Below are 57671 nucleotides of genomic sequence, written 5' to 3'. Positions count from 1 at the left end.
ACAAGGCCGTCGAGGAGGTCGCGCGGAGAGAGGGCGTCGAGGTCTCGTTCCTGCAATCGAACCACGAGGGCGAGCTCGTGACGGCTATCGGGCGCGCCGCGGACGGAGGCTTTCACGGCATCGTCATGAACGGCGCCGGACTCACCCACACCTCGGTCGTCCTGCACGACGCCATCCGCGCGAGTGGCCTGCCCGTGGTCGAGGTGCACATCACGAACACCGCGGCGCGCGAGCCTTTCCGTCACCACTCGATCACGGCCGGCGCGTGTCTCGGCACCGTCGCCGGCTTCGGTCCCGCGTCGTACGTGCTCGGCTTGCTGGGGCTCGTCTACCACCTGCAGCAGCGTGAAAGTTGACGGCCAGCGTCACGCCCGTGTCGCCCCCGAATCCCCTTCCTTTTTGCCGTCCTTCCGCTAGAAAGCACCCCGACGCTGGCGGGTCGCTTCCAAGGTAGAGCGGCCGCCACCACGCGGGAACGGATCGGCATGAACATCGACCTCAAGCAGCTCCGGACGCTGCTTCGCGTCCTCGAGAAGCGCAACGTCACCGAGTTCGAGTTCGAGGACGAGCACGTGCGTATCAGGCTCGCGCGTGGCGCGGGGGGCGCGCGCGTCGTCGCTTACGAAGAGCGCGCCGAGGTCGCCCCCGCCGCCCCGCCGCCCCGCGCGGTCGCGAGCGAGGCCGAAGGGGGCACGTACGTCACCTCGCCTTTCGTCGGCACCTTCTACCGCTCCCCCTCCCCCGAGGCGCCGCCCTTCGTCGAGGTCGGGAGCCACATTCGAGAAGGCCAGGCGCTCTGCATCATCGAGGCGATGAAGCTGATGAACGAGATCGAGTCCGACTGCGGTGGCATCATCGACGAGATCCTTGTCGAGAACGGCAAGCCGGTCGAGTTCGGTCAGAGGCTCTTCAGGGTCAAGCGCGGGTGAGCGCCGCTGCGGCAGAGAGGTAGGAGCCTTGTTCGGCAAGATCCTCATCGCCAACCGCGGCGAGATCGCGATGCGCGTCGTCCGGGCGTGCCGCACGCTCGGCATCCGCACGGTCGCCATTCATTCGGACGTCGATGCGGCCGCGCCCCACGTGCGGTTCGCTGACGAGGCCGTGTGCGTGGGCCCCGCGGATCCGCGACGTAGTTACCTCAACATCCCGCAGATCATCGCAGCGGCCGAGATCACCGGCGCCGACGCGGTGCACCCGGGCTACGGATTCCTCTCGGAGAACGCCGAGTTCGCCGAGCTTTGCCGTCGTTGTGGCCTGACGTTCATCGGCCCCACGCCCGAGGCGATGCGCCTCTGGGGCGACAAGGTCCGCGCGCGGGAAGCCGCGAAGAGGTTCGGGCTGCCGCTCCTCCCCGGCACGACCGTCCTGCGGGACGGCGAGGACGCCGCGGAGCAGGCCGCGCGCATCGGTTACCCCGTCATCCTCAAGGCCGCGGGCGGCGGCGGCGGTCGTGGCATGCGTGTCGTGCGCGACGACAGCGAGATCCGCCGCGCCTTCGAGACGGCGACGAGCGAGGCGCAGGCGGGCTTCAAGAACCCGGACGTCTACCTGGAGAAGTTCGTCGAGGAGCCGCGGCACATCGAGCTGCAGGTGCTTGGCGACGGCCATGGTCACATCTTCACGTTCGGCGAGCGCGAGTGCTCCTTGCAGCGCCGACACCAGAAGATCATCGAGGAGGCGCCGAGCCCGGTCATGACGCCGGAGAAACGCGCCGAGCTCTCCGAAGTGTGCACCCACGCGCTCGTGGAGACTGGCTACACCTCGCTCGGGACGCTCGAATTCTTGATGGATGAGCGTGGGAATCTCTACTTCATGGAGATGAACACCCGCGTGCAGGTCGAGCATCCGGTCACCGAGCTGGTGACGGGCATCGACCTCGTGGAGAACCAGATCCGCGCTGCCGCGGGGCAAGCCCTCTCCCTGCCGAGCGGCCGCGCCCTCGGTCTCCGCGGGCATGCGCTGGAGTGCCGGATCAACGCGGAAGATCCGCGCACGTTCGTCCCCTGGCCGGGCCTCATCACCGAGTACTTGCCGCCGGGCGGCGGCGGTGTGCGGGTCGACTCGGGCGTCTACGGCGGCTTCCGCGTGCCGAACAACTACGATCCCATGCTCGCCAAGGTGATCACGCACGGCGCCACCCGCGCGGAAGCGATCGCCCGCATGCGCTGCGCGCTCGACGAGTTCGTGATCGGCGGTATCCGCACGAACATCCCGCTCCACCAGGCTCTCCTGCGGGATCCGGACGTGGTCGCCGGCAAGATGTCTACACGCACGATCGAGCGACTACGATTCTAGGGAAAGCACGAACGAGCCGGACAGGCGTGAGCGAATCTCGACGAGTCCCCTTCTATCGTCGGGGTGGCTTCCCCATATTTCATCGCTAAAGACAGCAGTCACGACAGGGACGCGGGTGATGCAAGACGGTCTGCAAGTCGACTTCTCCTCCTGGGTGAACGCCACCTCCGAGCCTTCCGAGCTCGTCCTCGGCGAGCCAGGGTTCGTGTACGCCGATCTCTTCGACGCTGCTCGTCTGGCCGAGCTCACGGGGAGGTTTTACGCGTACTTCGAGGCCGCGGATCCCACGGGGTACGAGCGGTTCTCGAAGTACCGCGCGTGCCAGGGGAGCGGCATGAGCGCCGAGGAGATCTCGGAGTCCTTGCTCGTCGGCGCGCCGCACCTGTCCCGCTTCGTCGCGCGCCTCTTCGGCGTGGAGCGTGAAGTGGAAGCGCTCGCCGCGGGCGCCGAGGAGCGCTCGCCGCTCTGGGCGTTCAAGAAGGATTTCGCGAAGAAGCGCCTCTTCAAGCCGAGCGCAGGCAAGGCCTGGAAAGGCACGGCCGTCGAGGCCGCGCACACGGCGCGACGCGCGCTCACGGCGGTCGGCGCCGAGTCGAGCCGGCTCGAGTGCGGCTCCGAGGTGGAGGAGCTCGCGGTCGCGTCGGCGACGCTCGTGCTCGTCGCGATCGACGAGGTCGCGCGCAAGGCCGCGAAGGCGGGCGGCGCCTCGTGGACGCCCGAGCTGCACGAGCAGGCGGCGAAGGTGCGGGCCGCGATCGCGGCGGATCCGATGCTGGCGCAGGTCGCCGCGGGCGCCGTGGCCGTCGCAGGGGATGCGCCCACGGACGCGGAGGACGGCGCGGTCGTCGCGTTCGCGCTCGACGCGGTGGAGGCGTGGCTCGCGGCGCGGCGCGCCGATCATCACGATCCGGCGCGCCGGTGGGGCTCGCTCAAGGCCCCGGCGACGCTCGATCACAACCAGCTCGTCCAGCTCCGCCGCGCCGACGACAAACTGCCCGAGCTCTTCGTCGGCCCCGAGCACGAGCGGCGGCACCGCGACGGCTTCGTGCTCACCGATCGGCGCGGCAGCGCCCGTGAGGTCGAGAGCGAGGTCGACTACTGCCTCTACTGCCACGACCGCGACAAGGACTCGTGCTCGAAGGGGCTGCGCGACAACAAGACCGGCGCGATCAAGCCGAACCCGCTCGGCGTGACGCTGAACGGCTGCCCGCTGCACGAGAAGATCAGCGAGATGCACGTGATGCGCCGGAGCGGCGACTCCATCGCGTCGCTCGCGCTCGTCTGCATCGACAACCCGATGCTCCCCGGCACCGGTCACCGCATCTGCAACGACTGCATGAAGGCGTGCGTCTTCCAGAAGCAGGAGCCGGTCAACATCCCGCAGATCGAGACGAGCGTGCTCACGGACGTGCTCGGATTGCCCTGGGGCTTCGAGATCTACGGCCTGCTCTCGCGCTGGAACCCGCTCAACGTGAAGCGGCCGCACCCGCGCCCGTACATCGGCAAGAACGTGCTCGTCGTGGGCCTCGGGCCCGCGGGCTACACGCTCTCGCACCACCTCGCGCTCGAAGGGTTTGCCGTCGCCGCCGTCGATGGTCTCAAGATCGAGCCGCTCCCCGTCGAGCTGACGGGCGATGCGACGCGCGCGCCGCGGCCGGTGCGTGACTACAAGAAGCTTTATACCGAGCTCGACGAGCGCATCCTGCTCGGGTTCGGCGGCGTGAGCGAGTACGGCATCACGGTTCGTTGGGACAAGAACTTCCTGACGGTCCTCTACATCACGCTCGCGCGTCACCAGAACTTCCGCGCCTACGGCGGCGTGCGCTTCGGCGGAACGCTCGATCTCGACGACGCGTGGAAGCTCGGCTTCGACCACGTCGCGATCGCCGCGGGCGCTGGCCGCCCGACGATCATCCCGCTCAAGAACAACGTCGCGCGCGGCATCCGCAAGGCGAGCGACTTCCTCATGGCCCTGCAGCTCACGGGCGCCTACAAGCGCTCGTCGCTCGCGAACCTGCAGGTGCGGCTGCCCGCGATCGTGATCGGCGGTGGCCTCACGGCGATCGACACCGCGACCGAGCTCATCGCCTACTACATGATCCAGGCGGAGAAGACGGACACGCGCGTGGCGAAGATCATCGCCGAGCGCGGCGAGGCCGCCGCGATGGCGTCCTTCGACGAGGAGGAGCGCGAGTTCATCCTGGAGCAACGCGCGCACGCCGCGCAGATCCGCGAGGAGCGCGAGAAGGCGCAACGCGAGGGCCGCACGCCGAACCTGCAGAAGCTGCTCGACGCGTGGGGCGGCGTCTCGCTCGTCTACCGCAAGCGCGTGATCGACTCGCCGGCGTATCGCCTGAACCACGAAGAGGTCGCGAAGTCGCTTGAAGAGGGCGTTCGTTACATCGAGAACATGGCGCCGGTCGAGGCGGTGCTCGACGAGCGCGGGCACGTGCGCGCCATGACCTTCGAGCGCCAGAAGGTCGACGAGGCCGGCAAGTGGACCGCGAGCGGCGAGATCGTGGAGCTCGCGGCGCGCAGCGTGTGCGTCGCGGCGGGCACGAGCCCGAACGTGATGTACGAGAAGGAAAAACCCGGCACGTTCGCCTTCGACAAGAGGAAGCAGTACTTCCAGCCGCACAAGGCGTTCGTCGACGAGGCGGGCAAGCTCCAGGTCGAGGCCGTCGCGGATGCGCGCGAAGGGTTCTTCACGAGCTACAGCGACGGCGCGCATGCGGTGAGCTTCTACGGCGACAACCACCCGTACTACGCCGGCAGCGTGGTTAAGGCGATGGCGAGCGCGAAGGACGCATACCCGCACGTGGTCTCGCTCTTCGCGAAGGACATCGAGCGCCTCGGCGAGGAGCCGCAGGCCGCGCGGGACGAGCGGCGGCGCGCGCTCTACACGAGGCTCGACGACGACTTCAAGGCCGTCGTGGTGAAGGTCGAGCGCCTGACGCCGACGATCATCGACGTGGTCGTGCGCGCGCCCGCCGCGGCGCGGAAGTTCGAGCCCGGCCAGTTCTACCGGCTGCAGAACTACGAGGTGTTCTCCAAGGTCGTCGACGACACGCGCCTCGCGATGGAGGGCATCGCGCTCACGGGCGCGTGGGTCGACAAGGAGAAGGGCCTGCTCTCGCTCATCGCGCTGGAGATGGGCACGTCGACGCGCCTGCTCGCCGCGCTCCGCGTGGGCGAGGAGGTCGTGGTCATGGGCCCGACCGGCACGCCGACCGAGATCCCCACGGGCGAGACTGTGCTGCTCGCGGGCGGCGGCCTCGGCAATGCGGTGCTCTTCTCGATCGCGAAGGCGCTCAAGGCGAGCGGCGCGAACGTCGTGTACTTCGCGGGCTACAAGATGGGCCAGGATCTCTTCAAGCAGGAGGAGATCGAGGCCGCGACGGATCAGGTCGTGTGGTGCACGGACGCCGGCGCGGAGATCGCCCCGCGCAGGGCCGAGGATCGTCACTTCCGCGGCAACATCGTGCAGGCGATGAAGGCCTACGCGGAGGGCGCGCTCGGCGGCGAGATGTTCAAGCTCTCGCAGGTGAACCGCATCATCGCGATCGGATCCGATCGCATGATGAACGCGGTGCGCGAGGCGCGGCACGGCGTGCTCGCGCCGCACCTGAACCCGAAGCACGTGGGCATCGTGAGCATCAACTCGCCGATGCAGTGCATGATGAAAGAGGTCTGCGCGCAGTGCCTGCAGCGCTGGGTGGATCCGGAGACGGGCAAGGAGCAGTTCGTCTTCACCTGCTACAACCAGGACCAACCCATCGATCGCGTGGACTTCAAGAACCTGACGGCGCGCCTCCGCGCGAACAGCGCGCAGGAGAAGCTCACGAACATGTGGCTGGATCGGATCCTCGCGAAAAAGCCAGATCACAGGCGTATCTAGGGGCGCGCGCGCCGTGCACCCGCTCGCCGAGAAGGTGCTCGCCCGGGACATGCGTGGCACGGCCCGGGCCTGCCTTCTGGCGGACGATCGCACCGTGGACTACCTAGCGATCCCGAGGTGTTCATCCGATCGCTCGCGACGCGCGGCGCGCTCGGTGGTTTGTCACGCCCGGCGGCGGACGTGATCCGCGTGCTCGACGCGTGGGGCGCGGATGTGATCCTCGTGGAGACGGTCGGGGTCGGTCAGGACGAGCTCGAGATCACGCGCACGGCGGACACGACGCTCGTGGTGATGGCGCCGGGGCTCGGCGACGACGTGCAGGCGATCAAGGCGGGCCTGCTCGAATGCGCAGACGTGTTCGCCGTGAACAAGGCGGATCGCGAGGGCGCGGACGCGGCGGTGCGGGACCTCGAGCTCATGACCGCGCTCGTCGGCGAGGTCGTGAAGGCGGGCGTGCACAGCCGAGGCACGCGGCGGGCACGCTCGACATCCAGAAGCAGGTTAAGCCCGCCCGCTCCCCTTCCCTTTCGCGGCCGCTTTTTTCGGCGCGATCCGCGTCGCGCTGCCCTTCTTCACGGCGACCTTCGCGGCCGCTTTCGTCGCCGCGGCCTTCTTCGTGGCGCCCTTCGTCGTCGCGGCCTTCTTCTTCGGCGCTGCCTCGATGACCACGGTCGGCCGCTTCCTCGGCGGCTTGCGCCCCACGTTCTCCGCAGCGAATGCGCTCGGGCACGCGTCGTTCACCCCGCACGCGGCGCACGCGGGCTTTCTCGCGAAGCAGACCCGCCGCCCGTGGAAGATCAAAACGAGCGACACCATGTTCCAGTCTTCGGGCGGGAACAGCGCGCAGAGCGCCTTCTCGATCGTCTCGGGCTTCTGCTCCGTGGTCCAGCCGAGCCGCTGGGACAACCGCTGCACGTGCGTATCCACCACGACGCCCTCGGGCCGGCCAAACGCGACGCCGAGCACCACGTTCGCCGTCTTTCGCCCGACGCCGGGCAGCTCCACGAGCGCGGCGAGCGTCCGTGGCACTTCGCCGCCGTGCTTCTCCACGAGCTTTTTCGCGAGCCCGACGATGTTCTTCCCTTTCTGGTTGAACATCCCGAGCCGCTCGCGCAGGAGCGCCGCGACCTCGGGGATCGGGGCTTTCGCGAGCGAGGGCGCGTCGGGCCAGCGGGCGAACAGCTTCGGCGTGATCTGATTGACGAGCACGTCCGTCGTCTGGGCGCTCAGCACCGTGGCGACGAGGAGCTGGAACGGGTTCACATGGTCGAGCTCGCAGTGCGCGTCCGGGTGGATCACGCGGAGGCGCCTGAAGGTCTCCTGGGCGAGCGCGCGCGGCTGGTTCGTCACGGTCATGCTGAGTTCCGGGTAGAAATGGCCATCGCCCCGCGATCTCGCTCGGTATGAGCGTCATCGACGGGGCGATGGTTTTACCTTCTGGAACCCCTCGTGCAAACAGGGGTTGCAACTTCGGGCTCCGTCAGGCGATCCGGAGCCCCAAGCGTGGGGCCCGGGTTTGTCTCGGGATCAGCTCACGAACGCACGCTTTCGCGTCTCGTACTCGTCGAGGAGCTTCTCCACGCTGGAGAGCGCGTTCTCGACCGCCTCCTGCACCATCTGGAGCACGGTCGTGGCCGAGCCCTTGAGCGCCTCGTAGTAACGCTGGCGCTCGGTCGAGTGGATGATCGACGGCGGCAGGCCCGAGCGGATGAGCAGGAGGTTCATGAACAGCCGCGCGACCTTGCCGCTATCCGACTGGAAGGGATAGACGCGCAGGAGGTCGTAGTGGGCGCGGGCGGCGATGCGCAGGCCATTGCGGGTCTTGCGCGTCTCGGGATCGTTCAGCCAATCCACGATTTGCCGCACCTTGTAGGCGATCTTGTCCGGCGGCGCATACTCGTGGAAATACAGCCGGTGCTGCGGGATGTCCTTGCGATACTTGACGGTCTTGATGTCTCCCTCTTCCGGATGGAGGATGAGGTAGATCTTCTTGATCACGTCGATCGTAATGGGCAGCTTCTTCTTGCCGTAATCGCGGACGAACTCGATCGCCTCTTTGTGGCGGCGAATGTCGTCGTAGGTCGGCTGAAGGTTCGTGTCCGAGACCGGCGGGGCATACCCGGAGAGCGCCGTCCGTAGCTCCTCGAACGTGTACACGACGCCCTCGAGCGCGCTGTCGTGGAAGATCCACGACATGTCGAAGCGGTCCGTGTAGTTCTTCTGGAATTCCTCGCTCTGCGAGGTCAGGCGCTTCTCGATGACCTCCGAGCGCTCCTCGATGGTCGCGCGGCGCTGCGGGGGAAGGAGCGGCAGCGGGAGTGCCACGACCCGGGGCGCAGGCTCGCGCACCGCGATGAGGCGACCCTCGCGCGGCTTGTCGGCCTTGAGGAGCTTGCCCTCCTTGCCCTTCTTCTTTTCCTTGGCGCCCTTCTCCTTGGCGCCCTTCTCCTTGGCGCCCTTTTCCTTGGCGCCCTTTTCCTTGGCGCCCTTCTCCTTGGCGGCCGGCTCGCGCTCCTCGGCCGGCCTCTCCTTGGCGGCCTTGCCCTTCTCCTTGAGCGGGAGGGCCTTGGCCTTCTCCTTCGGCGCCGGGGCCTGCTCGGCCTCCTTCTCCTTGCGGGCCGCCTTGTCCTTCTTCGCCGCTTTCCCCTTTCGGAGAGCTTCCTTGGCGGCGAGCCGCTCGGCCTTGGCGGCGAGCCGCTCGGCCTCCTCCGCCTCACGCGCGGCGCGGGCCTTGGCGGCGGCCTCGGACTTCTTGGCCTCCTTGGCCTCCCTCGCCTCGCGCGCCTCCCGGAGCTCGGCCTTCTTGCGGGCCTTCTCGACGGCGCGGGCCTTCGGGGCGGGCCGCGCCGGGCGCTTCGGGCGGGCCGGCTTGGCGACGCGCTTCGCCGGGCGAGCCTTCGCGGCCGGGCGCGCCGCGCGTTTGACCTTCGGGAGCGCCGCCTTCTTCTTGCGCGGGATCGCGCGGGCTTGGCGACGCTCGGCGGCGCGGGCGGGTTTGCGCGCGACCTTCTTCGACTTCTTCTTCGCGATCGCGCGCTTGACCCTCTTCTTCGCAGGGCTTTGCGCCTTCCGGACCGGCGCGCGTTTGGCGCGGACGACCGTTTTTTTCTTCGGCTTTGCCGTCGCCTTGGCCTTCTTGGCAGCCACGCGCTTTTTCACCACCGTTGCGCGTTTCGTCGCGCGCGCGGCGGCGGCCTTGCGGACGGCCTTCTTCGCGGCTGGCTTCGCTCGCTTCGTGGCCTGCGCGCGCGGCTTCTTTTTGAGCTTCGCCGCCGCCGTTTTTCGGGGCGGGGCCGCGCGCCGACTCGCCTTGGCTCGGGGAGCTGCCTTCTTCTTGGTGTTTTTGGCCAATTTACGGGTCTTTTTAGCCGCCATGGAGCGTGATTCCAGCGGTCGCTCGGAGAACCCCCCGCGGCGACACGGCACGATGAGTCTGTCGGGCCCCTCGGGCCCCTGCGACGGGGCGTGAGGGTAGCAACCAAGGATTTTGCCCGTCAACCGCTGTTCTTGCACGAACGCCGCGGCCGCGTCGCCTCAATTCGTACCCCCCGGCCCGACAACACGCGAAAAAGCCGCTCGGATCCTCCACGCGACGCTTGGGGCGCCGGGTCGCCTGGCGGCGCCCGTCACCCCAAACCCCGAGATCCGGCCCCCGTTCGCGCGGGGTCGAACGACGCGCTCAGGCGTCGATGTTGATGCCAAGCTTACGACGAATGGCGAAATAGTCCTCGCTGACCGCGAACAGGACGAGCTCCTTGAGGCGCTCTTTTTGCGGCACGGCGCTCGCGGCGTCGTCGGCGGCCTTGATGATTTCCTGGGAAATCTCGAGGTCGTTCGCCACGATGAAGCCCGCGCGGTCGGCCGTGAGGTCGACGCCGGCGACCCACTTCTTCAGGTCGATCGCGCCGGCCTGGAGGAGCTTCGTGACGGCGCTCGCGAGCTCGTCGCGGCGGGCGCCCGTGATCACCGCCTCGATGACCGCGAGGTTCTCCTTCACCGGACCCTCGATGTCCTTGGAGATCGGGAAGTTCGGGGAAATGAGCTTGATCGCGGCGAAGAGCCACGCCCGGAGCCCCGTGCCCGTGGGGACGAGGTACCGGAGGTACATGCCGGGCCGGTAGTACGTGAGGTGGCGGCTCGCGATGAACGCGCCCATCTGCGGGGGGACCTCCGTGGCGAGCGCGGCAGCGCCGAGCACGATCGCGGGATTGTGGGCGTGGAGGAACGAGAGCCCTCCAGGATCCATGGGATTCTGGAAGCAGAGGGGCAAGTCGAGGCCCAGCACGCCGGCCGAGAAGACGATCGTCTGCGAGAGCGGGTACGGGTGCCGCATGAGGTCGATGGCGTAGGCCATCTGGTAGCCGAGCGCCTCGAGCGGCTGGCCGTTCTTCATGATCACCGCCGGCTGGATGACGGCGAAGACGTTCGTGAGGAGCGGGTCGGCGTCGGGGTGCGTGAGGTTCGCGAACCAGTCCTCCTCGCCGAGCGGGACCTGCGCCGCGGCCGCCGTATCCGAGCGCATGCGCTTGAAGAAGCGCTCCTCGTCGGGCTCGGCGAAGCTCATCAGCGTGAGCGCCTGGCAGAGGCAGTACGCGGAGTCGGCGCGCTTCGACTCGGTGTAGAGCTTGCGCAGGAGCTTGTAGGGCTCGGGGCGGTAGGGGTTCCTGCGGAGCAGGATCGACTGCGAGGTCACGGCCTTGTCGAGGTACTGCGCGGGGTCGCTCGCGTAGAGCTTGGCGAGCAGCTCTTCGCGCTCGTGGTTCTCGGGATCGAGCGACTGCGCGGCCTCGTAGGCGTCGATCGCGTCCGCGATGGCGCCGAGCTTGTCCTTGTAGAGCGCGCCGAGCTTCTCCATCGTGGAGAGCACCTTCGCCGTCTCGTTGCGCTCGGTCGCTCGCTCGAGATCGACGCGGACGAGGCGCTCGACGCCCTCCCAGTCGCTCTTCTGCTCGCGGACCTCGATCGCCTCGGCGAGTGCTTTGTCGAGCGAGGGATCGAGCTCGAGGACCTGGTCGTAGTACTCGATCGCCTTGTCCGCGTCGCCGAGCTGACGCCAGCTCACGATCGCGGCGGTGTGCATGTACTTCGCCTTTTGCCGCTTGTCGTCGATCTTGCCGGCGAGCTTGAGAACGACCTCGATGAGCTTCGACCAGTCCTTTTCCTCGCTGTAGAGCTGCATCAGCTTGGTCAGGATCTTCCGATCGTCCGGGCGCTCGTCGAGCGCGGCGACGTAGCTCTTCGCGGCGCGGGTGCGATCGCCGAGCTGCGCGGCCATGATGTCGCCGACGTCGAGGAGCAGCGCGACGCGCTCGTCGCCGCTGACGACGTCGATGCGGCGCATCTTGAGGCGGATGACCTCCTCCCAGTCCTTCTTCGCCTCGTAGAGGCGCACGAGCGCCGCGATCGGCTCGGGTGCCTCGGGCATGAGGTCGGCCGCGTCGAGCAGCGGCAGGACCGCCTCCTCGACCTCGCCGAGCGAGAGCCGCGCCTGGCCGAGGTAGAGCATCGCCTCGGCGCGATCGATCGGGTCGAGCTTCTCGCCGAAGCGGTTCGTGAGATCGACGTAGAGCGCGGCGCTCTCCTTGTACTGCTTGGCGTCGTAGCGGACCTTCGCCGCGCGGCGGATCGCCTGCGGGACGTCGGGCGCGAGCGCGAGGAGCGTGGGCAGGACGGAGACGGCTTTCTCGGTCGATCCGATCTTGCTGAGCGCGTCGATGTAGTGGCTGAGCACGTCGAGCGCGAGGTCCTTCGGCATCGCGTCGGAGCGGTTCGCCAGCGACTCGAAGTGCTTGGACGCCTCGACGAAGCGAGACGCGGTGAATGCGATCTCGCCCGAGACGTAGAGCGCCTTCATGCTCGTCGGATCGAGATCGATCGCCTTCGTCGCGGCGGCCTGCGCGCGATCGGCGTCCTTGAGCTTCTCGTGCAGGAGGAAGGCCATCTCGCCGTAGAGGCGCGCCTTCGCGAGGTTGCCCTCGGCGGCGTCGATCTCGCGGCCGAGGAGCTCGACGGCGCTGGTCGCGTCGCCGCGCGCGAGGTAGGCGGTGCGGAGCGCGGTGGAGGCCGCGACGTTGCCAGGCTGGGCGTCGAGGGCCTTCTTGTAACGCTCGATCGCGCCGTCGCGATCGCCCTTGTCGTCGAGCAGCTTGGCGGCGCGGATCCAGAGATCGGCGCGCGTCTCGGGGGTCGTGGCCTTGACGGCGAGCGACTCGATCGCGGAGAGCGCGGCGAGCGCGTCGCCGCTCGCGGCGCGGACGTTCGCGAGCGATTCAAGCGCGCCGCCGTGCTGCGGGTCGATCTCGATGACCTTCTCGTACGTCTTGGAGGCGCGCTCGGGCGAGCCGACTTGCTCGACGAGGACACGGCCCATCGCGAGGAGCAGGTCGATGCGGCGCTTGTCCTCGGTGACGATGCGCAGGAGGCGCTCGTAGAGCGAGACGACGTCCTCCCAGCGCTCGAGCGCGCGGTAGTGCCGCATGAGCGCAGTGAGCGTGCCTTCGTGCGCCGGATCGATCTGGAGGATCGCTTCGTACGCCTCGGCGGCCTTGCCGTGATCGAGGAACTGCTCGTCGTGGATGCCGGCGAGCCGCTCGTAGAGGTTGATCTTCTGGCGCGGCGTCGCGCTGATCGCGATCTGCTTCTCCAGGTTGCCGACGAGCTCCTTGTAGCGGCCCGTGCGGTTGTAGATGCGATCCAGGCCGCGCAGCGCGGTGAGGCCGTGCGGATCGACGTCGAGCGCGGCCTCGTAGCGGCGCGTGGCCTCGTTGAGGTCGTTCAGTTGATCCTCGTAGAGCTCGGCGACCTTGCAGATCGCCTCGACGCGGGCCTCGCCGCGGAGCGCGTCGGCGCGGCGCTCGAGGATCTTCGCGTAGCCGGCCCAGTCCTCCTGGCGGTGGTAGATGCGGCCGAGCGCCTCGGCGGCTTTGTCGTTGCTCGGATCTTCCTGGAAGATGTGCTCGAAGAGGTCACGGGCGCGCGAGGCGTCGTTGAGACGCGTCTCCAGGACGTCGGCAGCCTCGGCGCGGATCTCGCGGGATCGCTCCGGCGTCGCGGCGCGATCGGCGCGGGTCTGGAGGATCTGGCAGAGCTCCTGCCACTGCTGCGCGCGGCGGTAGAGCTGCGCCATGCCGTCGAGCGCGCCGTCGTGCCCAGGCTCGGCCGAGAGCACGGCCTGGAAGCAAGGCAAGCCCATGTCGGGCCGCGCGATCTTCTCGGAGTACCAGCGTCCGAGCAGGTTGAAGAGCGCGATCTTGGACTCGGTCGACATCTCCGCGCTGGTCGTCGCAGTGCTGAGGATCTGGAGCGCCTCGGCCCAGACCTTCATGTCGCTGCCGGCCGAGCGCTCGAGATCCTTCGCGTAGTCCTGGTTCTCGGGGAGGATGGAGAGCGCCTGCGCGAAGGCGAAGACGCCCTGCTCGATGTCCTCGAGCTCGCGCACGTAGAGGCGGCCGATCTCGTTCAGCGCGCGCGCTCGCGCCGGCGGATCCTGCGCCTTCTCGCTGCGCTCGAGGAGCATCTCGACGACCTCCTCGTGCTTGCCGAGCTGCCGGCGCACGTCTTCGAGCGCGCCGAACGCGACGTCGTCATCCGCGTCGAGCTCGACGATCTGCTCGAGCACGCCCTCGGCCTTCTCCAGATCCTTCGCGACGTTCTCGAAGGTACGGGCGGCGCGGAAGAGGAGCTGCTTCTTCGTCTCCGCGGCCTTGATCTTCTCGCCCGCGCTCTCGCCCTCGTCGACCTCGGAGGCCGCGATGACGAAGGCCTCGGCGACCTTGTGCGGATCGGCGCCGTCACGCGAGGCGCTCTCCAGCGCGAGAGCGGAGTCGTGGTCCGTGGGATCGGCGAGGAGCAGATCGGCGAGGTCGTTGATCTCCTCGTCCGTGTAGGTCTTGCCCTTGGGCGCCTCCTCGGCGGTCTTGGCCTTGGGATCGACGAGGTCGAGCGCGCCGCTCACGCCCTTGGGGCGCGTGCCCGGGTTCTTGTCGAGCAGGCGCGCGATGATCTCGTCGAGCTCCTTGTTGACCCAGCCCTTCGGCGCGACCGTGGACGCAGCCGGCGCCTCGCGGACGAGGTGCGCGGCCGCGACGTCGGCGCCGGTCTCGCCGCCGAACGGAGGCTTGGCCGCGAGCAGCTCGAAGAGGAGGGCGCCGAACGCGTAGATGTCGCTCTGCGTGTCGATCGCGCCGCCGCGGATCTGCTCGGGCGAGAGGGCGCGCGCGAGCGCAGGGACGCCGAACGGCCCGCCCACGATGGCGTCGAGGCGATCGCAGCCAGCGTCGACGAGGTACGCGCGGACCTTGCCGCCTTCGCCGCGGCCGACGAGCACGTTCTCCAGCTTGATGTTGCCGTGCACGACGCGCGCCTCGTGCAGCGCGGCGAGGGCCGAGAGGACGGAGCGGACGATCTCACGCGCCTCGTTGATGTGAAGCGCGCCCGTGCGCGTCACGCGCGCGGCGAGCGGCTGGGCATCGACGGGCGCGTACGCGATGTACGCGTGTCCCGAGGCGACGCCGGCTTCGAGCGACACGGGCAGGCCTTCGTGCTGCACCTTCGCGGCGAGCCGGACGGCCGTGAGGAAACGCTGGAGAGCACGCGGACCGGACGCGGCGTCCTTGCGAAAGACCTTGAGGATCCGCTCCTGGGGCTTCTCCTCGCCTTCGACCTTTCGTGTCGCGGCGTAGACGACGGCGCGCGGGCCTTCGCCGATCTTGCGCGTCACCGTGAACGCGCCGAACGCCTCGCCGGCCTTGATCTCGGCGTCAGCTCCGGTGCCCTTCTTCACGAGCTCGCGCAGCTTCGCGTCAGCCTCGGGCCTCGCAGCGAAGATCGCGTCGAGCAGCGCGCCTTCGGCGTCGTTCTCGAAGCAACGATCCGTGAGCGCGCGAGCGAAGGATGCCTTCGAGACGGCGCCTCCCACCTGGGCCGGATCGAGCCCGAGCAGCTCGCTCGACAGCGCGGTCATTTCATCGAGCGAGAAGAGGCGCTCGAGCTCACCTCGGACGATATCGATCGACATGAAATCTCCTCGGGATCCTTCGCGGGGGCGGCCTCGTCTGGTCAGCGTTCGGTCCAGAAGAACCGACCAGGGCGCCCGCGGCCGGGCGTATGCTAGCCAAAGGTCAGGGCGTTCGCGAAGAACAACCGACCAAAAGCGCGCGACCTTTACGAAGTGCGCGAGCCCGGAAAGTTGACCAGGTGCCCCCGGCCATGGCAGGGAGGGAGACGTGCGTCGACTCACCTTGGCGATCGAGCGGGTTCTGCCGGTCGGGATCCTCGTCGTGGCGGTCATCGGGGTCCCGGTGATGATCCTATCGCCGGAGGGGCTGCCGCGGCTGCGGGGGCTCGAACGGGAGCTCGAGCAGGTGGAAGAGGAGAGCGCGGAGATGCACCGCGAGATCGACGCGCTGCGGGGCCGGGTCGAGCGGCTGCGGGACGATCCGACGGCGGTCGAGCGCATTGCGCGGGACAACCTCGGGCTCGTGCGACAGACCGAGGTCGTCTTCCAGTTTCCCGCGTCGCGCTGAGGGTCCAAGGGGCCCCTCGCCAACATAAAGAGTGATATCGTTCGCGCCGTGTCGGTCGAGTTGGGGCGACGCCTGATCGCGGCGAACCTGGTGACGCGGGAGAAGGTGCAGGCGGCGCTGCTCCTGTCGGTCGTGCGGGGAATCCCATTCACGCGCGCGCTCGTGGATCGCGGGGCGATCACGGAGGCCGAGCTCGACGAGGAGATCGCGCGCTACGCAGGGCCGGGGCTGCGTCACGTGCAAGGCGCGCCGGAGCTCGTGGCGAAGCTGCCGCGCGCGATGTGCCGGAAGCTCTGTGCGCTGCCGACGCGGCTCGATCCGTTCACGGGGACCGTGGACGTGGCCGCGGCCGATCCGCTGGACACGCACATCGAGTCGGAGATGTCGTTCCACCTCGGCGCGCCGGTGCGCGTGCTGCGCGCGCCGATCGGCGCGGTGGAAGAGGCGATCCGGCGGATCGAGCTCACGGCGGCGCAGCCCGAGGCCCCGAAGAAGCCACGAGGCCGCCGCATCACGCCGGCCTCGCCCTACGGCGCGCCGCAGTCGTCGATCCCGCCGCCGCCCACGATCAGCACGCCGATCCCGCTGGTGAAACGCGTGCCCGAAGGAAGCGACACCGACGGGTCGCAAACACCCGCAGCGCCGGCGACACGACGCGGAGCGCCGGGGACGCTGCGCGGCGCGGTGCCGGTGGAGCGTGTCGTTCGTTCGGCGCTGCCGGCGACGAAGGCCGCGGCGGCATCACCGGCGAGCTCGGACGATCCGCCGCGCGTGTCGTTTCCCTCGACGCCGCCGCCGGGCCCCGCCTCGGTGCCGTCGCCCCTCGCCGTGGCGCCGCCCGAGCTCACGGCGTGGCGCGGCGCGACACGTCCGACCCTGGATCCATCGGTCTTCTCGCGTGTGCCTTCGAGCAACGGGGGCACGGCGCCGCGCGTCGTGGGCGACGCGGCGAACGCGGAGAAGGCCGAGCGAGCCGCGGCGATGTGGACGACGCACGACGCGCCCGTCTCGCAACCGCTCGCGCCGGCGCTCGGGGGCCCGATCCCGGAGCCGTCTGCGGGGCCGAACTCGTTCGCGCCTGCGCCGTCGGCGCGTCGTGGGGGGGTATCGGTGCCGCCGCCTGCGATGTCGCTCCCGGTGCCTGCGAAGGCCCAGGTAACGGCACCTGCGCCGGTGACCGTCTCGGATCACGACGAGGAGCCGCAACGCCAGACCTTCGTGGGTCCGCCTCCCCTGCCCTTCCCGGATCCGAGCGCGATCCTCGGGGCGCTCGCGCGCGCGGCGACGCGGGACGAGATCGTCTCGCTCGCGCTCGGCGGCGCGGCGCTCTTCGCGCGTCGCGTGGCGCTCTTCGCGGTCAAGCGCGACGGGTTCCACGGTTGGACCTGCAACGACGAGTTCGGGGACGAAGAGGCGCTGCGGGCGCTCTCGATCCCGCTCGACGTGCCGAGCGTGTTCGCGACGGCGACGGCGACGTCGATCTACCTCGGGCCCGTGCCCGAGACGGCGGCGCACGAGGGGCTGCTCGCGGTGATGGAGCGCGCGAGTCCGGACGTGGCCGTTGTGGCGGTGCGCGTCGCGGGGCGGCCGGCGGCGGTGCTCATGGTCGATGATCTCGGCGACACGCTGACCGGCACGCGCAGGATGGACGAGCTCGCTCGCGCCGTGGGCGAGGCGCTCGCGCGGCTCCTGTCGGCGCGCGGGTAGACGAACGTCGAGGACGACGAACGACGAAGAGCGACGGCCGAGCGGAAGGTCACGCGAAGGCGATCTCGACGTCGATGACGATCAACACGACGGCGGCCATCCTGCTCTCGCTCTACATCGCGGTCGCGGACGAGGCCGGGGTCCCGAGGGACAAACTGCGCGGCACGATCCAGAACGACATCTTGAAGGAGTACGTGGCGCGCGGGACGTACGTCTACCCGCCGCGTCCTTCGATCCGGCTCATCAGCGACATCTTCGCGTTCTGCTCGAAGGACGTGCCGTACTGGAACACGATCTCGATCAGCGGCTACCACATGCGCGAGGCCGGCTGCGACGTGGCCCAGGAGATCGCGTTCACGCTGGCCGACGGGATGGCGTACGTGAAGGCCGCCGTCGAGGCCGGGCTCGACGTCGACGACTTCGGCGGGCAGCTCTCGTTTTTCTTCAACGGGCACAACAACCTGCTCGAGGAGATCGCGAAGCTCCGAGCTGCGCGGAGGATCTGGTCATCGATCATGGAGGAGCGGTTCGGCGCGAAGACGGACCGGGCGCGTGCGCTCAAGTTCCATTGCCAGACCGCGGGGATGACGCTGCTCGCGCAGCAGCCGATGGTGAACGTGGTGCGCGTGGCGATGCAGGCGCTCGCCGCGGTGCTCGGCGGTTGCCAAAGCGTGACGGACTTCGTGGATCCGCTCGGTGGAAGTTACGTGGTCGAGGCGCTGACGACGCGGCTCGAACAGGCGGCGCGCGAGTACATCCGCAGGGTCGACGATCTCGGTCACCTCGGAGAGCCCGCCCGTGACGGTGATGAAGATCGATCCGCGCATCGAGCGCGAACAGGCCGAGCGGACGCGCGCGTGGCGCGCCGAGCACACCGAGATCCTCACCATCTGACGGGCTGTCGTTGCGCTGGGGCTTTGCCCCAGACCCCACCGGGGCTGTCCGCCCCTGGACCCGGACCAGCGAGGCGCTGGACCCAGGACGATGAACTGCGCGGTGCGCAGTTCATCGCACAGGCCGATTCAAGACCCGCAGCGACCCTGCCCGAGGGCATCCTCCGGGCTGTTGGAAGAACTGCGCATCGCGCAGTTCTTCCACCCAAGGTCCAGCGCTGGCGCTGGTCCGGGTCCAGGGGCGGACAGCCCCTGGTCGGGCCCGGGGTGAAACCCCGGCGCCACGCTTCGCTGGACGATCACGTATCTCCGGGATCGTAGAGCCCGCGCTTCTTGAGCAGCGCGCGGAGATGGTTGCGCGCGACGTCGGCCTGGCGCGAGGCCTTCGAGAGGTTGCCGCCGCAGCGACGGACGAGGGCGTCGAGATAGGCGCGCTCGAAACGATCGATCGCGCGGGCCTTGGCTTCGGCGAACGTTCCTTGGAGGTCGAGCGGCTCGCGCTCGGCCTCGCTCCCGCGGAAACCAAATCCCTCGCCGGCGAGATCGTTCTCCGTGATCGTCCCGTCCTGGCAGAGCGCTGCCGCGCGCGCGATCACGTTGCGCAGCTCGCGCACGTTGCCCGGCCACTTGCGCAGCGTGAGGCTCCGCAGCGCCTCCTCCGTGATGGAGAGCGGGCGCTCGGACGTGGAGAGCTCTTCGAGGAAGTGACGCGCGAGCAGCGGGATGTCTGCGGGACGCGCGCGGAGCGGCGGCAAGAAGACGCGCGCCTCGGCGAGGCGGAAGTAGAGATCCTCGCGGAAGCGGTGCGCCTCGATCTCGGCGCGAAGATCTCGGTGCGTCGCGGCGATCAGACGGAAGTCGACCGGGATGATCTCGTGGCCGCCCACGCGTGAGAACGTGCGGCTCTCGAGGACACGGAGCAGCTTCGGCTGCAGGTCCATCGGCAGCTCGCCGATCTCGTCGATGAAGAGCGTGCCGCCGTGGGCTCGCTCGAACGTGCCGATGTGCCGCGCGTCGGCGCCTGTGAACGCGCCGCGCTCGTGACCGAAGAGCACGCTCTCGGCGAGCGTCGGCGGGATCGTCGCTGCGTCGAGCACCACGAACGGGCCCTCGCGCCGCGGCGAGTGCTTGTGGATCGCGCGGGCGAGCTCTTCCTTGCCCGTGCCCGTCTCGCCTTGCGCGAGCACGGTGAGCTGGCTCGGTGCCACGCGCTCGAGCGTCGCGAAGAGCTCGCGCATCTCGGCCGACACGCCGATGAGCCCGCCGAACCGGCCGCCTTCGCTGCCGCGCTCGGGCTCGGCGCGATCGTCGACTTCGACGCGGACGAGCGAGTCGCCGATCTTCAGCAGCGCGCCGGGGCCGAGCTCAGCCTCGTTGAGGCGGTGCGGGCCGAGCCACGTGCCGTTCGTCGTGCCGAGATCCCGCACGAGCACGCGGCCCTCGGGCCTGCGCTCGAGCTCGAGGTGCGTCGCGGAGATGCGCGGATCGGGGATGACGAGGTCGTTGGTCTGGTGCCGGCCCACGGTGGCGCGGGCCCGCGTGACGAGAAGCGTCTTGCCGGCACCCGGTCCCTGGGTGACGACGAGGCGCGCGACGCCGCCGCCCTGTTTGGCTTGGCGGGGCGCGATTTCGGTCGCGGGAAGCTTAGGGGAAGCGGTGTCGCTCACGGTCCGCTCGGAGGGGTATCATGAACGGGGCGCCGCGTACTCTAGAAACCCGCTTCGTTCACCTGCGTGAGGGGCTTGGTCCCGCCTCGCGTCGTGACCGCTGGACGTGTCGGGGGAACCGAAGCCGAAGAGGCGGCTGTGCTGGTTGCTTGCACCACGGGGCGTACTTCGCTCGTGGTGGACGTGGTCGCCGGTGTTTGCGTGGGGCTCGGCGGGGCCTTCGTTCCAGGAGCGGGCTCTTGCGGGGTCCGTGCGGCGCCGCTGGTCGTGGGCTTCGGGGGGGCGATCTGCGTGGTCGGGGCAGGAGCCCGCGTCCAGAACGTAGCGGCCGTCGCGCCGAGGACGGCCGCGCCTGCGATGAGGAAGGCGCCTGCGACGGCGCGGGATCGCTGCGGCTGCGGCGCGGGGTTCTCGGCCGGGATCGTCGTGGGCATCGGCGCGGGCGAAGGCTTTGGCGCCGTCGCGCTCGCGGGTTTCTTTGCCTCGGGGGGCGGCGGTTCGGCGGGCGTCGGATCCGCGGCGGCCGAGCAGAGCGCCGTCGGGAGCGCTTCGGCCATCTCGCCGGCGTCCTTGAAGCGCTCGGCGCGATCGGTGCGTAGGCAGCGATCGACGAGCTTCGCGAGCGCGGCGGGCACGTCGCTCGCCACCTCGGCGAGCCCGGGCGCGTCCTTGCGGCGGATGGCGGCGAGCACCGCGTTCGCGTTCGGCGCTTCGAACGGTCGCCTTCGCGCGAGCATCTCGTAGAGGATCACGCCGAGCGCCCACACGTCGCTGCGCGCGTCCACGTCCGGATCGCCGAGCGCTTGCTCGTAGCTCATGTACTGCGGCGTGCCGAGCACCTGCCCCGTCGCCGTGAGCGTCGCGCAGAGCTCGGGATCCGCGGCCGCGGCGCGCACCTTGCTGATGCCGAGATCGATGATCTTCGGCACCGTGCCGCCACCGTCACGATGCAGGACGATGTTCGCGGGCTTGAGGTCACGATGGACGATCCCTGCGCGATGCAGGGCCGCGACACCGCGCGTGATCGCGAGCGAGATCGCGCCGGCTTCTTTCCAGCCGAGGGGCGGATCGCGGGCGATGCGATCGGCGAGCGTCTCGCCGTCGAGCAGATCGAGGACGAGGTAGAGGAAGCCGTCTTCGGTCTCGCCCACGTCACGCACGCCGACGAGGTGCTCGTGCTGGGCGATCGCGAGCAGGCGCGCCTCTTTCATGAAGCGATCCCGCACCTCGGTGCGCCATCCGGCCGCGTCGAGCGAGATCGCCTTGATCGCGACCTCGCCGCCGGAGACGCGATCCTCCGCGACCCACACGGTCGCCATCGCTCCCTCCGCGAGGGGGCGGACCAGCGCGTAACGCTCGGCGAGGACGCGGCCGATCTCCACTCCCCGAAGGAGTATCACACGCGCCTCGTTTCCGGGGAGATACGCACTCTCCCGGATCGCGCTTCGGGATCAGTCCGAGGTCATCGGGGTGATCACGATGCGATCGTCCTCGGTGCTGTCGAGGGCGGCCTCCACGACGACACGGACGCCGCCGCAGGCGAGCTCGAGGACCTTCGGCGCGCGCGTGCGCTTCCGGCACGCGGGATCGTCCGAGATCCGCGCCGAAAACTCGCGCCGTACGAGCTCCGTCGCGCGGGACACGCCGGCCGCTCGACCGCTCGGATCTCCGAGATCGATCGCCCGACCGGTGAACGTCTCTTCGAGGCGCACGAAGAGATCCGGCCCGCCGATCGTGACACGCCGCGGCCTGCCCCGCGCATCCTCGACGATCACGACTTCGACGGTGGCTTGACGCTCCTCCGTGCCCTCCCCCTTCGTCACCTCGTACGGCAACTCGAAGAGCTTTTCACAGCGCATCTCTCCGCCGCGGGCTTCGTCGTTCCACGTGCACCTGGGCCACGGGAGCGAGAGGCTCCATGGAACGAGGAGCTCCGCTTTCGCTTCTACCATCGGGCGCGCGAAGGCGTCCGGGTCGAGCCACACGCGGAGCGACGTCATCATCTGCTCGCGCGCGGCGCTCCGCATGCCGGCGAGCCTCGCGAGGCGAGCGTTCGTGCCCATGACGGCACGATCGAAGCCGCCTTCCGCGCTCGGCCCCTTCTCGGCGAGTCGTTCGAGCCGTTGCCGCGCCTCGGCGGCGTGCGGGCCGCGTGGGAGCGCCGCGAGGTAGACGTGCAGGCCTGCAGCAGTGCCCCGGTGCTCCTCGAAGTAGAGCGGCTCAGCCATCGTGTAGAACGCGCGCACCTCCGTCGCGAACGTGCCGTCGGGGTACTGCGCGAGGTAACGCGCCGCCGCGACGATGCGCCCTTCGAGCGTCGGCGAGATGCGCGCCTTGCGGAACGCGCCGTACTCGGCCGTGGACGTCGTGACGGGGCGGAGCGCGGCGCAGCCCGAGGCGAGCGCGACGAGCGCCGCCGCGAGGACGATCCATCGAACGAAGGCGCGCCCCGCAGGCGTCACGGCTTCGCCTCCGGCGGACAGAAGTTGCACTCGGTCGAGATCGTCGATCCCTGATCCGCGACGAAGCTCGCATACGTGTCACACGAGGCCGCTTCGAGCGCGCGCAGACAAACGTCGCCGTCGTGCACGATGGGATAACAGCCCTCGGGGAACGATTGCGCAGGCTGCATCGGATCACAGGCGCGCGCGCACGCCGCCGTGGAAAAACCACACTCCTCGCAACGCGCGCAGTCGACCGCGGCCTTCTCGCGGAAGAACGCGGCGGCGTCGAGATCGGCGGGCGCTTCGCCGCAGCTCCCGATGTCACCCACGGTCGGCGCGGCGACGACGAGGACGAGCATCGCGGCGAGGCGGAGGATCTCGGCGCGGCCGATCCCGCGAGCCTGCGTCATGGCAAGAACTCCACGTCGAGGATCAGGCCGAGCGACGCCGAGAGCACGGGATACGCCGGATATTTCTTCTCCCACGTGCTCGCCCCGTAGAACAGGCTGCCCGCCACGTCGAGGACGAGCCCGAGCCCGCCCGTCACGAAGAACGCGCCGCCCCCCGCGACCGTGAGGCCCACGTTCAGATCCGGCGAGAGCAGGATCTCCGGGCCCGCTCGTCCATACGCGAGCAGCCGGCCTGACCCGCGGTACATCAGGACGTACCCGGGGGTGAGCACGGTTTGCCCGACTCCGCGGAGCGCAAACGAGAGCCCCAGCATCCCTCCATGCTGCAAGCCGTCGGGCGGACCGAACGCAAGCGCGCCCATGAGCGTCGTGTACGGCGCCGTCGCGCTCGGCGACTCCGCCGATGCGCCGAGCTGCGTGGCCAGCCGATACGGGTTGTTGAAGCGAAGCCCGCCGCCGAACGAGAGCCCGGCGAGCGTACGCAGGTACCCCTTGGGGGGCGCCGACAGGGCCTCGTAGAGCGCGCGCCTCGCTTCGGCCCCGTCTTCTTCCCGCGCGGCGGGCGCGTCTTCGGCGGCGATCGCGGTCCCGGCCCAGGCGAGGGCACACCCGGTCGCGAACGTCGTCACGAGGGTCGTCGAACGTCGGGGGCGCGGGCGTTTTTCGCGCATGTAGGGGCCCTTGGGTCTTACCGCGTAACGTGCGTTCTTCGCACGTCAAATCACGCGCGCGACTCTTGCATTCGGCCGGAGCGTGAGCAGCAATAAACCCCTCAAGCCGGCCCGATCCGGGGCGAAACACGCGCGGGCGGCCGCCCCGTCCACCCAGGCTCCGCCCCCCGCATCGAGCGTACGCAGCAGCGAACACCGCCACGGCGACACCCCCTCGCGGCGCGCGGGGATGTCGTTCGACGAGAGGGCTCCGCGTCCCGTGCTCGAAGACCTCGACGAGTTCGCCGCGCCGCCTCTGCCGGGCAAGGTGCACCCGGCCAACGCGATGGACGAGCCCGTGCACACGCTCGACGACAGCGATCGCGTTTTTCGACATCACCCGAACGATCAGGTGAGCGAGGGCTTCTCGTTCGATCCCGACAATGCCGACGCGGCAGCCGATCTCGCCGGCGATCTCGGGGCCGAGTTCCTCGAAGGCGCGACGCGCGGCCGCGACATGAGCGACGTGATCTTGTCGGACGAGGGCCAGGATCTCGAGACGCCGTTCCTCGTCGAGGAGATCGGCGCCGAGGCCGAGGACGTGTACTTCTCGGAGGACGATCGTACGAGGATGGAAGATCCGCGCGAACGGGACAAACCCGCCTCGCGCAAGCGCGCAGGCCCCACGGAGTGAGCCAAGGGCGTTACGCGCGGGCCTTCTTCTTGCGCGTCGCGCCCTTCTTCTCCGGCTTTGCCGCCGCGAGGATCTTGCGCGCCAGCGTCGAGACGCCCACGCCCTCGGCGCCTCGCTCCATCCATGCGAGCCGCTCGTACGGCGCCGTCGTCGGCGCTTCGAGGGGCCAGAGTCGGTCCGCGCGCGCGCGAAGCACGAGCACGTCGAGCTCGCGGTGCGTGAGCACGTGCTCGACACGTCCCACCTCCGTGAGCTTCGCCTCCACCGCGACGCCCGCGCCGCGGAGGGAAGGCTTCGCGTCTTCGGCCGTCTGCGCCTCGACCATCGGCGGCTCCCACAACCCGCCGAACAGCCCTCCCTCCTTGCGCCGCGCGAACAAGAAGCGCCCCTCGTGTTCCACCACGGCCGCGACCATCGCCACGCGCGGTGACGCTCGTTTCTCCCCCACGATCGGCAGCTCGCGCTCCCTACCCTGCGCACGCGCCGCGCACGCGTCGCGCACCGGGCAGATCAGGCATGCCGGGTTTTGCGGCGTGCAGATCGTCGCACCGAGCTCCATCAGCGCCTGGTTCCACGCGCCGGGCTCCTCCCGCGGGACGAGCCGCTCCGCCACGCTCCAGATCCGCTTCAGGCCCGCCGTGCTCTTCACGTCGTCCTCGATCGCTTCGAGGCGCGCGAGCACCCGCGCGACGTTGCCGTCCACGAGCGCCGCGGGCCTATCGAACGCGATGCTCGACACGGCGCCCGCGGTGTACGGACCGATCCCGCGCAGCTTCCGCAGCTCCGCGGCCTCCGCGGGGAACACGCCGCCGTGCATCGAAGCGACCTCCTGCGCGCAGCGATGCAGCTCCCGCGCGCGCCGGTAGTAGCCGAGGCCGCTCCAGAGCGAGAGCACCTCGTCGATCTCGGCGGACGCGAGCGCTCGCACGTCCGGAAACCGCTGCAAGAACCGCTCGTAGTACGGGATCACCGTCTCCACGCGCGTCTGCTGCAGCATCACCTCGGACAGCCAGATCGCGTACGGATCCCGCGTCCTGCGCCACGGCAGATCCCGCGCGCTCTTGCGGAACCAGCCCTTGAGCTCGACGGCGAGCGTCGCCTCGCGCGCCGCCACGTCCGCCGCGCGGCCCTTCGTTGTTTGCTTCAAGCGTTTCGACAGGCGCGCTCGACCTCGTCCGGCGCCTTCGGGATGTCGGCCGTCAGGTTCTCGTAGCCCGTGGCCGTGACCAGGATGTCGTCCTCGATGCGGATGCCGATCCCGCGGTACTCCGCGGGCGTCTTCTCGTCGTCCGGCGCCACGTAGATCCCCGGCTCGATCGTCAGCACCATCCCGGGCTCGAGCGGGCGCGCCTCGCCGTCGCGGTAGTAGGGCCCCACGTCGTGCACGTCCATGCCGAGCCAGTGGCTCGTGCGGTGCGGATAGAGCCGCTTGTACGTCTCTTTCTCGATGATCTCGTTCACGTCGCCCGAGAGCAGCCCCTCGCGGACGAACCCCTCGACGAGCGTCCGCACCGTGATGTCGTGCAGCGCGTCCACCGTCACGCCCGGCTTCACGGCCTCGATCGCGGCCATCTGCGCGGCGAGCACGATCTCGTAGAGCCGTCGCTGCACGGGCGAAAACGTCCCGTTCACGGGGAACGTCCGCGTCACGTCGGACGCGTAGTACTCGTACTCGCAGCCTGCATCGATGAGCAGCAGCTCTCCGTCGACGAGCTGCTTCCGGTTCGCGTGGTAGTGCAGGATCGTCGCGTTCGGCCCAGCGCCCACGATGGGCGTGTACGCCGTGCGTTCCGCGCCGTTCCTCCGGAACACCTCGCGGATCTGCGCTTCGACCTCGTACTCGTAGCGACCCGGCGCCGCGAGCCGCATCGACCCGAGGTGCGCCTCGCGCGTGATCGCCGCGGCGCGTCGCATGAAGCCGAGCTCTGCTTCCGACTTCAGCGCGCGCATCTCGTGCAGCACGTTGCCCGGCTCCACGATCTCCGTCGGCCACGTCTTCTTCGTCCGCGTCCCCTTCATCCGGAGGAGCTCCCGCGCGCGGAGCATGCGATCGTCGAGGGATCGGTTCTGGCCGAGCTTGTAGAAGAGCCGGTGGTAGCCCTCGAGGTAGTCGAGGAGCTTGTCGTCGAGCTGGTCGATGGTGAACGCGGCGTCCGCGCCGAACTCGGCCTTCGCGCCCTCCACGCCCGCGCGGGCCCCGTCGTACTTCTCGCGCTCCGGATCCCGCTTGCGCACGAACAGAACCACCTTGTGTTCCGGGTGCTTCGGGGCCAGAAGGAGCACGGCCTCGGGCTCGCCGAAGCCCGTGAGGTAGTGGAAGTCGGAGTCCTGGCGGTACTCGTGGTGGACGCTGTTGTTGCGGATGAGCTCCGGCGCCGCCGGAAGAACGAGCACGCCTTGCAGTCGCTCGAGCAGTTGTTTGCGGCGTTCGGCGAAGATGTTCATCGGGCCGAGACTCTAGCGCAGAACCTTGGCCGGCCAAACCCGCGACGTGCCCGCGCGCGCCGCCTCCTCCTCACCCTCGCCGCGCTCGCGTGCCTCCCCCTCCTCGCCGGCTGTCGTGAGCGCCCGCGCCCCTGGGAGCAGGCCGGCGGCGCCGCCTCCGCGCCCGACGCCCCACCTCCGACCCCGCCCTTGCCCAAGCTCCCGCCCTCGATGCTCGGCGAGGCCCCGGCCGATCCCGACGGCGGCGCCGCCGAAGCAGGCCTGGCCGCGCGGAACGAGGATCCCATCGCCTCGCCTGTGCGTGTGGGAGGACCCTGGATTCGCTGTTACGGCAACTTTCGGCTCGAAGGGGATCCAAGGAAGGATCTCACGCGCCTGACGATGCTTTGTGGCCCGGAAAACGGGATGCGACGGCTCACGAAGGAGCCGGTCGAGGGGGAGGTCGCCGAGGGGGGCGCGCCCGTGCCGTTTCCGCTCGAAGCGAAAAAAGGCGAGTGTTATCGGATCTTTGCCGTCGCCGAGCCGAGCGTGGCCGACCTCGACGTCGTGGTGCGATCGAGCCGAGGCACGTCGATCGCCGCGGATCACGGCGAGGATCGGTGGCCCATCGTCCAGCCGGATCGTCCGTTTTGTCCTCTGGAAGACGATACCCTGACGGTGGAGCTTGCCGCCCGGCGCGGAAAAGGAAAGGTCGTCGCGGAGGTTTGGGCGCTCCGCGTGTCGATGTCCGATTGACGAAGGCTCCCTTCCTGACTAGTGAGCCGGCGGATGGGCGACATCGACGATCTTCCGAGCCGTGAAGAGCCGCCCGAGGGGGAGAAGCCGGAGACGGAGCGGCGGCGCACGTTCGACCGTGCCATTCCGGAGCTGCTCAAGCGCGCTGTCGAGCGCGCCGTCGAGACCGGCGTCGGCAAGCTGAGTGAAGGCCCCGACACCCTTCGGCAATTCGTGGGGGACATGAAGCTGCCGAAGGAGGTCTTAAACTACCTCTACCATCAGATCGACGACACGAAGACCGGTCTGTACCGCGTCGTCGCGAAGGAAATCCGCGACGTCCTCGAGCACACGCAGTTCGCCGACGAGCTGACGAAGGTGCTCACGAAGCTCTCGTTCGAGATCAAGACGGAGATCCGCTTCGTCCCGAACGACGCGCGTCCCGCCGAAAAACCTCCGGCCGAGGAGGGGGATGAAGGCGAGGCAGAGGAGGACGAGGCAGGAGCAGCGGAGGGGCAGAAGGGCTTGCCGAAGCCGAGCGTCTCCGCGCAGGTGACGGTCAAGGATCGAGGAAAAGAGACGCGGCGCGAGCGCAGAAGACGCGAGGGTACGTGATCACGAAGAAGCCGAAGACCGGTGGCGAGATCGATTCTTATTGCACGAAATGCAAGCTCGACCTGACTCACCGCATCATCGCCATGGTCGGCGACGAGGTGAAGAAGGTCGAGTGCAAGACGTGCGGCTCCCATCACCTCTACCGCCGCCCGAAGAGCGAGAAGCTCGCGCCGCTGGCGCCAAAGACGAAGGCCGCCGGCGCAACGAAGCGCGAAGGCGGCGAGGAGCGCAAGACCTCGGGTGGTCGCGCGAGCGCCGCCGCGCAACGCGAGCGTGACCAGACGGTCCAGTGGGAGCACGCGATCGCCGGCCAGCCGATGGGCGCCTTCAAGCCCTACCGCGTCACGCTCACGCTCGGCCCAGGCGAGCTCGTCCGTCACCCGAAGTTCGGCGACGGCGTCGTCGCCCGCGTGATCGATCGCGGCAAGGTCGAGATCCTGTTCAAGGACGGCCCCAAAACGATGGCCCACGGTCAGGTCGTCTGAAGCGCGACACACACGCCTCCGCTTGGGTCCTCGGCTCGTCCTGGGCTACCCTCCCGGCCCCGTGACCGCCCCCGAGACAGAAAAAAAGAAGAAGCCGCGGCGCTGGCGACGGCGTGTGGGGATAGGCCTCGGCGTGACGCTCGTCGCGGGGGGCGCGACGTGGTGGGCGATCCACAACGTGCCAGGCTTCGGCCCCGCGCTCGCAGACGGCGTGCGCGCGGTGCTCGGCCCCTCCGTGGTCGCATGGATCGAGGACACGGCCTACGGCATCGCCGACCGCGTCAACGTCTGGCGCCACGGCGACGAGGCCCCCACGACGTTCTGGGAGACGCCAGCCTCGGCCTCAGCCGCCCTGCCAGCCGCACCCGCACCCGAGGTCGTGCCCGCGAAGGCCGACGTCGCCGACGCCTCCGCGCCCGAGATCCCGAGCTTCCCCCCGCCACGCTTCGAGCCGCCCTTCACGAGCGTCGCAGCGACGGGCGACGGGACATGGCTCGTGATGCAGGAGGGCAGCCGCGCAGGCGAGCCGCCCGTGATGGTCAAGGGCGTGGTCCACCCCGATCCGAAACGTGGCTTCGCCGCGGTGGCCGTCGTCGCCATGGACCTGACGCGCGTCGCCATCCGCCTCGTCGCAGGCACGACCGAGCCCGTCTCGCAGAACGTGCCGCTCTCCGAGCGCCCCGGCCTCGTCCCGGCCACGGAGCACCCGGACCTCATCGCAGCCTTCAACGGCGGCTTCAAGGCGCTGCACGGGCAGTACGGGATGATGATCGGGGGCAAGACGTTCCTGCCCCCCCGCGACATCGCTTGCACCGTGGGGCTCTACCGCGACGGCGCAATCCGCATCGGCACCTGGCCCAAGCTCGCGCCGACCGAGGCACAGATGGCGGCCTACCGGCAAGCGCCCGCATGTCTCGTCGAAGGCGGCGAGCTCAACACGAAGCTCACCGAGTACAACAAGAACTGGGGCGCGACGGTCAGCGGCGAGACGGTGATCCGCAGGTCCGCGATCGGCATCGACGCCGCAGGGCGCACGCTCTTCTACGCGCTCGGCGAGGCCGTGACGGCGCAATCCCTGGCGCGCGCGATGAAAGCCGCAGGCGCGCGCGACGCCGCGCAACTCGACGTGAACTACGCCTATCCGCGCTTCCTGCTCTTCGAACACCCGCCCGCCGCAGAACGCCGCGTCGCCTCATCGCTCGTGCCGCACGTCGACTACCGCGCCCACGACTACGTGAAGGACCCATCCCCGCGCGACTTCTTCTACGTCACGCGCCGCAGCCAGTAAGGTTTGTCCGTTGCGCCGGGGCGCTGCCCCGGACCCCGCGGGGGGCTGTCCGCCCCCTCGACCCCGGACCAGGCACGGCCTGGACCGCGGGTGGAAGAACTGCGCGGAGCGCAGTTCTTCCAACGGGCCGGTGGCAAGACCATCGAGGTTGGTTTCAAGCTGGCGACGGGTACGTCGCCAGTCGAACCGTCAGCGCTGCTGTCTTGGTGGGCAGAGTCGTCGCCAGTCTTGACCCTGCCTGTTCGATGAACTGCGCATCGCGCAGTTCATCGACCCCGGGTCCAGCCCCTGGCTGGTCCGGGTGCAGGGGCGGATAGCCCCTGCTGGGGCCTGGGGCAAAGCCCCAGCTCCGCGCCTGAAGCCTACGCCTTCGGCCGCGCGAGGTTTTCCTTCAGATCGATCCACCACACTGGCGCGCCTGCCGCGGGTTCGCCGCCGGGCGGCCCGACGCTCACCTCGACGCGGATCGGACCTACCGCGCGCATGTAGATGCGCTGCCCGACGGCTGTCGCGCCGAGCTTGCAGATCGCGATCTCCACGCGCGGATCGTCGGCGGCGACCTCGCCGTCGTCCTCGGCGCGCATGTACAGCACCTCGACGTTTGGCTTCGTGCATGCGCCGACCTCGCGCCACACGTCGTACTCGACCGACGGATCGAGCACGTCGGCGAGCTGGCCGTGTCGGTTGCGGCCTACGCGGTACTTGAAGGCGTCGCGCTTCTCGGCGCGCACGCTCGCGCCGATGCGTTCGAAGCGCATCGCGAGGGCGCCGAGCGCGCATGCCGTCTTCACGGTCGGCGCGCCGAGGTTCAGGCGATCGGGCTCGATGAACCGGTGGATCTTCACGTTCTTCGGCAGCGTCGCCGTGAGTTTGTCGAGCAGCGCCGGGTGCATGCTCATGCGACCGCCGAGCATCACGCGCAGGCCGTCGTAGGGATCCGGATCACGCCCGATCTTCTCGAGCGCCTTCTCCAGGCCCACGCGCACCTCCTCCACCGCCTCCGAGAACCAGCCGTCGATCTCCGCCGCGATGGCTTGCCGATCCACCTCGAGCGGGAGATCGAAGAACGGACCGTCGAGCGTGGCGAGCTTGATCGACTTCGGCAGACGCGCGTCGCCGCCTTCGAGCAGCGGCCGGATCGCGTCCTTCAGCACCTCGGCGTTCGCGCGTCCTTCCGGGCTCGCGACGAGCAGGTGCTCGAGCGCGCCCACGGGCGTCTCCTCGCTCGGCCGATCGAAGGGCACGCGTGCCGCGCCCACGCTCGCCTCGGCGGCGACGTAGATCCGGTAGGCGAGCCTGTGCAGGAGCCGCTCGCCGCCGAACCACGGGATGCTCGTCGGCTCCAGGTACTCGATCATCCGCTCGTGGCCGCCCTCCATCTGCTCGTCGGGTTTGGCGTTGCGGAACAGACCGAAGACCACGCCCGTCTCGCTCGCGCCCGCGTCGATCGCCACGAAGGGCACCGGATCGGGCTTCGGCTGCACGGCGAATGCGCGGAACGCGAAGGCTGCGAACGGGATCGCCGCGGGGCCCGCGTCCACCACGTTCAGCATGTCCATGTCGTGGAACTCCATCATCCCGGCGGGCAGGCTGCGGAAGAGGCCGCGACGCACGGCGACGAGCGCGCTCTTGCGCCGATCCTCGTTCCAGCCCGACGGCATCGCCACGAGGTAACGCGTGTGGATCCCGCGCGTCCTGTGGTTGACGTGCAGGCCGATGTAGTAGGCGTAGAGCTCGATCGGATCGAAGGGATCGTGTGCGCCGATCCCGTCCTCGTCGATGATGGGCGGCGCCGGCTTCTTGAGCGTCTCTTGCGTCTCCGGATCCCCGCGCCCGCGCAGCGAGATCTTCTCCTTGCGGTCCACGCGCTCGCGCAGCATCGGCAGGTGCGTCAGCGTCGAGGCGCCGAGCGAGATCGACTCCTCGCCGCCTCGCTTGCGCGCGGTGCGTGCTGCGTGCCCGATCGTCACCTCGCCCCAGCGTGTCATTGGCAGGATCACGCGATCGCGCCACGCCTTCAGCGTCCGCCCGAGCTGCTCGAACGAGATCTCGCTCGGGTTCTCGTAGTCGGCCGACACCACGGGCGCGCTCGTCGCGCCGATGCGCACGAGCTCTGGCGCGCTCCGATCGCCGCGCAGTGCGACGACTGTCGTGCTCGATCCGAGATCGATCGACACCCACTCCTTGAGTACGTCGTGCTTCGGATCGCGCCGCTTCACCTCGGGCGGCACCGCGTCCTTGTCCGTGCGCCCGATCCGCTTGTGGATGCCGACGACCTTGCCCTGGCGCAGGATCGCGATCGCCGTCTGCCCCACGTACCGCGCGCCGTTCCAGAGCCCGGCCGAGGGATCCGTGAGCAGGTGCCCTTTCACGCAGGGCAGGTTCGCCACCACCGTCGGGAACAGATCGGCGAGGTGATCACTCGACGCGGCGCCGTCGTACCGCTCCACCTTGATCGCGGGGCTGTAGTAGTCCTGCGCGCCTGCGCCGTAGATGCGCGGCGTCGTCTGGATCAGCTTGAGGTACGGGACGGGCGAGGTGTGTTCGTCGAGCCTGTACTCCTGGTACTGCTTCGTCCATCCGATCTGGTTTTCCATCTCGGGGCCGATGCGGGGCACGCTCGCGTTCATCTCGGTGCCGAAGTAGAGGAACTTCGTCGGCGCGCCGCCCACATACGCCGCGATCCGCACCTCGATGAACGACTGCGAGGCTGGAAGTGGAGGCAGCGGGATCGTGTAATCGAGCACCAGCGTGGTGGACCAAGGCTGATCGAACAGGCGCGACTCCCACCTTGTCACCAGCGTCGGAAAGCCTCTCCCCTCGAGCGAAGTGAGCCTCTCGGCCTCGCGAAGGTGGGCGTCGTCGATCGACAGCTCGTAGAGCGACATACGGGGGCGACCTTAACACGAACACGCTGGCGGTCGGCAAAGGCCCTTTCGGGCATCCGCGACCCCTGCGGCGACGCCCGCGGCCTGCCGGCGCCCTCGCCTTTTCTCCCACCCGCCTCCTGGGCTCGCGCCCGGCACCCGTGGTAAGCTCGAGACGTGTTGGATTCCTTCCGCTTCTCGCGAGCGATGATCCGATGACGCTCACCCCCGGCCAAGTCATCGACGACAAGTACCGCATCGTCCGTCTCCTCGGCACGGGAGGGATGGGCGCGGTCTTCGAGGGCGAGAACACGCGGATCAAGCGCCGCGTCGCCATCAAGGTCCTGCACGCGAGCGTCTCCGGCTCGGGCGAGACCGTCGCGCGGTTCGAGCGCGAAGCGCAGGCCGCGGGGCGCATCGGCTCGGAGCACATCTGCGAGGTGCTCGACCTCGGCGTTCTCCCCGACCAGTCGCGCTACATGGTCATGGAGTACCTCGACGGCGAGACCTTGAGCGCGCGGATCAAGCGCTCCGGCCGCCTCGCGCCGGCGCAGAGCATCCCGCTCATGTCGCAGGTCCTCGACGCGCTCGGCGCTGCGCACGCCGCGGGGATCATCCATCGGGATCTCAAGCCCGACAACATCTTCATCCTGCCGAACAAGGCGGGCCGCGCCGACTTCATCAAGATCCTCGACTTCGGCGTCTCGAAGTTCTCGCAGATCGGCGGCGAAGAGATGAACGTGACGCGGGCCGGCTCCGTCGTCGGCACGCCGTACTACATGTCGCCCGAGCAAGCGCGCGGTATGGCCGTCGTCGATGCGCGCAGCGACATCTATGCGCTCGGCGTCGTGCTCTACCAGGCGACGACGGGACAGGTCCCCTTCCGCGCCGAGACCTTCAACGAGCTGCTTTTCAAGATCGCGCTCGAACTCCCGCCTCCGCCGCAGCAGTTCGTCCCGGACCTCGATCCCGAGTTCTCCCTGATCATCCAGCGCGCCATGGCCCGCGAGCAGGTGCACCGCTTCCAGTCGTGCGCCGAGTTCAAGGAGACGCTCCTCGCCTGGCAAGCCGCGCGTGGTGGACAAAGCATCCCCCCCGGCGCGCGTTTGGCGACGCAACCGCCTGGCGCGCTCGTCGCCCCGGGCCCGCTGACGGCGACGCCGCTGCCCGGCGTGATCCCGGGCGTCGGGATGACAACGCAGCCGCCCGGCGTGCCCGGCATGGGCACGACTGGACAAACCGGCGCCTCGCTCGACGGCTCGCAAGGCACGGCGAACGCGTGGGGCCACACCTCGGGCGCGGCCACGCCGAAGCCTTCCCGCGCGGGCGCGGTCGTGGGCGGGCTCGTCGGGCTGGTCTTGCTCTCGGGCCTCGGCGTCGCCGGGTACCTGATGCTCGGCAAGAAAGACTCGACGCAAGCCGGAGGCTCGATCCCGTCGGCGAGCGTCGCCCCGCCTGTCCCGACGACCGCGGCCACACCGGCCCCGCCGCCGACGACGAGCGCCGCGGACGTCGACCCCACGCCGCCGGACGCAAAGACAGCGGAGCCCGCCGCGAGCGCGGCGCCGACCACGACCACCTCGACTGCGCCGCTCGGGACCCCATCCACGAAGCTCGGCGGCCCTCTCCCCAAGCCCTCCGCGACGTCGACGAACAAGCCGAACAAGGGCGGAACGACGGGCGGCGACTTCGGGTACTGAACGACTCGGAAAACCAGCGCCCCTCACCCCTCTCCGCTGGGAGAGGGGCCGGGGGTGAGGTCGATCAGAACCGACCGACGAGCCCAGCGCCGTTCGGCGCGACGTACGGCACGACGCTCGCGCCTGCGGGTTTGTCCTGCTTGCCCCCGATCAGGAACAACGCGACGCCGGCGCCGGCCAGCGCCGCGCCTGCCGCGAAGCCCACGATCGCGCCCGTCCCGCGCGAGGCTGCCGCCTCGTCCAGCGCCGTGATGTTCGCCTGTTGGTCCGTGGGACACGGCTTCGGACAGGCTTTGAACGCCGCGTCCGCATCGCCCGACTTGCTCACGAACATCACCGTGAAGATCGTCCCGGCGATGATCCCCGCGCCGCCGAGGCCCATGCCCGCGATGCCCACGTACTTCAGCGGGCTCGTGCCTTGCGGCTTCTCCGGGCCCGTCGGCCCGCTGCCCACGTCGGTTTGTCCGCTGCCGTCCGGCGACGCTGCGCCCGCCGTCGGCGCCTCCACTTCGAGCGACACTTCTTTCTTCTCGCCGTCGCCGAGCGAGACCTCTTGCGTGACGGGGCTTCGTCCGGCCGCGGTCGCGGTCACCACGTGTTTGCCCGGATCGATCGGCCGGTGCACACCGATGAGCGCGGACGTGACGCCCTGCTCGTCGAGCTTGACCGTTACCTTCGACGGATCGGCCGCGCCTGGACCGGTGAGCACGATGCGCAGCGAGCCGATGCGGGGCTCGATCGCAGCGAGCTCGGTCCTCGCGTCCTCCTGGGCTCGCTTGAACGCGGCGGGCGCGCTCGCGGGCAGCTCCTCGCGGATGATCTTGAGGAACGACTCGCGCGCGGCGACCAGCTTGCCGAGACCCACCTGCCCGCGCCCGATGAGGAGCAGGTGCGGCGGCGCGTGGATGATCGCCTCGGCGCGACCGAGGAGATCGATCGCCTCGGCGTAGTCCTTCTTTTGCAGGGCCTCGGCGCCTTGTTGCGCCAGGGAGCGCGCGGCCGCCTTCTCCTCGGCCGTCTGCGAGGAAGCAGTCCTCGGCGAAAGGAGCGCGAGCGCGACGGTGGCGGCGGCGGCGAGCGGAGCGAGACGATGGAGGCGCACGGGACGTAATCTCCTCGAACTCCGACCCTACCACACGAGCAGGCGCATCGAGCAAATCCCGCGCCGCGCGGCGCTTCGACCGCGAGACCGCCCACGACGGCATTGCTTTCGCATGGGCAGATCTCATGAAAACCCGCTCCCCCCGCCTGGTCATCGTGAGCGCGCGGGCGCCGTTCGTGCGTACGCCGAACGGCATCGTCCGCGCGCCAGGCGGCTTGATCTCCGCGCTCCTGCCGCTCATGCGCAGGTCACGCGGCACCTGGATCGCGGCGGGCGCCGACCGGGACGCTTGCGAAGCGAGCGAGCTACCCTTCCGCGTTCGTGCCCTCTCCCTCTCTTCGGAGACTCGCGCGGCCTGGTATGCAGGCGCCTCGAACGGCGCGCTCTGGCCGCTCTCGCACGGCTTCGTCGAGGTGTGTCGTTTCCGCGCCGAGCAGGCACGCGCTTACTTCGAGGTGTGCCGCGCGGCCGCGGAGGTCGCGGCCGAGCACGCGCCTCCGGGCGCTGTCGTGTGGATCCACGACTACCAGCTCGCGCTCGTCCCTGCCCTGCTCCGGGCGCGCAGGCCTGACCTCACGATCGGCTTCTTCTGGCACATCCCCTGGCCCGTCGCCGAGAACCTGCGTGTGCTGCCCTGGGCCTCCGAGCTCGTCGAGGGGCTGCTCGGCGCGGATCTCGTGGGCCTGCACGTGCCGCGGTACGTGCGCGCCTTCCGCGACACGCTCGACGAGCTCGGCGTCGCGCACGTGAACGAAGAGGAAGGCATCGTCGTCCCGCGAGGCGCGCGTCACGCGCGGATCGAAGCGTGGCCGATCGGCATCGACGTCGAGGGTTGGGCCTCGCTCGGGCGCGACGAGAGCGTGGCCGCGGAGGCCGTGCACATCACCTCGGAGCTCGGCGGCGGCCGCGTGCTGCTCTCGGTCGATCGCATGGACTACGCGAAGGGCATCGTCGAGCGGCTCGAAGCCTTCGAGCGGCTGCTCGAGCAGAGCTCCGAGGTCCGTGAGCGCGTCACGCTCGTGCAGATCGGCGTGCCGAGCCGCGAGACGGTGGCGGCGTATCGTGACCTCCGGCAGCGGATCGAGGCCACGGTCGGCCGCATCCAGGGCCGCTTCGGCGGGCCTCGGAGAAAGCCCGTGCACCTCTTCGCGCGGACCTTGGACGCGCACGAGCTCGCCGCGTATTACCTCGCGGCCGACGCCGCGATCGTCACGCCGAAGCGCGACGGCATGAACCTCGTTGCCTTCGAGTACATCGCCACGCGGCCGAGGCCGAACGGCCGGCTCTTGCTGAGCATGACCGCGGGCGCGGCCGACGTGCTCCCCGAGGCGCACCTCGTCAACCCCTACGACGAAGAGGGACTCGGCTCGGCGATCGGGCACGTGGCCCTCGCGCCGGAGACGGCGAACGACAGCACGCGGATGGCCGCGTTGAAGGCCAGGGTCTCCCGACTCTCCGTCGAAACGTGGGCCTCGGGCTTCCTCGCGCGGCTCGAACAGGTCACGCAGGAGCACGCACCTGCGCAGGCACGGGAGACTCGCCTTGCTGCGTCCGTGCGTGTCACACGCGCGCGCTGACGAGGTCCCTCGTGCGCATCGTGCGCAGACGGAGCCGCCGTGATCGGGACGCACGAGGCGGATGGCACCGGACGTGCTGAACCCTCGGATCTCATGTCCAGCACAACACACACATCATCGAATTCCGGCTCGGAGGGCAAGGACCCCGGGCGAACCGGCGCGACACGATCCCCCGTGGAGGGCCAGGTGATCCCCTCGGTGGGGCACGTGTTCCGTTGCCCCCAGTGCAGCCGCGTCTTCCTCGTCGTGGCCGCGGACGGCGCGACGGCCGCGCCGCGATGCGCGTGCGGCGCCGAGCTCGTCACCAGTACGTTGCCGGCGGGCGCGCACGAGATCCAGATGCGCGCGCATGCCAAGCGACGAAGCACGTCGCGCCGCGCGCGCACGCGTGGCGATGCGATCGATCAAGGCTACGGCTCCTCGCACGGCTACGGCCCTGGGCATGGTGGGCCCACGAGCCCGGGGGACGCACCTGCGTGCGGGACAGAGAACACGCCCCCTTGTGATGCGGCGCCTGTGGAAAGCAGGGTGGATCCGGAAAAACCCTGAGATTCGTATTGCCGCGACGGCGTGCACGCTCTGCCCGGCACGCAGGCTGCATAGGGGGAATGCGGGCGGACGTCCTCGCGGCGTTACCCCGCCTGCGCGGCACGACGTGTGCGCCGCGCGTGCCGCGCGAGAGGAAGGTTAGGAGAGCATGTCGATTCTGCTCTGGATTCTGTTTGGCCTCGTCGTAGGCGTCATCGCGAAGCTCCTGACGCCGGGTCGCGAGCCCGGGGGGTTCATCATCACGGTGTTGCTCGGCATCGGCGGCGCGCTCCTGGGCGGCTTCCTCGGACGCGCGCTCGGGATCTACGCGTCGTACCAGTCGACCGGTGGCTTCATCATGTCGATCATCGGCGCGATCCTGCTTCTCGCGATCTACAACATCGCCACGAGCCGTCGTACCGCCTAGATCCGCGTCGCCAGCGTACGTGGATCGGAGGCGCGCCCCGCCGCGGGAGGAGTCCTGCGCGGGGCGCGTTTCATTCGTTTGTGCACGAAGCGTTCCCGTCGAGATCGATCTGCGACGTCCGATGCATCGTCCTCGATCCCGGGGCCGCGTCGCGCGCCCGATCCACGCCCTCGGGCAGCGTGCTGCCGCGCGCGGCCGCCGCGACGAGCAGGCCCATCACGAACGCGACCACGAGCGGCACGATGCGCGACGAGAACGCGCGGTGCCGGAGCAGCGGCGGGGCCGCGATGATCGTCGCGGCCTCGTCGACCTGCAAAGGCACCTCGGGCCGTGTCGCGTCGCACCGCGCGCTCGTCGCGGCGACGATCTCGCCCGGCTCGCATGTCACGATCCGTGCGCGCCGCACCCCTTCGGGCCGCGTGTCCTCCGCGGGAGGATCCTCGATCGGCGCCGACCTCGCGGGCGACGTCACCAACGGAGGCGACATCGGCTCCCGCCATGTATCCGGCGCGCTCACTTGTTCGCCCTCGTACACCTCGCGCGCGAGCTCGGCGAGCTCCGCCAGCGCTGCCGGACCGCCTTCGACCGAGAGCGCGGACCCCGCTGCGCGGAGCGCCTGCTCCATCGCCGCCGCGCTCTCGAACCGGTCGCGCGGATCCTGCGCGAGCGCGCGCTGCACCACTGCTTCGAGCGCGGGTGGGCAGTCCCATCGCAGCGCCGCGAGCGGCGGGATCTCGGCGTCGAGCGCTTGCCGGATCATCTCCACGTCCGCGCCGCGCCGGAAGAGCGGGCGCCCCGTCAGCATCTCGAAGAGCACCACGCCGAGCGCGTACACGTCGCCGCGCGCGTCGAGCGGCTGCCCGCGCAGATGTTCCGGCGCGATGTACCCCATTTTCCCCTTCACCAGACCGGGCGCCGTGTCGCGTGGCACGTGCGCGCTCGTCGTCTTCGCCACGCCGAAATCGATCAGCTTGATCTCGCCGTCGACGGACACGAGGATGTTCTGCGGGCTCACGTCGCGATGGACGAGCCCGATCGGCACGCCGTCGTCGTCCTCCAGCGCGTGGGCGTGCGCGAGCGCGCGTGCGGCCGCGGCGCCCACCTCGATCACAACGCCGAACGGGAACGATCGACCGGTCGCTTGCAGCGTGCGCCCGAGCGTCGCGAGATCGGGGCCACGCACGTGCTCGAGCACGAGGTGATCCCGTCCGCGGTGCGACACGAAATCGTAGAACCGCACGATGTTCGGATGGCGGAGACGCGCCGAGATCCACGCCTCCCACGCGAACATCTTCACCACCGCCGGCGCCGCGCGAAACTCGTCGCGCAGCCGCTTCACGACCACCGTGTGCTCGGTGGCGTAGAGCCCTCGCCGCCGCGCGAGGAAGACCTCCGCCATCCCGCCGCTGCCGAGCTGCGCGACGAGCTCGTAGCCCCCGGCGCCCATCGGCAGCCGCTCCGGCAAGCTCCCGCGTGAACCCGCCCTCGACGCGGGGAAGGGCCACCTCGCCGAGAGCGGCGCCGCCGTGCGCGATCGCCTGTCCATCGTGCGTGCTCGGCTCGGACCGCGATCGCGCCTCCGCCTTGGTCGCACCTTGAACTCCCCCCCCTCCGCCACGAGAGCATCATGGCGCAAGCTCCCTCGCTCGCCAGCGTCATTCGTAGGCTCGCTTGCTCGATCCAAACGTGAGAACGAGGCGGGACGGCGCGCGATGTTCGGGGTGCTGCGCGCGCCGTCCGCGGGGCGCATCTCGCGCGAAGAGCACGCGCGTTTCACGCGAACGAAGTCCGTCCGCGCCTCCGCGCCTCACGTCGCTGCGGCTTCTCGGTTCTTCTCCGGTTTGCGCCGCGCGAGCGCGCGGACCTCTGCGATCGTCACCACGCGGAGCGCGAGGAGCAGCCCCGCGTGCGTGATCGCGCCTGCGATCACCGCGGCCCAGAGCCCCAGCGTCTTCAGCGCGACGAGCGCGACGAAACTCATGACCACCGTCGCGAGCGTGGCGCCGCCGAGCCGCCCGATCGGCGCTTCGCGCACGTACCGCAGCACGAGGATCCCCGTCGCGAAGAGCGTGCCCACGGACGTCACGAGCGCCGCGAATGCCGCTCCGAGCGCGCCGTGCCGCGGCACGAGCCACATGTCGAGCACGACGTTCGCCACGAGCGCCGGACCGAGCACCGCGCCGAGATGTCGTTCGCGCTTCGACGCGAGCAGCGGCAGCGCCGCGACCTGGAACGCGAACGTCGCCGGCACGTGCCATGCGAGCACCCGGAGCACGTCCGACGTCCCTGCGAAGTCGCGCCCCTCGTACACGAGCGCGACCACGTCCGGCGCCACGAGGCTCACGCCCGTGGCGAGCGGGAGCCCGAGCGCCGTCGCCACCACGAGCGCCGTTCGAAAGAGCTTCACGAAGCCTGCCTGATCGTGCGCGTAGAGCCGCATCCCGGCCGCGAACGCGGCGCCGAGCACGAGATCGGAGATCAGCTCGAGCTGCTCGATGAGCACCCACGCCGCGCTGAACACGCCGACCGCCGCCTCGCCGTCGAGCCAGCGCAGGATCACGCGATCGGCCTGCCGGATCACGCCGAGCAGCGCGCCGATGAGCCCGAGCGGGATGCTCTTCTTCGCGATGGCCACGAGCTCGCCGAGGCCCACTTCGAGCCTCGGCTGATAGAGCCGCTTGCGCAGGAAGTGGTACGTCAGCACGAGCTCGATCGCGTTGCCGAGCGCGAGCGCGCCTGCCGCCGCGAGCACGCCGAAGCCCGACGCGACGAGCGCCACCGAGAGCCCGATCACGAAGAGCCGCGCGCCGAGCTCGACGTACAGGATGTACTGGAAGCGCTCGTGCGCTTCGAAGCTCAGCCACATCGTCGTGTAGAGGATCGTGGCGAGCTGCGACGCGGCCGCGATCACCACGAGCGTCGCGCCCTCCCCCGCTCGTGTCGCCAGCGTGAACCACGTCGCGCAGAGCAGCGTCGTCGTGCCCATCGCGCCGCGCACGACGAGCGCCGCGCCGAGGTGCCTCGGCCCGAGCTCCGGCGTCACCGCGATCTCGCGCGCGAGATACCCGCGCACCCCCAGGCCGGCGACCACGGCGGCCATCGACGTGATCGCCAGCGACGCCTGCAGCTCCCCCCACGCGGCCACGCCCAGCCTTCGCGCCAGGTAGCCCACGTAGACGATGCTCAGGACGGCCATGATGGCCTGCTTTGCGATCATCAAGGCGGCGTTCCACGCCACCCTTTGTCCCTGGTGCATCCTGCGCGCCCCCGCTCCGCGACAGCGGACTGACGCTTCGATGCTCGAGGTCCTCGCGCGTCGTGCGAGCGCTCGGGCTTGTCCGAGCGGGCTCCGCGGGCTGCTGCGCGGCTCCGCTCGCGACGCGTGGGCAACGCCCTCTCAGGACCACAAAAGCAGCGTGGCGGCCGGAGCCGCCACGTTTGCTGCTTGCGTGTTGTCTTCCCAGGACACCACGACTTTTGCTTCGGAGCGGGACACGAGGCTCGAACTCGCGACCCTCAGCTTGGGAAGCTGATGCTCTACCAACTGAGCTAGTCCCGCGAACTGCGAACGCATGTCTAGCCAATCCCGCGGCGCTTGGCAAGACCCTGCGCGCTCGCAACGTTTCCGCCCCGGCCGATGACCGGATGCCCGGTCACCTCCTCGATCCCACGCGCCCGAGCCCCCCGCGCCGTTCCGACCTGTATTACCTTCGCTCCGTGCCTCCCGCTCGTCTCCGTTTTCTCGCGGCAGCGCTGTTCGTCCCCTCCCTCGCCCTCGCGACCGCGAGCTGCGGCGGTCCCCAGGTTCCGCCTGGCGGCACGCCTGCGCTGAGCGCCGACGTCGAGTGCCCGGATCCGATCGGAACGATCCCGCGGGAGAGCTGCGCCGAGATCGCCGACGACTTCGGCTCCTTCGACGTCTCGAGCTCCCTCAAGCTCGCCGGCGCGAGCCGCGGCGCCGAGGTCCGTATCGAGGCGATCCGCGCCGCCGCCGATCTGGCGGCCAAGCTCAAGGAGCGCCGCGTCGCCCTCTGCGAGTCGTACAACACGTGCAAGACGAAACCCGCCGAGCACGCGGCCGAGGATCAACGCCTCGCGGGCCTCATGAAGGAGCTCATCGATCTCTGGGACGCGCGCAAGTTCCTGAACGCGGATGACGTCGTCCGCTTCCGCGCGGGCGTCACGAAGATCGCGGGCAAGCTCGACGGGACGACCGCGGTCCCGAGCGCGGACGGCGGCGCGCCGATCGTGGTCAAACCTGCGAAGAAGACCGTGCGCGGCGAGGCGCTCGCGCGGATCGAGGGCGCGGGGCTCAAGTTCGCCGCGTCCGATGGCAACGTCACGATCACCTCCACGGCCGCGGGCACGCACGACGCGCTGCGCGCCGCCGCCGAGGAGTTGCGCGGCGGCGGCGGTCGGATGCGCGTGCGTATCTTCGGCTCGTACACGCCCTCGGCGGCGCCGCTCATCGCGGCCGGCGACGAGCTCGCGATCCGCTTCAAGTACCGCGCGACGCAGGCGGGCGAGCTCCACGTCGCGCTCCGCTCCCTCGAAGACCCCGACGCCGTCGAGAGCACGATCGTCTTCCGCGTCGCCGCCGGCACGGGCACCGAGAGCACGACGCTCACCGCCGCGCCCGGATCGAGCGGGTTTTACGTGGGCATCGGCGCGCGCGGCGCGGGCAACGTCGAGTTCGACGACGTCGAGCTCGTGCGCCAGAGCGCCGTCATCGCCGCGGCCCGCGCCGAGTCGGCGAGCGAGCCGCACCTCGTGTCGAGCTGCAGCACGAACAAGAAGAAGCCGCTCACCGGCAAGGCCTCGTTCCTCTGCGAGTCGGGCGACGGGGACAAACTCGTCCTCGGCCAGCCCAAGGGCCACCTCTACCTCGCGCTCAAGACGCCCGCGGGCGAACGCGCCAGGATCCGCACCCTCTCGCTCGAAGGTGGCCGCAGCCTCGACCTGAATGGGAAGGAAGACACCGAGCTCGTCATCGGGCTCGATGGACCGGGCTCGACCACGATCCAGTCCATCGAGCTCCTGCCGGTCGGCGGGGATTAGGTCTCGTTCGCCGCGGGCCGCTCGCGCTCCGTCATCGGCGGGAGCGTCTTGGCGCGCGTGCGGCTCGGGGAGGCCACGGGCGCCGCTTCCTTTTTGAGGAACACGAGCACGCTCGTCGGATCTGCCTCGGGCACGATCCAGGGCAAACTGCGCAGCTCCAGGTCCTCCGCCGGCAGCCACCGCAGGCTCCGCGTGATCAAGACGACCTGCTGACCGCGCCGCATGAGCTCCTTGGCGAGCCTCGCTCCGCCGCGCGGCGCCGGCGGCAGATCCAGACAAACGAGGCAGAGATCGAAGGGCCCGCCCTTCGCCCACGAGCGCGCCGCCTCCACGGAGTACGCCTCGACCAGCTCCACATCCTCGATCAGCGGCTCGAGCCCCTGGACCAGCGCGTCACACGTCGAGAGCCGCGGATCTCTCGCCACCAGGATCCTGCGGCTCCGCGGCGCGACGTCGGTTCGTGCATCGATCATCGTCGCTCGGAACCCCTCAAGTGCCCCCATATTCCCACCCCTCCCGAGAAGCGACCGACTTCAGGGCCGAGCCTACCCTCCTTCGACACCCGCGGGCTACGCCCGATGCGCCCCGCGCCGCCCCCGAACCCCCTTGAGCCATTTTTCGTCAGGCCTTATAAGCGCCCCGGGCGAATCACCGGCCGAGCCGAGGTCCCTCACGTCCGGGGCGGCTCACCGACGCAGGAGATCCATGAGCCAGTTCAGCGTGCAGAGCCGATGCGAGTGCCAGGCGATCCTTCTTGCGACGCTCGACGAGAAACATCACGTCGTCGCCGGCACCGCGTCGCGCGGGCGAGCGCGGGAGGTCGCGCCGGCCCACAGCATCGGGGCCTCGGGTGAGCGCTTCGACATCGGGTGGGCCTGCCCCTTCTGCGGCCGCAACACCCTCCGCTCGTTCCACGTGGGCGCCTTGCGCCCCGTCCGCGCTGCGTCTTAACGCGCTGAAAGCTCCGCTTCGAGCAGCCGCGCCGTCACCTCCGCGCGCGGCGCCTCCCCGGCCCGCTGCCGCAGCCAGCGCGCGTGCGTGAGCGCCTTGGCCGCTTCGCCGTGGTGACCTTCCGCCGACAGGAGCGCGCCGAGCAGCGTGAACGTTCGCGCGCGCCACTCGTCCTGCGAGCACGCCTGCCGCAGGAGCACGATCGCGCCGCGCATATCGCCGCGCCGACGTGACTTCCGCGCCCGGTCGATCAACCCCTCGACCGCATCGAGCGCCCCGTCCGGTCGATGCTCCGTCCGGCCTTCGCGAACGCCCGCGCGTGCGCGCGCGCTGCGACCACCTCTCCGGCTCATGGCGGCCCTCCAGCAGGGCCCGTTCCAGCCGCCGGCGTGGCCGTTCAGGGGGATTTCATCGTCCCGAACACGTAGTCCCAGAGCGGCGACGACACGCCCCAGCGCGCGTGGGCGCCGGTGTGGTGGTGGATCATGTGGTGGCGCTTGATCCACTTGCCCCAGCGCGAGCTCATCCGGAAGTGGTGGATCGCGTAGTGCGTCCCGTCGTACGCGAGGTAGCCGAGCCCGAAGCCCACGAAGAGCGGATCCACGAGCGCAGGTCCCACGATCGCGCGGAAGAGCACGTAAAACACCAGGCCGAACGGGATGCTCGCCCCGAGCGGGAACACGAGCCGGTCCGCGTCCTGCGGAAAGTCGTGGTGCACGCCGTGCAGGACGAAATGCACGCGCCGTTGCCAGAGCCGTGGCCCCACGTAGTGGAAGACCCAGCGGTGCAGCACGTACTCGGCGAGCGTCCACACGAACAGGCCGAGGAAGCCGAGCGACAAACCGCTGACGAGCCCAACGCCGTTCTCGTAGGCACGGAACGCGAGGTAACCGTAGACCGGGAGCCAGAACAGGAACGGCGTCGCCGGGTGGATGCGGGAAAACCGCTCGATGAGAGGGGTTTCGAACATCCGGCAGGTGGCCGGTTTCGACGATCCGATGCGATCCGGGGCCGTGGCTACCATCGACCCGACACCTAACGCATTCCGGAAAGAACCGCCAGAGTACGCAAGGGACGCAAACCCTGGCGAATCGAGACCTGGACCACGTTTCCAACGCCGCCGAGCCAGGGCGCGGCGAGGTTCGAGGCGCGCGGACGATGCGGCGGCGAATCAAGAAACGATTTCGAGAGCTTGTACTGCGGAGTCGAGGTGCGACGCGAGGGATGCGGACCCCGAAACATCCTTCACGTCGCACCTGAGGGGCGCGGGGCAAAGCTTCAGAAAGAGGCCTCGTAGAGCGCGCGGAGGTCGTCCCGGGTGCAGGGCCGCGGGTTCGACGTGTGGCAGGCGTCCTGGAAGGCGAGATCGGCGAGGCGGTCGAGGTTCTCGCGGGGCACGCCCGCCTGCGAGAGGGTCCCCGGCAAGCCGAGCCGATCACGCAGCCGGCGCACGGCCTCGACGCAGCCGGCCGGGCTCGCCTCGCCGCCGAGCAGGACCGAGACCTCCGCGAGGCGTGTCCCCGCCACCTCCGCGTTGAACGCGCAGACCGCCGGGAGGCAGAGCGCGTTCGCGAGCCCGTGGTGCGTCCCGTGCTCGCTCGACAGCGGATGCGCGAGCGAGTGGCACGCGCCGAGCCCCTTCTGGAACGCGACCGCGCCCATCATCGCGGCCTTCATCATCCCGCCGCGCGCTTCGAGGTCGCCGCCGTGCTTCACGGCCCGCTCCAGGTACCGCCCGACGTGCCGGATCCCTTCGAGCGCGATGCCGTCCGCCATCGGGTGATCCCCCTTCGCCACGTACGCCTCCAGGCAGTGCGTGAGCGCGTCGATGCCCGTCGCGGCCGTCAGGAACGCTGGCATCGAGCGCGTGAGCTCGGGATCGAGGATCGCCACGTTCGCGAGCAGGTGCGGCGAGAAGATCACGGTCTTCCGCCGGGGGTTTGGGGGCGTAGCTCCGCTTGTCGGAGCGGAGCCCCCAAGCGTCGACAGGCTTGCGTCGAGCGTCACCACGCCCGAGCGCCCGACCTCGCTGCCCGTGCCCGCCGTCGTGGGCAGCGCGAGCATCGGCGGCACGTTCGCCGTGATGTGCTGGTCGCCGCCGATCGCGTCGTCGTACTCGGCGAGCGGCCGGTGGTGGTGGATGCCGAGGCGCACGAGCTTGCCCACGTCGAGCGGCGAGCCGCCGCCGACCGCGATCACGAGATCCGCACCCGACGACCGGAACGCGCGCACGCCCTCGTGCACGTTCGCCTCGATCGGATTGCCGAGCACGCCGTCGAAGACCGTCCACTTGATCCCCGCCTCGCGCAGCGACGCCTCGATCGGCGCGAGCAGCCCCGCGCCGACGACCCCCCTGTCCGTCACGACGAGCGCGTGCTTGCTGCCGAGCCGCTTGGCCTCGGCGCCCGCCTGCTTCGCGGCTCCAGCTCCGAACACGATGCGCGTCGGAAAACTCCAGATCGACAGTTGTCCCATGCGTTTGCCGCCTTCGTCCTGTCAGATGGCCTCGAAATACCGCGCGAGCTCCCAGTCCGTGACCGCGCGCTCGTACTGACGCACCTCCCACTGCCGGGTGCGCACGTAGTGATCGACGAACCCGTCGCCGAGGATCCTCCGCATGCGCTGGCTCTCCGCGAGCAGCGCCGTGGCCTCGGCCAGCGTACGCGGCAGCCGATCGCGCCCCTCGCCGCCCTCCCCCGCGTTGCCCGTGATCGGCGCGTCGGGCTCGATCGTGTTCTCGATGCCGTGGATCCCGGCGCCGAGCGTCGCCGCCATCGCGATGTACGGGTTGATGTCGGCCGCCCCTTGCCGCACCTCGACCCGCGCGGCCTTCGTCCCGGCGCCCACGATCCGCAGCGCCGTCGTGCGGTTCTCGAAGCCCCACGTCGCCGTGAGCGGCGCCCACACGCCGGGCACGTAGCGCTTGTATGCGTTGATCGTCGGCGACACGAGCGCCGTCATCTCCCGCATGCACGCGAGCTGCCCGCCGATGTAGTGCCGCATCGACCTCGAGATCCCGCCCTCGGACGGCGGCCCCTGGAACACGTTCTCCCCGTCCTTCCAGAGGCTCTGGTGCAGGTGGCCGGACGAACCCGGCAGGCTCGCGCTCCACTTCGCCATGAACGTCACGCTGAGCCCGTGCTCGTAGGCGATCTGCTTCATCGCGACCTTGAACAGCGCCGCCTTGTCCGCCGCGCGCAGGGCATCGTCGTACCGGATCGCCGCCTCGTACACGCCCGGCCCCGTCTCCGTGTGCAGCCCTTCGAGCTCGATGTCGAAGGCGCGCATGCCGTCGTAGATCGCGGCCATCAGATCCTTGTGCTGGCCCTCGCGCACCCACGAGTAGCCGAACATCCCCGGCGAGAGCGATTCGAGCTTCTGGAACCGCTTTTCGTGGAGCGACGCGGGCGTCTCCTTGAACAGAAAGAACTCGTACTCGGCCGAGAGCTTCGCCTGGTAGCCGAGCGACGCCGCGTGCGTGATCACGCGCTTGAGCGCCGAGCGTGGACACGCCGGGTGCGCGCCGCCCTCCGCGTCGCGGAAGTCCGCGAGCATCGCCACGGTGCCGGGCTCCCACGGCACGAGCCGCCTCGTGGAGGGATCCAGCACGGCGTGCGCGTCGGGGTAGCCCGTGTGCCAGCCGGTCACCCGCGCGTTGTCGTAGAGGACGTCGCCGATGTCCCAACCGAAGATGACGTCACAGAACCCGAACCCGCACGACAGCGCCGAGCGCAGCTTCTCCATCGACACGTACTTCCCGCGAAGCACGCCATCGACGTCGAACCCGCCGATCTTCGCACGTCGAACCCCCCGTCCTTCGAGCTCCCCCAAGAGCTCGTCGTACGACGCTCCACCCATGCCCCCACCCCCGCCGCAGTTCGTACCACAGCTTCGCGGCAGGCGCGGGGCGCTACGGGCTCATTCGACGCGCTCCGGAGGTTCGACGGCGACGCTCTCGAGGTCGCTCTTCACGTTTGTCCCGCCAAGATCCACGAGGATCGCCCCGGGCCCGCGGCGCTTGGCTGCGTCGAGGGCAGCCGTGGCGCGGCCGAGTACGTCCGCGGCGCTGTCGGCCGAAGGTGGCCTCCACACGGCCACGCCGACGCTCAGCGTGATCCCGTACCCCGCGTCCTTCGCGGCGGCGGCCATGTGCGCCGCGGCCCGCGTGAGCACGCTCTTCACGGCGGCGTGGTCCACGCAGGGCAAGAGCAACACGAAGTCGTCTTCGCCCCACCGCGCGACCACGTCGTACTGCCGCCGCGACGCGCGCATCGCCTCGCCGAGCAGCCGGAGGAGCGCGTCGCCCTTCTCCCTGCCGTGCGCCTCGTTCACCACGCCCATGCCATCGACGTCCACACGCGCGACGGCGTACGAGTCCCACACGCGTTGCGCGCGTCGATGCTCGCGCTCGCACTCCTCCTCGAAGCGACGCCGGTTCGAAAGCCCCGTCAGCGTGTCGACCCGCGACACCTCGTCGAGCTTGCGCGCCATCGCCGCCGACGCGCTCTGATCACGCACGACGTCGATCCGCCCCACCACCACGCCGTCCTTCACGACGGGCGCGCTCGTCCACACGAACGTGCGCGACGGCGGCCCCGTGATTTCCAGCGGATCGATCTCCACGCGCTCCGGCGAGAGCGCGCTGCCTTCGAGCACCGAGAGCGGCTCTGCGAGCTCGGGCGCGTCCTGCCGGATCCGCGCGAGCAAACGCGCGCGTCCCTGCCCCACGCACGATCCCGGATCGAGCCCGAGCAGCGCGGCGGCGCGGCGCCCGGCGGCGCGGCACACGAGCCCTTCGTCGAACACGAGCACCGCCTCGTCGAGGACGTCGAGCAGCGTTTCGAGCGCGAGGTCCAGGGGGTTCGTCGATCGCAACGACATCGCGTTCGAAAGGTACCACCCGGAGCTCGGTCCGGCGCAACTTCGAGGCTCTGGGATCAGGGCGCGACGGAGAGCGTGCGTCGCGACAGGAACCGGAGCAGGTCCTCCTCGCGCCCCTTGGGCCAGCGCCGGTGGAGCGCGGTCCCGACGATCTTCGTGCACTTCTTGTCGATCGCGCACGACGGCTCCTCGGCGTTCGCCGCGCCGAGGCGGAGCCCGGTCGTCTCGGCCGCGATCGCGTCGCGCGCCCGCAGCCAGCGCTCGACCGAGGCGCAAGGCGCGATCTGATCACACGCCCGGTACATCACGAACGCGGGCGGCGGCGGACCCGGGCACGACCACGCGGCGCGCGGCGCGTCACTGCCGTACGTGGCGAACGCCGCGACCCGATCGGCGCGCATCATCGCGTACGTCGCGGCCATGTGCCCCCCGTGCCCGGCGCCGACGGCGTAGAGCCTGCGCCGATCGACGTGTCCACGCGCCGCGAGCACCGACACGAAGTGGTCCGTGGTCGCGACGTCGACGTTGTCCTCGCCGGTGTAGTCGACGTCGAACATCGCTCCCTCGCGGTTGCCGTGCAGGGCGCGGCCTTGCGGGGAGAGCACGATGAAGCCCGCGTGCGCCGGGTCGCCCGTCAGATCGAAGCGGGCGGCGAGCTTGCGCAGGGAGGTCTCCTTGTCGACGCTGCGCGGGTTGTCGCCGGCATCGTGGAAGAAGACGAGGAGCGGCAAGGGCGCGCGCGTCTCGATGCCCTTGGGCGTGATGACGCACGCGTAGCGCGGCGCGCCAGCGGCGTCCTTCCACTCCAGCACCTCGGCGCCGGGACAGGGCGGCCTCCCGAGCGTGCGCTTGATGTCGCGATCGGGCAGCCCGTCGACCGCGACGCAGCTCCCTTCGGTGGGCGGGCGCGTCACGGGCTTGGCCGCGGCCGACGCCGTCATGGAGGGCAAGGGCGCAGCCCCGCCGTCCTTGCGCCCTCCATCTTTGGCGCTCGCGTCGCTCGCCGTGGCGTCGGCGGCTCCCGCGTCGCGATCGAAGACGCCGTGCAGATCTCCGCCGTCTACATCGGAGGAAGGAAGCGAGCACCCCGCGCCGACGAGTGATACGAGAGCGAGCGGCGCGGCGAGAGCGAGCGCGCAGGCGAAAATCCGGAGCCGCACGGGCGACACTCTAGCCAAGAAGCGCGCTTCGCGAAGCGTCAACGCACCGCGAAACGGAGCAACGCGCGTTCCGAACAAGGGGAACGTGCCGGGATCCAGAGCCGGCAGCGTTGCGACGCGGAGGAATCGTCGTCGCATCGGACGCGGAAGCGGTTGCGAGATGTGGGAATGCTTCGGGATCGGCATCCGAGAGCGTTGCGAGATTTTGCAACGCTCCTTCCTTCGGAGGTGAGCACGTTGAGAAAAAGGGGAAGGCTCTCCGCTGCGGATCCGCGAGCGTTGCGAAGAGGAGGGACGCGCCCCGCCTTGGACTCCACGAGCGTTGCGAGAAAGGGGAACGCGCGTTGCGACGAGGTGGGGCGCGTTCCCACGTCGGGGAGGCAGGTTCAGACGGAGGGCAGGCTTTCAAGCCATGCGATCGCCTCGCTCCAGGAAAGGACGCGCTTGGCTTCCCGAAGCGCGCGCCACTCTTCGCCTTCGTCGTGTGTAACGACCCGCGCGGAGGGATCACTCGCCACGAGGAGGGAGATGAGCCAGTCCGTTGTCATGGGCATGTCGCCGGGGAGGACGGCGAACCCTCCCCGGAGCACACCGCCGAGCGTCTTCTGCTTGGCCCCTTCCCACGCTTCGGCTGTCGGGTACCGCTCGTAAAGCGCGTCAGCCCACGTGGCGGCGAGAGGCTGATCGAGCACGAAAGAGGGCACGTGGATCTTTTCCGTATCCAGGAACCTGTCGAAGAGGGCGGCCTTGAACTGTGAGCCCTTCTCCACGCGCATCTGCCGGCGTCGCTCCAGGTAGACCTGCGGATGGATCACGACGGTGACGCCCTTCCCTCGGGCGAGACCGGCGATTTCCTTCAGGTCGGCGACGCCGCGTGCGCAGTTCGTGTCGATCCAGAGCTGCATCGGCTACTTCGTCTCGTCCGTGCCGGGGAACCCGAACATCTGGTCGAGCTCTGGAGCGGTCCACGCTTCCCAGCGCCCCTTTTCCTCCGAGCGCAGGAACCAGAGGTGACCACCTGCCTGCAGCCTGAGGTTGTCGAGCATGATTTTGGGCAGCTTCGTGTAGCCCTCCGGCGTGACCCACTGCTCCTCCGCGCCACGCGCACGTGCACGCTCGCGGAGATCGGCGCCGACGAGGTCGGACGGCTGTCTCTCGACCGAGGTTGCACCCTCGGATGATCGACTGAAGCGAACGACCTCGGGCCCATCGAAGATCGGGACGTGGCTCTCCAGGATGATCTGATCCACGAGCCCGCTCCGCACCTGCTCGCGCAGCACGTCGCGGAGAAGCTCCTGGTAGCTCGAATCCAAGCTGATCTCCGGCTCCTCGATGGCCACGATGGCCGCGCGGGATGTCAGCACGGCGGCGCAGAGGGCCACGACCTGCTGCTCGCCCGAGCTCAGCTCGGAGACGCGGAGGATCTGTTTGCCGCGGATTTCAAAGCGGAGATCGGCGCTTCCGTCAGGAAGGCGCAGAACGTTGACCTCACGACCCGCGAGGGTCTTGAAGCGTGACAGGAGCTGCGTGAATGCGCGCCAGCGCTCCGTGTCGAGCGGCTCGAGGGAGGTCGCGAGATCGAGGAGTCGGTGCGCGAGCTTGACGGAGAGGGGGCTCTCGGGTGCATCCGAGCGCTGCTTGTCACCCGTGAATTGCGACTCTCGTCGACGCGCATCCAACCGAAAGAGAGGCTGCGTGTCTGGGCCGAGGGGAGCCTCTAGCTGGTTGCGGATCGACGATAGATAGTCGCCTCCACCTGATGACATCCTCGCAGGGGGCGCGATCCCCGGGCCCCACACGCCCTCCATCCGCAGGATGCAGTTGTTACCACTCGGGGTGAGGACCACCGAGAATGGCGTCTTTGCGCCCGCAAACAGGACGTCGATCCGCTGCGGCTCGCGTACGCTCGGCGGCCAGTCGCGCGCCGACGGGAAGCCTTGGGTGGTTGCTGTAGCGCTCCACCAGTTCATGACGCAGTCGTCGGAGCCCAACGTCGTGCGCGTGCGCAACCAGAGGATCGCCGCCCGAAAGAACAACTCCAGCGCCGCCAGCGCGTTCGACTTCCCGCTCCCGTTCCCCCCGTGGAACACCGCGACCTCGTCCGCCACGCCTCCCGCGGACGCGAGCGGGATCTCGGTCGGACCCTGGAACGTGCGGAAGTTCTGCACGACCAGCCGGGAGATGCGGAGCGATGGCGTGGTGCGGGGAGTCACGAGGGAAGCTCAGCAATGGCCGGAGGCTGGGTCAAGAGACAACGCCCCACCGCCGCCGCCCCCCCACCCTCCGCACCCTCGATCGCGAAATCGCCCACCTCCCACCTTGAAAGCACAGGCTGACTGGCTAGGTTCCCTCGACCCTCATGGACCTCTTCGACGGCATCCTCGGCGCCCTTCTCCTGGCTCTCGTGGCTTTCCAGACCTGGCTCACGATCCGGGTGTTCAAGAGCCGTCTCTTCGAGCGCAAGCAGAAGATCCTCCAGGCCCAGCTCATCTGGCTCCTGCCCATCCTCGGCGCCGGGCTCGTCTTCACGATCCTCGTCGAAGAAGAGCGCTCCAACAAGCCGCCCCCCACCCAGCTCTCCTGAGCCGCCTGGCAACTCCAAAGACCACCCTCCCGCCACCCGCACGATCCGCCCTCGGATCGCCCCCACCGTAACGACCACCCCCGGCTCATGTTGAGTGCCGCTGGCCTTCGGCGTTAAGGTGGCGCCGATGTCCATCACGCCCGGTACACTCCGAGCCGAGTTGGAGGCGCGTCGAGCCTCCGGACGCACCTTCGATCTGAGAGAGTCGCTCTCCGTCCTCGTGCCGCTCTGCACAGAAATCCAGGAGCTACATCGCGAGGGCAAAGCGCTCTTCGTTCACCCCTCCGCCATCCTCTACACAGGCTCCGCCGTCAGCCTGCTCGAGGACAAGGCCGAGGGACTCCCCGTGCTCCCGTCCGATCGCGCCTGCATCGCGCCCGAGTCTCGCAAGGGCACGCCCGGCGACGCGCGCGCGAGCGTCTTCAGCATCGGATCCATCCTCTACGAGATGCTCACCGGCGGCAGCGTTGGTCCGGGCATGAAGCGGCCCACGGACGTCGTGCCCGACCTGCCCGCCTCGCTCGAGATGATCCTCGGCAAGGCCCTCGTCGCCGACGCAAAGCACCGCCCCGCCGATCTCGGCGCACTCGCGCAGGCCCTGCACAACGTCGCGCCCGGCGCCTCCATCGCGCCGCCGCCCACGGACGCAGGCCTCGACGACGGCGTCGAGGTCGACGTCGCGATGTCCCTCATCCCGCCCGCCACGACGACCGGCGGCGTCGCCATCCCCGCCGCGCCGAGAGCCCCCAACATCCCCGGCGCGCCCGCCGTCCAAGCACGTCCCGCCGCGCCGGTGAACGATGGTCCCTTTCCCATCGCCGTCGTGAAGGCGCCCGAGGTGCGCAACGCGAACGATCCCACCCAGCGCCTCGCCGATCTCAAGGCCGCGCTCGAGTCCGATCCACGCCCGCGTTACGTGGTCATCAAGGACGGCATGGATCACGGGCCGTTCAGCGCCGTCGAGGTGCTGCAGCAGATCGCCACGGGCAACTTCCTCGGCGAGAACCCGCTGCGCGACTCGATCCTGAACGAGGAGCGGTTCATCAAGGACTGGGAGCAGTTTGCCCCGTACGCCGAGCAGGCGAAGCTGAACCGCGACATCAAGCAGGAGAAGAAGAACCTCGAAGCCGTCGTCGTCGCCGAGCGCAAGGGCACGCAGTACAAGGCGCTCATCGGCCTCGCCGTGATCGGCGTGCTCGGCGCAGGTTTCGCCGGATGGCTGCTCAGCGTGCGCGGCAGCAAGAACGAGACGAAAGAGGTCCAAGGCGACAGCGTCGTCGCCGTGGAGGTCGACGCCGGGCTCGGCAAGGGCAAAGGCGGCCCCGCAGGCGGCGGCGCCGTGGGCGGAGGCGGCGGCGGCAAGTACCCCGTGCTCGGCGGCGGCATGAGCTGCGAGGGCGCGCGCTCGAAGTACATCGAGGACTACAGCAAGGACGCGCCGCCCGATCTCAGCGCAGGCTCGTTCGGCAACGTGCTGAACCGCGGCAACTACCTCAACTCATGCAGCGTGCCCCCCTCGACCGAGGTGAGCATCTGCGCGGCGGTCCAGAACGGCCGCGCCGTCGGCGTGACCGTGACGTCGAAGCCCTCGAACCCGGGCATCAACTCGTGTGTCGCCGGTCAGGTGCGCGCACTCTCCTTCCCGGCGCACCCGCGTCTCGACGTGACGCACACGACGTTCGCCGCAAACTAGCCCCGCGCGGCCGTCCCATGACCGAGCCGCTCATCCGCATCGAAGACATCACGAAGCGCTTCGGCGCGCGGACCGTGCTCCGCGGCGTGAACCTCTCCATCCCACGTGGCTGTCTGTACGGGCTCATCGGCCCCGGCGCCTCGGGCAAGAGCGTGTTGCTCAAGCTCATCACAGGGCTCTACCGGCCCGACGCAGGGCGCATCCTCGTCGAGGGAGAGGACGTGCACCAGATGAGCGATCTCGAGCTGCAGAAGTTCCGTCTGCGGTTCGGGATGTTGTTCCAGAACAACGCGCTCTTCGACTACATGACGGTGGGCGAGAACATCGCGTTCCCGCTGCGCCGGCTCTTCAACCTCCGCGACGAGGAGGTCGTCGAGCGCGTCGCCGAGAGGCTGCGCGTGGTGTCCCTCCCCGGCTTCGAGGATCGTTTGCCCGCAGGTCTCTCGGGCGGCCAAAAGAAACGCGTGGGCGTGGCGCGAGCGACGATCACGAAAGCAGAGATCGTGCTCTACGATGAGCCCGCAGCAGGCCTCGATCCCGTGACGTCCCAGCGAATCTTCGAGCTGCTCCGCGACGAGCAACGCGCCGCAGGAGCCACCGTCGTGATGGTGTCGAGTGATCTCGATCGGCTCCTCACCGTGACCGATCGCGTCGGCATGCTCTACCGCGGTCGACTCGTCTTCGACGGCACGACCGAGGAAGCCAAGACGAGCGAAGACCCCTACGTCCGGCAGTTCGTCCACGGGTTGACCGAGGGTCCCCTGTGAGCAGGTTTTGCTGAGCGTAGGTTTCTGCTTGGGGGCGCGGAGCTGGGGCGTTGCCCCAGGCCCCAGGAGGGGGCTGTCCGCCCCCTCCACCCCGGACCAGCGAGGCGCTGGACCCAGGGTCGATGAACTGCGCGATGCGCAGTTCATCGAACAGCCAGGGTCAAGACCGGCGACGGGCCTGCCAGCCAAGGCCGCAGCGCTGACGGCTCGACTGGCAACGTGCCCGTCGCCAGCTTGAAACGCACGTCCGTGGTCTTGCCACCGGCCCGTTGGAAGAACTGCGCATCGCGCAGTTCTTCCACCTTCGGTCCAGGCCGTGCCTGGTCCGGGTCCAGGGGTGGACAACCCCTGGTCGGGGCCCGGGGTGAAACCCCGGCGCTACGCCCTCAAACGAAATGAAACCACTGCGTGGGGTTGTCCCGTAGGAATGCGCCGAGATCGTCCATCAGGCGCTGCGCGGCTGCGTCGAGGTCGTTTGGGGTGGGCCGGCGGGGGACGTGGATCGGGGCGTGGACTTTGGCCTCGTAGTGCATGAAGCCGAGGCGGCGCGTGAAGACTGGCATGAGGGGGGCGCCGCTCAGGGCGGCGATCATCAAGGGGCCCTCGGGCACCTGGAAGGGCGCGCCGCAGAGGGTGACTGTGCGCGTGCGCATTCCGGGCGGCGCGCGATCGATCTGCATCGCTACGACGTCGTCTTGTTGCAGGTGGCGGAGCAGCGGCAGCGCGTCGAAGGCCGTCTCGCCGATGTGCACGACCTTGACGCCTGAGCGCTCGCGGAGCTCGTCTTGCATCGCGCGGGCTCGCTCGTCGCGCTCGCGGGCCATCACGACGACCACGTTTTTTGCGCGCACCTTGTGCAGCATCGGGCCTGCCACCTCCCAGCCGCCGAGGTGTGCTGTGGCGATGACGATGCCCTTTCCTACGGCGGCGCAGGCCTCGTAATTGTCGACGCCGATCGCGTTCGAGAGCAGCCCCATGGCTCGGCCGCGTGGGGTCCCGAGCAGCATCGCTTCGGTCATGCAGCTCGCGTAGTTCGTGAAGACGGCGGCGATGTCGACGAGCTCGTCGAGAGGGGGGCGTGGGCCGAGGATGCGGCGCAGGTTCCTGCGCACGTTTTTGCGTTTTTCGTGCAGGCCGGTGGCGAAGGCGGGGCCGAAGAGCAGCGGGCCGTAGCGGAGCAGCGCTTCGGGGCCGCTCGTCACCACCTTGACCATCAGCCGACGGAGGAACGCGGAGTCGGAGCGGAGCTCCTCCGCGATGTGCCGGATGCCGCTCTGCATGGGGCGCTCGCTCCCTGGAGTAGCAGCTCGCTGGAAGATGTCAGGGGGAACGGAGGCGCGGGCCGCAGCGGGAGCGGACGCAGGGGCGTGCGCGGTCGCGGAGGTGCAAGACGATGTCGGCCGGGGGGCGCGGTCCGGCGCATGTGTACAGGTGAAACCGGCGCATGTGTACAGGTGCGGCCGGCGCATGTGTACAGGAAGAGGGTTTGCCCGGTGGTTCGTCCGGGCGTTTCGTCACGTCCGGATGGGTTTTTTCCCTCCTGACGGGGCAAACCCGACCCCAAAAGCGGGTTCGTTTCGAGGGGGTTCTCACGGTAATGGTGGGGCGAGGGGGAAAACCATGAAGCTCTTGCTGGTCGATGATCAGAATGTCGTACGGGAATCGCTGGCCAAGGCCCTGCGGGACGAGCCCGATGTCACGCTCGTCGTGGAGGCGGAGAGCGCACGTGATGCGCTCTCGCAGAAGAACCGGCAGCCCTTCGACGTCGTCGTGATCGAGCTGTCGCTCGCGGACCGTTGCGGGACCGAGCTCATTCGGCAGCTCAAGTCGTTCGGCGAGACGCGCGTGCTCGTGCTCTCCACCTTCCGGGACGAGTTCCGCGTCGGCGAGGCGATGCGCGCGGGCGCGGACGGGTATCTGTCGAAGCGCTGCCGCATGAAGGAGCTCATCGACGCGATACGCACCGTGGCCAAGGGCCGCACCGCGGTCTCGCCCGACGTGAGCGCAGCCATGGTGCGCGCGCTCCAGCGGCGCGACGCCGCCCGCGGCGACGTGCTCGCATCGCTCTCCGAGCGCGAGCGTCAGGTCCTGCGGCTGCTCGCGATGGGCAGCAGCGCGAAGGAGGTCGCCGCGCACCTCGCCATCAGCGTGAAGACCGTCGAGACCCACCGCGCACGCCTCTGCGCGAAGGTCGCGACCCACAGCGTCGCCGACCTGACCCGCCTCGCCGTCCGGGCCGGTCTGATCGATATTTGAGCGCGGGTTTCGTCGGGAAGCGTCGCGCCGGGGCGCTGCCCCGGACCCCGCGAGGGGGCTGTCCGCCCCCTCGACCCCGGACCAGCGAGGCGCTGGACCCAGGGTTGAAAAACTGCGCGGTGCGCAGTTTTTCAAACAGGCCGACGAAGAACCCGGGTTGCCAGCCGAACCGCGCCCGCGGCTGTCTGTCGTGGTGGGCAACGTCGTTGCCGGTCTTGACCGGGCCTGTTCGATGAACTGCGCATGGCGCAGTTCATCGAGCCTGGGTCCAGCCCCTGGCCTGAGCATTGGTCTCATCGCAAGCCGCCGCGCCGGGGCGCTGCCCCGGGCCCCGCGGGGGCTGTTCGCCCCTCGACCCGAACCAGGGCCAGCCCTGGACCATTTGGGGAAG

The 57671-nt window shown here is 69.6% G+C and carries 45 protein-coding genes, 1 tRNA gene and 2 pseudogenes (1 of these 48 running past the window's edge); 23 read left to right on the top strand and 25 right to left on the bottom strand.

Translation table 11 applies throughout. From position 1 onward, the window contains the following. From aroQ to E8A74_RS55195, 5 genes and pseudogenes are all read left to right on the top strand, one after another. A protein-coding gene (gene aroQ / locus E8A74_RS41615; RefSeq protein ID WP_136934685.1) for a type II 3-dehydroquinate dehydratase crosses the window boundary here: on the top strand, positions 1-356 show its 3' portion. The gene continues 106 nt to the left of window position 1, outside the view; the window shows 356 of its 462 coding nt (coding positions 107-462); its start codon lies off the left edge, out of view; the stop codon is at positions 354-356. Between the two features lie 135 nt (positions 357-491). Further along, positions 492-929: an acetyl-CoA carboxylase biotin carboxyl carrier protein gene (gene accB / locus E8A74_RS41610; RefSeq protein ID WP_136934696.1), complete on the top strand. Its 438-nt coding sequence runs from the start codon at positions 492-494 to the stop codon at positions 927-929. Positions 930-957: 28 nt separating this feature from the next. Continuing rightward, positions 958-2295: an acetyl-CoA carboxylase biotin carboxylase subunit gene (gene accC, locus E8A74_RS41605; RefSeq protein WP_136934684.1), complete on the top strand. Its 1338-nt coding sequence runs from the start codon at positions 958-960 to the stop codon at positions 2293-2295. A 118-nt stretch (positions 2296-2413) separates the two neighbouring features. Further along, on the top strand, positions 2414-6193 hold the full coding sequence (locus E8A74_RS41600) for an FAD-dependent oxidoreductase (protein WP_136934683.1): 3780 nt from the start codon (positions 2414-2416) through the stop codon (positions 6191-6193). A 108-nt stretch (positions 6194-6301) separates the two neighbouring features. Next, positions 6302-6644: pseudogene (locus tag E8A74_RS55195) on the top strand (methylmalonyl Co-A mutase-associated GTPase MeaB); the annotation flags it as partial. 50 nt (positions 6645-6694) lie between these two features. On the opposite strand, the gene nth reads toward E8A74_RS55195, so the two are convergent. The 3 genes from nth to E8A74_RS41580 form a co-directional block, all read right to left on the bottom strand. Next, a complete protein-coding gene (nth, locus tag E8A74_RS41590) occupies positions 6695-7549 on the bottom strand; it encodes an endonuclease III (RefSeq protein ID WP_211365571.1) in 855 nt (284 codons plus the stop codon). A 171-nt stretch (positions 7550-7720) separates the two neighbouring features. Beyond that, complete coding sequence (locus E8A74_RS41585) at positions 7721-9544, bottom strand: Fic family protein (RefSeq protein WP_232379982.1); 1824 nt, start codon at positions 9542-9544, stop codon at positions 7721-7723. Between the two features lie 328 nt (positions 9545-9872). After that, positions 9873-15209 (bottom strand): serine/threonine-protein kinase, encoded by a 5337-nt coding sequence (locus E8A74_RS41580; protein ID WP_170229770.1) that lies wholly within the window; start codon positions 15207-15209, stop codon positions 9873-9875. 208 nt (positions 15210-15417) lie between these two features. Between E8A74_RS41580 and E8A74_RS41575 the strand changes: the two genes are divergently transcribed. The 3 genes and pseudogenes from E8A74_RS41575 to E8A74_RS56170 form a co-directional block, all read left to right on the top strand. Continuing rightward, entirely contained in the window at positions 15418-15717 is a 300-nt protein-coding gene (locus E8A74_RS41575; protein ID WP_232379981.1) for an FtsB family cell division protein, read from the top strand. A 48-nt stretch (positions 15718-15765) separates the two neighbouring features. Next, positions 15766-17424, top strand: a complete 1659-nt coding sequence (locus tag E8A74_RS41570) for a GspE/PulE/PilB domain-containing protein (RefSeq protein WP_136934680.1) — start codon at positions 15766-15768, stop codon at positions 17422-17424. Between the two features lie 62 nt (positions 17425-17486). Next, a pseudogene (locus tag E8A74_RS56170) lies at positions 17487-18203 on the top strand (methylmalonyl-CoA mutase family protein); the annotation flags it as partial. Between the two features lie 413 nt (positions 18204-18616). Here the strand turns inward: E8A74_RS56170 and E8A74_RS41560 are convergent. The 5 genes from E8A74_RS41560 to E8A74_RS41540 are packed head-to-tail and all read right to left on the bottom strand — an operon-like array spanning position 18617 to position 23467. Further along, complete coding sequence (locus tag E8A74_RS41560; RefSeq protein WP_136934678.1) at positions 18617-19984, bottom strand: sigma 54-interacting transcriptional regulator; 1368 nt, start codon at positions 19982-19984, stop codon at positions 18617-18619. Positions 19985-20025: 41 nt separating this feature from the next. Next, entirely contained in the window at positions 20026-21384 is a 1359-nt protein-coding gene (locus E8A74_RS41555; protein ID WP_136934677.1) for a serine/threonine-protein kinase, read from the bottom strand. A 51-nt stretch (positions 21385-21435) separates the two neighbouring features. Further along, positions 21436-22476, bottom strand: coding sequence for a hypothetical protein (locus E8A74_RS41550; protein ID WP_136934676.1), 1041 nt, complete (start codon positions 22474-22476; stop codon positions 21436-21438). Further along, positions 22443-22838 (bottom strand): hypothetical protein, encoded by a 396-nt coding sequence (locus E8A74_RS41545; protein WP_136934675.1) that lies wholly within the window; start codon positions 22836-22838, stop codon positions 22443-22445. Before E8A74_RS41545 ends, E8A74_RS41550 begins: the two co-directional genes overlap by 34 nt. Further along, positions 22835-23467 carry a hypothetical protein gene (locus E8A74_RS41540; RefSeq protein ID WP_136934674.1) on the bottom strand — a complete coding sequence of 211 codons (633 nt, stop codon included), beginning with the start codon at positions 23465-23467 and terminating at the stop codon, positions 22835-22837. The genes E8A74_RS41545 and E8A74_RS41540 overlap by 4 nt, the downstream gene beginning before the upstream one ends. Positions 23468-23768: 301 nt before the next feature. On the opposite strand from E8A74_RS41540, the gene E8A74_RS41535 reads away from it, so the two are divergent. Then, positions 23769-24182, top strand: coding sequence for a hypothetical protein (locus E8A74_RS41535; RefSeq protein WP_136934673.1), 414 nt, complete (start codon positions 23769-23771; stop codon positions 24180-24182). Between the two features lie 10 nt (positions 24183-24192). Here the strand turns inward: E8A74_RS41535 and mutY are convergent, their stop codons facing one another. Both mutY and E8A74_RS41525 read right to left on the bottom strand, forming a co-directional pair. Beyond that, positions 24193-25329 carry an A/G-specific adenine glycosylase gene (mutY, locus tag E8A74_RS41530; RefSeq protein WP_232379980.1) on the bottom strand — a complete coding sequence of 379 codons (1137 nt, stop codon included), beginning with the start codon at positions 25327-25329 and terminating at the stop codon, positions 24193-24195. Continuing rightward, the gene (locus tag E8A74_RS41525) at positions 25326-26627 is read right to left on the bottom strand and encodes an aminopeptidase P N-terminal domain-containing protein (RefSeq protein WP_136934672.1); all 1302 of its coding nucleotides are present in this window, start codon (positions 26625-26627) and stop codon (positions 25326-25328) included. Before E8A74_RS41525 ends, mutY begins: the two co-directional genes overlap by 4 nt. On the opposite strand from E8A74_RS41525, the gene E8A74_RS41520 reads away from it, so the two are divergent. The 4 genes from E8A74_RS41520 to E8A74_RS41505 all read left to right on the top strand — a co-directional run bounded on the left by E8A74_RS41520 (position 26580) and on the right by E8A74_RS41505 (position 29729). Then, positions 26580-27362, top strand: a complete 783-nt coding sequence (locus E8A74_RS41520) for a hypothetical protein (protein WP_136934671.1) — start codon at positions 26580-26582, stop codon at positions 27360-27362. The two genes, E8A74_RS41525 and E8A74_RS41520, sit on opposite strands and share 48 nt — an antisense overlap. A 33-nt stretch (positions 27363-27395) precedes the next feature. Then, complete coding sequence (locus E8A74_RS41515; protein ID WP_136934670.1) at positions 27396-27956, top strand: hypothetical protein; 561 nt, start codon at positions 27396-27398, stop codon at positions 27954-27956. Beyond that, the gene (locus E8A74_RS41510; protein WP_136934669.1) at positions 27953-28441 is read left to right on the top strand and encodes a hypothetical protein; all 489 of its coding nucleotides are present in this window, start codon (positions 27953-27955) and stop codon (positions 28439-28441) included. Before E8A74_RS41515 ends, E8A74_RS41510 begins: the two co-directional genes overlap by 4 nt. A gap of 61 nt (positions 28442-28502) precedes the next feature. Beyond that, on the top strand, positions 28503-29729 hold the full coding sequence (locus E8A74_RS41505; protein ID WP_232379979.1) for a phosphodiester glycosidase family protein: 1227 nt from the start codon (positions 28503-28505) through the stop codon (positions 29727-29729). A 362-nt stretch (positions 29730-30091) separates the two neighbouring features. Here the strand turns inward: E8A74_RS41505 and E8A74_RS41500 are convergent, their stop codons facing one another. After that, positions 30092-32617, bottom strand: coding sequence for a hypothetical protein (locus E8A74_RS41500; RefSeq protein ID WP_136934668.1), 2526 nt, complete (start codon positions 32615-32617; stop codon positions 30092-30094). 194 nt (positions 32618-32811) lie between these two features. Here E8A74_RS41500 and E8A74_RS41495 point away from each other — a divergent pair, with 194 nt between their 5' ends. Next, positions 32812-34296, top strand: coding sequence for a serine/threonine protein kinase (locus E8A74_RS41495; protein ID WP_136934667.1), 1485 nt, complete (start codon positions 32812-32814; stop codon positions 34294-34296). Positions 34297-34360: 64 nt separating this feature from the next. On the opposite strand, the gene E8A74_RS41490 is transcribed toward E8A74_RS41495, so the two are convergent. Next, on the bottom strand, positions 34361-35398 hold the full coding sequence (locus E8A74_RS41490) for a peptidase associated/transthyretin-like domain-containing protein (RefSeq protein WP_136934666.1): 1038 nt from the start codon (positions 35396-35398) through the stop codon (positions 34361-34363). 125 nt (positions 35399-35523) lie between these two features. On the opposite strand from E8A74_RS41490, the gene E8A74_RS41485 reads away from it, so the two are divergent. The 3 genes from E8A74_RS41485 to E8A74_RS41475 all read left to right on the top strand — a co-directional run bounded on the left by E8A74_RS41485 (position 35524) and on the right by E8A74_RS41475 (position 37930). Continuing rightward, a complete protein-coding gene (locus E8A74_RS41485) occupies positions 35524-36975 on the top strand; it encodes an alpha,alpha-trehalose-phosphate synthase (UDP-forming) (protein WP_136934665.1) in 1452 nt (483 codons plus the stop codon). A 93-nt stretch (positions 36976-37068) separates the two neighbouring features. Then, entirely contained in the window at positions 37069-37524 is a 456-nt protein-coding gene (locus E8A74_RS41480; RefSeq protein WP_136934664.1) for a hypothetical protein, read from the top strand. A gap of 148 nt (positions 37525-37672) precedes the next feature. After that, positions 37673-37930, top strand: coding sequence for a GlsB/YeaQ/YmgE family stress response membrane protein (locus E8A74_RS41475; protein WP_136934663.1), 258 nt, complete (start codon positions 37673-37675; stop codon positions 37928-37930). Between the two features lie 70 nt (positions 37931-38000). Here E8A74_RS41475 and E8A74_RS41470 read toward each other — a convergent pair whose 3' ends face one another. From E8A74_RS41470 to E8A74_RS41460, 3 genes are all read right to left on the bottom strand, one after another. Continuing rightward, a complete protein-coding gene (locus tag E8A74_RS41470; protein ID WP_170229769.1) occupies positions 38001-39476 on the bottom strand; it encodes a serine/threonine-protein kinase in 1476 nt (491 codons plus the stop codon). Between the two features lie 261 nt (positions 39477-39737). Further along, on the bottom strand, positions 39738-41147 hold the full coding sequence (locus tag E8A74_RS41465; protein ID WP_232379983.1) for an oligosaccharide flippase family protein: 1410 nt from the start codon (positions 41145-41147) through the stop codon (positions 39738-39740). A gap of 269 nt (positions 41148-41416) precedes the next feature. Then, a tRNA-Gly gene (locus E8A74_RS41460) sits at positions 41417-41489 on the bottom strand. A gap of 158 nt (positions 41490-41647) precedes the next feature. Between E8A74_RS41460 and E8A74_RS41455 the strand changes: the two genes are divergently transcribed. Continuing rightward, a complete protein-coding gene (locus tag E8A74_RS41455; RefSeq protein WP_136934660.1) occupies positions 41648-42988 on the top strand; it encodes a hypothetical protein in 1341 nt (446 codons plus the stop codon). On the opposite strand, the gene E8A74_RS41450 is transcribed toward E8A74_RS41455, so the two are convergent. Beyond that, positions 42985-43461, bottom strand: a complete 477-nt coding sequence (locus E8A74_RS41450) for a hypothetical protein (RefSeq protein ID WP_136934659.1) — start codon at positions 43459-43461, stop codon at positions 42985-42987. The genes E8A74_RS41455 and E8A74_RS41450 overlap by 4 nt on opposite strands. A gap of 232 nt (positions 43462-43693) precedes the next feature. Here E8A74_RS41450 and E8A74_RS41445 point away from each other — a divergent pair, with 232 nt between their 5' ends. Next, entirely contained in the window at positions 43694-43939 is a 246-nt protein-coding gene (locus tag E8A74_RS41445; RefSeq protein ID WP_136934658.1) for a hypothetical protein, read from the top strand. Here the strand turns inward: E8A74_RS41445 and E8A74_RS41440 are convergent. The 8 genes from E8A74_RS41440 to E8A74_RS41405 form a co-directional block, all read right to left on the bottom strand. Beyond that, positions 43936-44292 (bottom strand): hypothetical protein, encoded by a 357-nt coding sequence (locus E8A74_RS41440; RefSeq protein WP_136934657.1) that lies wholly within the window; start codon positions 44290-44292, stop codon positions 43936-43938. The genes E8A74_RS41445 and E8A74_RS41440 overlap by 4 nt on opposite strands. A gap of 44 nt (positions 44293-44336) precedes the next feature. Further along, positions 44337-44909: a sterol desaturase family protein gene (locus tag E8A74_RS41435; RefSeq protein ID WP_232379978.1), complete on the bottom strand. Its 573-nt coding sequence runs from the start codon at positions 44907-44909 to the stop codon at positions 44337-44339. A 308-nt stretch (positions 44910-45217) separates the two neighbouring features. After that, a complete protein-coding gene (locus tag E8A74_RS41430) occupies positions 45218-46414 on the bottom strand; it encodes an iron-containing alcohol dehydrogenase (RefSeq protein ID WP_136934655.1) in 1197 nt (398 codons plus the stop codon). A gap of 21 nt (positions 46415-46435) precedes the next feature. Beyond that, on the bottom strand, positions 46436-47797 hold the full coding sequence (locus E8A74_RS41425) for a glutamine synthetase family protein (protein ID WP_136934654.1): 1362 nt from the start codon (positions 47795-47797) through the stop codon (positions 46436-46438). 60 nt (positions 47798-47857) lie between these two features. Next, positions 47858-48820, bottom strand: coding sequence for a GGDEF domain-containing protein (locus E8A74_RS41420; RefSeq protein WP_136934653.1), 963 nt, complete (start codon positions 48818-48820; stop codon positions 47858-47860). 56 nt (positions 48821-48876) lie between these two features. After that, positions 48877-49980 carry an alpha/beta hydrolase family protein gene (locus E8A74_RS41415; protein ID WP_136934652.1) on the bottom strand — a complete coding sequence of 368 codons (1104 nt, stop codon included), beginning with the start codon at positions 49978-49980 and terminating at the stop codon, positions 48877-48879. Between the two features lie 386 nt (positions 49981-50366). Next, positions 50367-50885, bottom strand: coding sequence for a hypothetical protein (locus tag E8A74_RS41410; RefSeq protein ID WP_136934651.1), 519 nt, complete (start codon positions 50883-50885; stop codon positions 50367-50369). A gap of 3 nt (positions 50886-50888) precedes the next feature. Beyond that, on the bottom strand, positions 50889-52193 hold the full coding sequence (locus tag E8A74_RS41405; protein ID WP_136934650.1) for an AAA family ATPase: 1305 nt from the start codon (positions 52191-52193) through the stop codon (positions 50889-50891). Between the two features lie 146 nt (positions 52194-52339). Between E8A74_RS41405 and E8A74_RS41400 the strand changes: the two genes are divergently transcribed. The 3 genes from E8A74_RS41400 (at position 52340) to E8A74_RS41390 (ending at position 55024) form a co-directional block, all read left to right on the top strand. Continuing rightward, on the top strand, positions 52340-52564 hold the full coding sequence (locus E8A74_RS41400; protein ID WP_136934649.1) for a hypothetical protein: 225 nt from the start codon (positions 52340-52342) through the stop codon (positions 52562-52564). A gap of 127 nt (positions 52565-52691) precedes the next feature. Further along, on the top strand, positions 52692-54257 hold the full coding sequence (locus tag E8A74_RS41395; RefSeq protein WP_136934648.1) for a serine/threonine-protein kinase: 1566 nt from the start codon (positions 52692-52694) through the stop codon (positions 54255-54257). 17 nt (positions 54258-54274) lie between these two features. After that, positions 54275-55024 (top strand): ABC transporter ATP-binding protein, encoded by a 750-nt coding sequence (locus E8A74_RS41390; RefSeq protein WP_136934647.1) that lies wholly within the window; start codon positions 54275-54277, stop codon positions 55022-55024. Between the two features lie 386 nt (positions 55025-55410). On the opposite strand, the gene E8A74_RS41385 is transcribed toward E8A74_RS41390, so the two are convergent. Further along, the gene (locus E8A74_RS41385; RefSeq protein WP_232379977.1) at positions 55411-56304 is read right to left on the bottom strand and encodes a lysophospholipid acyltransferase family protein; all 894 of its coding nucleotides are present in this window, start codon (positions 56302-56304) and stop codon (positions 55411-55413) included. A 340-nt stretch (positions 56305-56644) separates the two neighbouring features. Between E8A74_RS41385 and E8A74_RS41380 the strand changes: the two genes are divergently transcribed. Continuing rightward, positions 56645-57280, top strand: a complete 636-nt coding sequence (locus tag E8A74_RS41380) for a response regulator (RefSeq protein ID WP_136934646.1) — start codon at positions 56645-56647, stop codon at positions 57278-57280. Positions 57281-57671: the final 391 nt, after the last annotated feature.

The sequence above is a fragment of the Polyangium fumosum genome (assembly GCF_005144585.1).
Taxonomy (GTDB): domain Bacteria; phylum Myxococcota_A; class Polyangia; order Polyangiales; family Polyangiaceae; genus Polyangium; species Polyangium fumosum.
This window is presented reverse-complemented; position numbering and strand designations above follow the sequence as displayed.

Excerpts from the sequence above, each read along its gene's own strand:
- E8A74_RS41600 (WP_136934683.1), top strand. The coding sequence starts at position 2,414 with ATGCAAGACGGTCTGCAAGTCGACTTCTCCTCCTGGGTGAACGCCACC.
- nth (WP_211365571.1), bottom strand. The coding sequence starts at position 7,549 with ATGACCGTGACGAACCAGCCGCGCGCGCTCGCCCAGGAGACCTTCAGG.
- E8A74_RS41580 (WP_170229770.1), bottom strand. The coding sequence starts at position 15,209 with ATGTCGATCGATATCGTCCGAGGTGAGCTCGAGCGCCTCTTCTCGCTC.
- E8A74_RS41545 (WP_136934675.1), bottom strand. The coding sequence starts at position 22,838 with ATGACGCAGGCTCGCGGGATCGGCCGCGCCGAGATCCTCCGCCTCGCC.
- E8A74_RS41525 (WP_136934672.1), bottom strand. The coding sequence starts at position 26,627 with ATGAACATCTTCGCCGAACGCCGCAAACAACTGCTCGAGCGACTGCAA.
- E8A74_RS41515 (WP_136934670.1), top strand. The coding sequence starts at position 27,396 with ATGGGCGACATCGACGATCTTCCGAGCCGTGAAGAGCCGCCCGAGGGG.
- E8A74_RS41500 (WP_136934668.1), bottom strand. The coding sequence starts at position 32,617 with ATGTCGCTCTACGAGCTGTCGATCGACGACGCCCACCTTCGCGAGGCC.
- E8A74_RS41495 (WP_136934667.1), top strand. The coding sequence starts at position 32,812 with ATGACGCTCACCCCCGGCCAAGTCATCGACGACAAGTACCGCATCGTC.
- E8A74_RS41485 (WP_136934665.1), top strand. The coding sequence starts at position 35,524 with ATGAAAACCCGCTCCCCCCGCCTGGTCATCGTGAGCGCGCGGGCGCCG.
- E8A74_RS41480 (WP_136934664.1), top strand. The coding sequence starts at position 37,069 with ATGTCCAGCACAACACACACATCATCGAATTCCGGCTCGGAGGGCAAG.
- E8A74_RS41475 (WP_136934663.1), top strand. The coding sequence starts at position 37,673 with ATGTCGATTCTGCTCTGGATTCTGTTTGGCCTCGTCGTAGGCGTCATC.
- E8A74_RS41470 (WP_170229769.1), bottom strand. The coding sequence starts at position 39,476 with ATGGACAGGCGATCGCGCACGGCGGCGCCGCTCTCGGCGAGGTGGCCC.
- E8A74_RS41465 (WP_232379983.1), bottom strand. The coding sequence starts at position 41,147 with ATGATCGCAAAGCAGGCCATCATGGCCGTCCTGAGCATCGTCTACGTG.
- E8A74_RS41450 (WP_136934659.1), bottom strand. The coding sequence starts at position 43,461 with ATGATCGATGCACGAACCGACGTCGCGCCGCGGAGCCGCAGGATCCTG.
- E8A74_RS41445 (WP_136934658.1), top strand. The coding sequence starts at position 43,694 with ATGAGCCAGTTCAGCGTGCAGAGCCGATGCGAGTGCCAGGCGATCCTT.
- E8A74_RS41440 (WP_136934657.1), bottom strand. The coding sequence starts at position 44,292 with ATGAGCCGGAGAGGTGGTCGCAGCGCGCGCGCACGCGCGGGCGTTCGC.
- E8A74_RS41435 (WP_232379978.1), bottom strand. The coding sequence starts at position 44,909 with ATGTTCGAAACCCCTCTCATCGAGCGGTTTTCCCGCATCCACCCGGCG.
- E8A74_RS41430 (WP_136934655.1), bottom strand. The coding sequence starts at position 46,414 with ATGGGACAACTGTCGATCTGGAGTTTTCCGACGCGCATCGTGTTCGGA.
- E8A74_RS41425 (WP_136934654.1), bottom strand. The coding sequence starts at position 47,797 with ATGGGTGGAGCGTCGTACGACGAGCTCTTGGGGGAGCTCGAAGGACGG.
- E8A74_RS41420 (WP_136934653.1), bottom strand. The coding sequence starts at position 48,820 with ATGTCGTTGCGATCGACGAACCCCCTGGACCTCGCGCTCGAAACGCTG.
- E8A74_RS41410 (WP_136934651.1), bottom strand. The coding sequence starts at position 50,885 with ATGCAGCTCTGGATCGACACGAACTGCGCACGCGGCGTCGCCGACCTG.
- E8A74_RS41400 (WP_136934649.1), top strand. The coding sequence starts at position 52,340 with ATGGACCTCTTCGACGGCATCCTCGGCGCCCTTCTCCTGGCTCTCGTG.
- E8A74_RS41395 (WP_136934648.1), top strand. The coding sequence starts at position 52,692 with ATGTCCATCACGCCCGGTACACTCCGAGCCGAGTTGGAGGCGCGTCGA.
- E8A74_RS41390 (WP_136934647.1), top strand. The coding sequence starts at position 54,275 with ATGACCGAGCCGCTCATCCGCATCGAAGACATCACGAAGCGCTTCGGC.
- E8A74_RS41385 (WP_232379977.1), bottom strand. The coding sequence starts at position 56,304 with ATGCAGAGCGGCATCCGGCACATCGCGGAGGAGCTCCGCTCCGACTCC.
- E8A74_RS41380 (WP_136934646.1), top strand. The coding sequence starts at position 56,645 with ATGAAGCTCTTGCTGGTCGATGATCAGAATGTCGTACGGGAATCGCTG.